The organism is Citricoccus sp. SGAir0253, assembly GCF_005877055.1.
Classification (GTDB): domain Bacteria; phylum Actinomycetota; class Actinomycetes; order Actinomycetales; family Micrococcaceae; genus Citricoccus.
In genome coordinates, this window is sequence record NZ_CP039424.1 from 2047492 (window position 1) to 2104580 (window position 57089).

General features: G+C 73.6%; 50 protein-coding genes, 2 tRNA genes and 1 other RNA gene (2 of these 53 only partly in view). 19 read left to right on the forward strand and 34 right to left on the reverse strand.

From position 1 onward, the window contains the following. The 4 genes from katG to mptB (E7744_RS09085) all read right to left on the reverse strand — a co-directional run. A protein-coding gene (gene katG / locus E7744_RS09070) for a catalase/peroxidase HPI (protein WP_137773834.1) crosses the window boundary here: on the reverse strand, positions 1-1174 show its 5' portion. It extends 1031 nt beyond the left edge of the window; 1174 of the gene's 2205 nt are visible here — the first part of the coding sequence; its start codon is at positions 1172-1174; its stop codon lies off the left edge, out of view. A gap of 390 nt (positions 1175-1564) precedes the next feature. Continuing rightward, on the reverse strand, positions 1565-3004 hold the full coding sequence (locus tag E7744_RS09075) for a glycosyltransferase family 87 protein (protein ID WP_137773835.1): 1440 nt from the start codon (positions 3002-3004) through the stop codon (positions 1565-1567). Next, positions 3001-4881, reverse strand: coding sequence for a polyprenol phosphomannose-dependent alpha 1,6 mannosyltransferase MptB (mptB, locus tag E7744_RS09080; RefSeq protein WP_137773836.1), 1881 nt, complete (start codon positions 4879-4881; stop codon positions 3001-3003). Before mptB (E7744_RS09080) ends, E7744_RS09075 begins: the two co-directional genes overlap by 4 nt. Next, positions 4878-6434 carry a polyprenol phosphomannose-dependent alpha 1,6 mannosyltransferase MptB gene (gene mptB, locus E7744_RS09085; RefSeq protein ID WP_137773837.1) on the reverse strand — a complete coding sequence of 519 codons (1557 nt, stop codon included), beginning with the start codon at positions 6432-6434 and terminating at the stop codon, positions 4878-4880. The genes mptB (E7744_RS09080) and mptB (E7744_RS09085) overlap by 4 nt, the downstream gene beginning before the upstream one ends. A gap of 84 nt (positions 6435-6518) precedes the next feature. On the opposite strand from mptB (E7744_RS09085), the gene orn reads away from it, so the two are divergent. From orn to E7744_RS09120, 7 genes are all read left to right on the forward strand, one after another. Then, the gene (gene orn, locus E7744_RS09090; RefSeq protein ID WP_137773838.1) at positions 6519-7139 is read left to right on the forward strand and encodes an oligoribonuclease; all 621 of its coding nucleotides are present in this window, start codon (positions 6519-6521) and stop codon (positions 7137-7139) included. 114 nt (positions 7140-7253) lie between these two features. After that, positions 7254-7329 (forward strand) — tRNA-His (locus E7744_RS09095). Positions 7330-7684: 355 nt separating this feature from the next. Next, complete coding sequence (locus E7744_RS09100; protein WP_137773839.1) at positions 7685-8935, forward strand: amidohydrolase; 1251 nt, start codon at positions 7685-7687, stop codon at positions 8933-8935. After that, positions 8935-10476 carry an MFS transporter gene (locus tag E7744_RS09105; RefSeq protein ID WP_137773840.1) on the forward strand — a complete coding sequence of 514 codons (1542 nt, stop codon included), beginning with the start codon at positions 8935-8937 and terminating at the stop codon, positions 10474-10476. The genes E7744_RS09100 and E7744_RS09105 overlap by 1 nt, the downstream gene beginning before the upstream one ends. A 77-nt stretch (positions 10477-10553) precedes the next feature. Next, entirely contained in the window at positions 10554-12098 is a 1545-nt protein-coding gene (locus E7744_RS09110) for an MFS transporter (protein WP_137773841.1), read from the forward strand. A 69-nt stretch (positions 12099-12167) separates the two neighbouring features. Continuing rightward, positions 12168-12773: a peptide deformylase gene (def, locus tag E7744_RS09115; RefSeq protein WP_137773842.1), complete on the forward strand. Its 606-nt coding sequence runs from the start codon at positions 12168-12170 to the stop codon at positions 12771-12773. Between the two features lie 155 nt (positions 12774-12928). Beyond that, positions 12929-13771 carry a type II CAAX endopeptidase family protein gene (locus E7744_RS09120; RefSeq protein ID WP_137773843.1) on the forward strand — a complete coding sequence of 281 codons (843 nt, stop codon included), beginning with the start codon at positions 12929-12931 and terminating at the stop codon, positions 13769-13771. Positions 13772-13873: 102 nt separating this feature from the next. Here E7744_RS09120 and E7744_RS09125 read toward each other — a convergent pair whose 3' ends face one another. Beyond that, positions 13874-15328 carry a glyceraldehyde-3-phosphate dehydrogenase gene (locus E7744_RS09125; RefSeq protein WP_210417096.1) on the reverse strand — a complete coding sequence of 485 codons (1455 nt, stop codon included), beginning with the start codon at positions 15326-15328 and terminating at the stop codon, positions 13874-13876. A gap of 310 nt (positions 15329-15638) precedes the next feature. Here E7744_RS09125 and E7744_RS09130 point away from each other — a divergent pair, with 310 nt between their 5' ends. Then, positions 15639-17594 carry a BCCT family transporter gene (locus E7744_RS09130; protein ID WP_137773844.1) on the forward strand — a complete coding sequence of 652 codons (1956 nt, stop codon included), beginning with the start codon at positions 15639-15641 and terminating at the stop codon, positions 17592-17594. A 47-nt stretch (positions 17595-17641) separates the two neighbouring features. Here the strand turns inward: E7744_RS09130 and rnpB are convergent. Further along, positions 17642-18034, reverse strand: an RNA gene (gene rnpB, locus E7744_RS09135) — RNase P RNA component class A. Between the two features lie 114 nt (positions 18035-18148). Between rnpB and E7744_RS09140 the strand changes: the two genes are divergently transcribed. Continuing rightward, on the forward strand, positions 18149-18955 hold the full coding sequence (locus E7744_RS09140; RefSeq protein ID WP_137773845.1) for a YaaA family protein: 807 nt from the start codon (positions 18149-18151) through the stop codon (positions 18953-18955). A 177-nt stretch (positions 18956-19132) separates the two neighbouring features. Beyond that, on the forward strand, positions 19133-20437 hold the full coding sequence (locus tag E7744_RS09145; protein ID WP_137773846.1) for a glycine cleavage T C-terminal barrel domain-containing protein: 1305 nt from the start codon (positions 19133-19135) through the stop codon (positions 20435-20437). A gap of 102 nt (positions 20438-20539) precedes the next feature. On the opposite strand, the gene E7744_RS09150 is transcribed toward E7744_RS09145, so the two are convergent. From E7744_RS09150 to E7744_RS09160, 3 genes are read right to left on the reverse strand one after another with little or no spacing between them, the layout of a single operon-like run. Next, the gene (locus E7744_RS09150; protein ID WP_168199790.1) at positions 20540-21556 is read right to left on the reverse strand and encodes a reverse transcriptase-like protein; all 1017 of its coding nucleotides are present in this window, start codon (positions 21554-21556) and stop codon (positions 20540-20542) included. Positions 21557-21616: 60 nt separating this feature from the next. Continuing rightward, the gene (locus E7744_RS09155) at positions 21617-22423 is read right to left on the reverse strand and encodes a zinc ribbon domain-containing protein (protein ID WP_137773848.1); all 807 of its coding nucleotides are present in this window, start codon (positions 22421-22423) and stop codon (positions 21617-21619) included. 10 nt (positions 22424-22433) lie between these two features. Continuing rightward, positions 22434-23336: a Nif3-like dinuclear metal center hexameric protein gene (locus tag E7744_RS09160; protein ID WP_137773849.1), complete on the reverse strand. Its 903-nt coding sequence runs from the start codon at positions 23334-23336 to the stop codon at positions 22434-22436. A 198-nt stretch (positions 23337-23534) separates the two neighbouring features. On the opposite strand from E7744_RS09160, the gene msrA reads away from it, so the two are divergent. The 3 genes from msrA to epsC all read left to right on the forward strand — a co-directional run bounded on the left by msrA (position 23535) and on the right by epsC (position 25780). Beyond that, on the forward strand, positions 23535-24074 hold the full coding sequence (gene msrA, locus E7744_RS09165; protein WP_137774958.1) for a peptide-methionine (S)-S-oxide reductase MsrA: 540 nt from the start codon (positions 23535-23537) through the stop codon (positions 24072-24074). A 105-nt stretch (positions 24075-24179) separates the two neighbouring features. Beyond that, the gene (gene cysK, locus E7744_RS09170; RefSeq protein WP_137773850.1) at positions 24180-25115 is read left to right on the forward strand and encodes a cysteine synthase A; all 936 of its coding nucleotides are present in this window, start codon (positions 24180-24182) and stop codon (positions 25113-25115) included. 80 nt (positions 25116-25195) lie between these two features. After that, positions 25196-25780: a serine O-acetyltransferase EpsC gene (gene epsC / locus E7744_RS09175; RefSeq protein WP_137773851.1), complete on the forward strand. Its 585-nt coding sequence runs from the start codon at positions 25196-25198 to the stop codon at positions 25778-25780. Between the two features lie 85 nt (positions 25781-25865). On the opposite strand, the gene E7744_RS09180 is transcribed toward epsC, so the two are convergent. From E7744_RS09180 to E7744_RS09210, 7 genes are all read right to left on the reverse strand, one after another. Beyond that, positions 25866-27083: a M14 family zinc carboxypeptidase gene (locus E7744_RS09180; protein ID WP_137773852.1), complete on the reverse strand. Its 1218-nt coding sequence runs from the start codon at positions 27081-27083 to the stop codon at positions 25866-25868. Between the two features lie 212 nt (positions 27084-27295). Continuing rightward, complete coding sequence (gene gndA / locus E7744_RS09185; protein ID WP_137773853.1) at positions 27296-28774, reverse strand: NADP-dependent phosphogluconate dehydrogenase; 1479 nt, start codon at positions 28772-28774, stop codon at positions 27296-27298. Between the two features lie 112 nt (positions 28775-28886). Beyond that, positions 28887-29798 (reverse strand): polyphosphate kinase 2, encoded by a 912-nt coding sequence (gene ppk2 / locus E7744_RS09190; protein WP_137773854.1) that lies wholly within the window; start codon positions 29796-29798, stop codon positions 28887-28889. A gap of 178 nt (positions 29799-29976) precedes the next feature. After that, on the reverse strand, positions 29977-30393 hold the full coding sequence (gene panD, locus E7744_RS09195; protein WP_137774959.1) for an aspartate 1-decarboxylase: 417 nt from the start codon (positions 30391-30393) through the stop codon (positions 29977-29979). A 138-nt stretch (positions 30394-30531) separates the two neighbouring features. Continuing rightward, positions 30532-30604, reverse strand: a tRNA-Val gene (locus tag E7744_RS09200). Then, positions 30595-31113 (reverse strand): redoxin domain-containing protein, encoded by a 519-nt coding sequence (locus E7744_RS09205; RefSeq protein ID WP_137773855.1) that lies wholly within the window; start codon positions 31111-31113, stop codon positions 30595-30597. The genes E7744_RS09200 and E7744_RS09205 overlap by 10 nt, the downstream gene beginning before the upstream one ends. Beyond that, the gene (locus tag E7744_RS09210) at positions 31110-31562 is read right to left on the reverse strand and encodes a DUF3052 domain-containing protein (protein WP_246858377.1); all 453 of its coding nucleotides are present in this window, start codon (positions 31560-31562) and stop codon (positions 31110-31112) included. Before E7744_RS09210 ends, E7744_RS09205 begins: the two co-directional genes overlap by 4 nt. Before the next feature lie 289 nt (positions 31563-31851). Here E7744_RS09210 and aceE point away from each other — a divergent pair, with 289 nt between their 5' ends. The 6 genes from aceE (at position 31852) to E7744_RS09240 (ending at position 39950) form a co-directional block, all read left to right on the forward strand. After that, positions 31852-34602 (forward strand): pyruvate dehydrogenase (acetyl-transferring), homodimeric type, encoded by a 2751-nt coding sequence (gene aceE / locus E7744_RS09215; RefSeq protein ID WP_137773857.1) that lies wholly within the window; start codon positions 31852-31854, stop codon positions 34600-34602. Positions 34603-34830: 228 nt separating this feature from the next. Continuing rightward, positions 34831-36015 (forward strand): CdaR family transcriptional regulator, encoded by a 1185-nt coding sequence (locus E7744_RS09220; RefSeq protein ID WP_137773858.1) that lies wholly within the window; start codon positions 34831-34833, stop codon positions 36013-36015. Positions 36016-36094: 79 nt separating this feature from the next. Further along, entirely contained in the window at positions 36095-37027 is a 933-nt protein-coding gene (locus tag E7744_RS09225) for an ACP S-malonyltransferase (RefSeq protein WP_137773859.1), read from the forward strand. Positions 37028-37094: 67 nt separating this feature from the next. Next, entirely contained in the window at positions 37095-38144 is a 1050-nt protein-coding gene (locus tag E7744_RS09230) for a beta-ketoacyl-ACP synthase III (RefSeq protein ID WP_137773860.1), read from the forward strand. A gap of 102 nt (positions 38145-38246) precedes the next feature. Then, on the forward strand, positions 38247-38492 hold the full coding sequence (locus E7744_RS09235) for an acyl carrier protein (protein ID WP_137773861.1): 246 nt from the start codon (positions 38247-38249) through the stop codon (positions 38490-38492). Positions 38493-38699: 207 nt separating this feature from the next. Further along, entirely contained in the window at positions 38700-39950 is a 1251-nt protein-coding gene (locus tag E7744_RS09240) for a beta-ketoacyl synthase (RefSeq protein ID WP_137773862.1), read from the forward strand. A gap of 99 nt (positions 39951-40049) precedes the next feature. On the opposite strand, the gene E7744_RS09245 is transcribed toward E7744_RS09240, so the two are convergent. From E7744_RS09245 to E7744_RS09330, 18 genes are all read right to left on the reverse strand, one after another. Next, complete coding sequence (locus tag E7744_RS09245) at positions 40050-40553, reverse strand: DUF3145 domain-containing protein (RefSeq protein WP_137773863.1); 504 nt, start codon at positions 40551-40553, stop codon at positions 40050-40052. 242 nt (positions 40554-40795) lie between these two features. Continuing rightward, positions 40796-41962, reverse strand: a complete 1167-nt coding sequence (locus tag E7744_RS09250) for a tyrosine recombinase XerC (RefSeq protein ID WP_137773864.1) — start codon at positions 41960-41962, stop codon at positions 40796-40798. Continuing rightward, entirely contained in the window at positions 41959-43263 is a 1305-nt protein-coding gene (locus tag E7744_RS09255; protein ID WP_137773865.1) for a DNA-processing protein DprA, read from the reverse strand. The genes E7744_RS09250 and E7744_RS09255 overlap by 4 nt, the downstream gene beginning before the upstream one ends. Then, entirely contained in the window at positions 43260-44876 is a 1617-nt protein-coding gene (locus tag E7744_RS09260) for a YifB family Mg chelatase-like AAA ATPase (protein ID WP_246858378.1), read from the reverse strand. The genes E7744_RS09255 and E7744_RS09260 overlap by 4 nt, the downstream gene beginning before the upstream one ends. Next, a complete protein-coding gene (locus tag E7744_RS09265; RefSeq protein WP_246858379.1) occupies positions 44873-45325 on the reverse strand; it encodes a YraN family protein in 453 nt (150 codons plus the stop codon). Before E7744_RS09265 ends, E7744_RS09260 begins: the two co-directional genes overlap by 4 nt. Positions 45326-45432: 107 nt before the next feature. Continuing rightward, positions 45433-45759: a DUF2469 domain-containing protein gene (locus tag E7744_RS09270; RefSeq protein WP_137773866.1), complete on the reverse strand. Its 327-nt coding sequence runs from the start codon at positions 45757-45759 to the stop codon at positions 45433-45435. Next, positions 45756-46604: a ribonuclease HII gene (locus tag E7744_RS09275; protein ID WP_137773867.1), complete on the reverse strand. Its 849-nt coding sequence runs from the start codon at positions 46602-46604 to the stop codon at positions 45756-45758. The genes E7744_RS09270 and E7744_RS09275 overlap by 4 nt, the downstream gene beginning before the upstream one ends. Further along, entirely contained in the window at positions 46601-47470 is an 870-nt protein-coding gene (lepB, locus tag E7744_RS09280; protein WP_137773868.1) for a signal peptidase I, read from the reverse strand. Before lepB (E7744_RS09280) ends, E7744_RS09275 begins: the two co-directional genes overlap by 4 nt. Before the next feature lie 34 nt (positions 47471-47504). After that, positions 47505-48128 carry a signal peptidase I gene (gene lepB / locus E7744_RS09285; RefSeq protein WP_246858380.1) on the reverse strand — a complete coding sequence of 208 codons (624 nt, stop codon included), beginning with the start codon at positions 48126-48128 and terminating at the stop codon, positions 47505-47507. A 94-nt stretch (positions 48129-48222) separates the two neighbouring features. After that, positions 48223-48609 carry a 50S ribosomal protein L19 gene (gene rplS, locus E7744_RS09290; protein ID WP_137773869.1) on the reverse strand — a complete coding sequence of 129 codons (387 nt, stop codon included), beginning with the start codon at positions 48607-48609 and terminating at the stop codon, positions 48223-48225. A gap of 231 nt (positions 48610-48840) precedes the next feature. Next, a complete protein-coding gene (trmD, locus tag E7744_RS09295; RefSeq protein WP_137773870.1) occupies positions 48841-49554 on the reverse strand; it encodes a tRNA (guanosine(37)-N1)-methyltransferase TrmD in 714 nt (237 codons plus the stop codon). Further along, a complete protein-coding gene (rimM, locus tag E7744_RS09300; protein ID WP_137773871.1) occupies positions 49551-50108 on the reverse strand; it encodes a ribosome maturation factor RimM in 558 nt (185 codons plus the stop codon). The genes trmD and rimM overlap by 4 nt, the downstream gene beginning before the upstream one ends. Positions 50109-50254: 146 nt before the next feature. Continuing rightward, the gene (locus E7744_RS09305; RefSeq protein ID WP_137774962.1) at positions 50255-50494 is read right to left on the reverse strand and encodes an RNA-binding protein; all 240 of its coding nucleotides are present in this window, start codon (positions 50492-50494) and stop codon (positions 50255-50257) included. A 2-nt stretch (positions 50495-50496) separates the two neighbouring features. Further along, positions 50497-50931 (reverse strand): 30S ribosomal protein S16, encoded by a 435-nt coding sequence (rpsP, locus tag E7744_RS09310; protein ID WP_137773872.1) that lies wholly within the window; start codon positions 50929-50931, stop codon positions 50497-50499. A gap of 215 nt (positions 50932-51146) precedes the next feature. Continuing rightward, the gene (locus E7744_RS09315; RefSeq protein ID WP_137773873.1) at positions 51147-52082 is read right to left on the reverse strand and encodes a VOC family protein; all 936 of its coding nucleotides are present in this window, start codon (positions 52080-52082) and stop codon (positions 51147-51149) included. A 125-nt stretch (positions 52083-52207) separates the two neighbouring features. Continuing rightward, on the reverse strand, positions 52208-53788 hold the full coding sequence (gene ffh, locus E7744_RS09320; RefSeq protein ID WP_137773874.1) for a signal recognition particle protein: 1581 nt from the start codon (positions 53786-53788) through the stop codon (positions 52208-52210). Positions 53789-53947: 159 nt separating this feature from the next. Further along, positions 53948-55306: an ammonium transporter gene (locus E7744_RS09325; protein WP_246858646.1), complete on the reverse strand. Its 1359-nt coding sequence runs from the start codon at positions 55304-55306 to the stop codon at positions 53948-53950. Positions 55307-55515: 209 nt separating this feature from the next. Further along, positions 55516-57089 carry the 3' portion of an alginate lyase family protein gene (locus E7744_RS09330; RefSeq protein ID WP_168199791.1) on the reverse strand. It continues 295 nt past the right edge of the window, so only the last 1574 of its 1869 coding nucleotides appear in the window; its start codon lies off the right edge, out of view — the gene reads right to left on this strand; the stop codon is at positions 55516-55518.

The window sequence follows — 57089 nt, forward strand, 5'->3', positions numbered from 1 at the left end:
GGAAGCGCCGCGAGACCTTCTCGTACGCGGGGTCCACCCGCAGCGCCAGGTCGGTGGTCAGCATGGTCGGCCGGTGCCGCCGCTCCGGGTCGAAGGCGTCCGGCACGGTCTCGTCGGCGTCCGCGGCCACCCACTGGTGGGCCCCGGCCGGGCTCGTGGTCAGTTCCCACTCGTGGCCGAAGAGGTTGCCGAAGAAGCCGTTGCCCCACCGCGTGGGCGTGCTGGTCCACGTGACCTCGAGGCCGCTCGTGATGGCGTCCGGTCCCTTGCCGGAGCCGTAGGTGCTCCTCCAGCCCAGGCCCTGGGAGGTCACCGGGCACGCCGCCGGCTCGGGCCCGACGTGGTCGGCCGGCCCGGCACCGTGGGTCTTGCCGAAGCTGTGCCCGCCGGCGATGAGGGCCACGGTCTCCTCGTCGTTCATCGCCATGCGCCGGAACGTCTCGCGGATGTCGCGCGCGGCGGCCGCGGGGTCCGGGTTGCCGTTGGGCCCCTCCGGGTTCACGTAGATCAGGCCCATCTGCACGGCGGCCAGCGGGCCGGACAGCTCGCGGTCCCCGGAGTAGCGCTCGTCGCCCAGCCACGTGTCCTCCGGTCCCCAGAACATCTCCTCGGGTTCCCAGACGTCCTCCCGGCCGAACGCGAAGCCGAAGGTCCGGAAGCCCATCGACTCGAGGGCCACGGTCCCGGCCAGGACGAGCAGGTCGGCCCAGGAGACCTTGCGGCCGTACTTCTGCTTGATCGGCCACAGCAGGCGCCGGGCCTTGTCCAGGTTGGCGTTGTCCGGCCAGCTGTTGAGCGGCTCGAACCGCTGGGCGCCGTCGCCGGCACCGCCGCGGCCGTCCGCGATCCGGTAGGTGCCGGCCGAGTGCCAGCTCATCCGGATGAACAGCCCGCCGTAGTGCCCGAAGTCGGCGGGCCACCAGTCCTGGGAGCTGGTCATGAGCTCGGTGAGGTCCCGCTTGAGCTCCTCGACGTCCAGCGTCCGGAATTCGGTGGCGTAGTCGAAGTCCTCGCCCAGCGGGTCGGTCGTCCGGGAGTGCTTGCGCAGCACCCCGAGGTCGACCTGCTGGGGCCACCAGTCCTGGATGGTCCGCGGGCGGTGCCTCGCCGGGGTCGGCGCGTCGATCGCCGGGTTCTCGCTCTCGCTGCCGTGCACGGGTGCGTCGGTGGACATGGGTCTTCCTTTCGGGCGGGAGGAGCCGGTCCCGGGGTGACGCCGGTGGTCGCCAGGGGGTGTCGCCGGCTCGCGGGGGAGCGCCGGGCGGTCGACCGAGGGGCCGCGGTCCTCGAGCACGCTCCGCGGCGGGGCCGCGTCGGCCGACGGGGCGTCGTCCGCGGGGAGGGACACCGGGGTCACGAGCGACCCGTGGCGGGGGCGGACGGCGTCGACGAGGAGGCGGTGCCGGCGCGCCGGGGGACGCGCGGTGGTCCCGGGCGCCGGTGGACCCGGCTGCCGGCGAAGGCCCCCGCGGCGCGACCGGCACGCCCGGAGGCGCCGCACCCCACAGTCTCGTGACCGTGCGGCGGGGCCGTCAAGGCATCCCGGCGGCGTCCCCGCCGGGCGTCAGGAGGCCGGCACGCGGCCGCGGCCCGCCGGCGGCAGGACGAAGCGGTCCGGCTCCCCCGCGAGGATCCCCGCCGAGGGATCGTAGGCGCGCCGCTGCTCCGGCGGCAGTCCGGCGGGGGCGGTCCGCCGGACGAGGTCCCGCTCCGGGTCACGGATGTCCCGGATGACCGAGGCGCAGATCCACGCCACCGCGGCCATGTGCAGCACGATGCCCGAGCCGTACCACAGGGGGATCCAGATCCCCCCGCCGCCGAAGGCGCCGTCCGAGGTGATCCGCGCCGACTCCATCCACACCCCGGCCCAGTGGTAGGCCTCCACCGCCTGCCAGGCCCAGAACTGCCGCCGGTCCGGGCGCGCGAGCACCACGAGCGGGACGAGCCACATGACGAACTGCGGGGAGTACACCTTGCCGAGCAGCAGGAAGGCCGCCACGATCAGCAGGCACAACTGGGCCATCCGGGGCCGCGTGCGGGCAGACAGGCCCAGCCACGCCACCCCGAGGCAGCACAGGGCGAACAGCCCGTTGGAGATGAGCGAGAACGCCTCCCCCGACCAGCCGGTCCACGCCAGCGCCAGCCACATCGAGGAGAACGACACCTCGCGGTCGCCGGAGAACGTGTAGAAGCGGCTCCACTGGTCGAAGGCGGTGAGCATGAACGGCACGTTGACGGCCAGCCAGGCGACCACGCCCGCGGCGAGGGACCGGAAGAACACGCCCAGGCGGCCGGCGCGCCAGCACAGCACGAGGATGGCGCCGAAGAAGAACAGCGGGTACAGCTTCATCGCCGCCCCCAGGCCGAGCACCGCGCCGGCCAGCACGGGGCGCTCGCGTGACCACAGGAGCAGTCCCAGCGCCGCCAGCATGACGGCCCACAGGTCCCAGTTGAGGAACGAGGTCAGGATGATGCCGGGGGCCACGGCCACCAGCAGGGCGTCCTTGGACCGGCCCCGCGCCGTGTAGGCCGTGGCGACCACGAGGACGAGCCAGCACAGCAGGGCGCCCACCGCGTTGATGTCGAAGTAGGTGACCGTCCGCTCGAGCAGGGTGCCGCCCGCCGGGACGAACCACGCCGTCACCCCGGCCACCACGGCCAGCAGGGCCGGGTACTCCATCCACTGCTCCTCCGGCAGGGGCGTGTAGAAGGGGAAGTACCCGTCGGCGAGTCCCCGCGTGGGGAACAGCTGGCCGAAGTCCGAGTAGCACAGGTGGACGTGGACGCCGGGGGCCTCCCAGCCGTTGACGCGGCACCACTGCTTGGACAGCAGGGCCACGACGCCGGCCAGCAGCGTGGCGGCCACCAGCACCGCCAGCAGGCGCCGGTCCGGGCCGGCGGCGAGCGCCGCCGGGTTCGCGGTCCGGCGGGCCGGTCCGGCCGTGGGCCGGGCCGCGGCCCGGCTGCCTCCGCGCTCGGGGGTGGCTGGTCCGGTCTGGCTCACGGGGTCTCCTGGGGCTTCTCGGGGGCGCCGGCCTCGTGGCCGGGCCCGGGGGTCGGGGAGGGCGCCGCCGGGGAGGGCGGCGCGGGAGTGGTCGTCGCGGGAGTGGTCGTCGCGGTGTCGATCGTCGCGGGCACCGCGGCGGCGGAGCGGGCGGTCCGCCGCGCCGCGCGGGCGCGGCGGCGCTCGGCGAAGGGGAACAGCCGGGACGTCCTCGGGTCCAGCACGACGATGAACACCAGGTAGGCGGCGCCCACGGCCCCGGTGATGATCCGCACCCACAGCAGGGAGATCCACTGGGCCACGGAGAGCTGGTCCACCACGCCGATCACCACGAGGACCATCACGAGCAGGTACAGCACCCAGTCCGGGCGGCCGTGCCACCGGCGCACCACGGCGAGCAGGGGCAGGACCCACAACAGGTACCAGGGCTGGATGATGGGGGCGAGCAGGACGGCCGCCCCGAGGGCCAGTCCCGTGGCGAGCACGGGATTGACCGGCCGGCGGGTGAGGGCCAGCCAGGCGACGAGGCCCATGACCACCACCTTGCCGGCGGCGTACACCACGTCCGCCACGGGGCGCACCCCCGTGTGCGCGACCGCGTCCACCAGCCAGCCGATCCCGAGCCCGAGCAGCCCGTACGGCGCGTACGGGAACGCGGCGTCCCCCGAGGTGAGCATCGCCGGCAGCCAGCCGAACCACAGGCCGGTCAGGCCCCCGACGGCGGCCAGCACCACCGCGGTGACGGCCACGCACGCCGCCCACGCCCGCACGCGGTCCTGCCGGCCCGGCGTCGGGCGGTCCGGAGACGGGCGGTCCGTCGGGGGGACCCGCCCCCCGGCCCCCGCCCGGCCCCGCGCCACGGCGGGCGACCGGGCGGGGGCTCCGGGCGCCGTCGCCGTCCCCAGGTGGGCACCGCGCAGCATGAGCAGCCCGGCGAAGGGCAGGGCGAGGACGGTGAGGGGCTTGATGGCCACGGACAGGCCCACGAGCACGAGGCCGGCCGTGTTCCGGGCCGGCCCCGCGTCCGGGCCGAGCAGGACGAAGCCGACGAGCAGCAGCCCGATCATCAGGGCGTCGTTGTGGATCCCGGCGATCATGTAGAGCGCGTACAGGGGGTTGGTCACCGAGACCCACGTGGCCCAGGCGGGCTCGCTGCCGAAGCGGCGGGCCAGGCGGGGCACGGCCCACAGGCACAGGGCCAGCCCGAGCACGGAGACCAGCCGGAACAGCAGGAAGGCCGGCTCCGGGCTGCCGCCGGTGAGGAACCAGACGGCACGGGCGACCGCCAGGAACGCCGGCCCGTAGGGCGAGGGCGACTCGGCCCAGATCGAGTCCGCCCCCTGCATGAACCAGCCGGGCAGCTCCGAGATCCAGTCCTCGTACGGGTTCAGCCCCGCGTGCAGCAGCCGCCCCTGGCCGAGGTAGGAGTAGACGTCCCGCGAGAACACCGGGAAGGCCAGCACGAGGGGCGCCGACCACAGCCACGTGGCCCGGACCACCACGGGACCGGCCCCCTCCCACCGGCCCGCGAGCCGCTGGCCCAGCCGGAGCCACGCGCGCACGAGCAGCAGGGACCCGAGCACGAGCAGGACGGCGCAGGCGATCACCCCGGCCGGCTCCACGCGCAGCGGGTTCAGGACGGTGGTCCGGGCGAACAGGGAGGTCGGCGTGGTCGCCAGCCAGCCGACGCCCCAGGAGCCGATGACGATCATGACCGAGCCCACCAGCCCCTGCCACAGGGACGGGGCGGTGTCCGACTCGGCGCCGCCGACGAGCCAGCCCGTCGCGGGGACGCCGTCGAGCCAGCGCCGGAACCGCTCGAGCCGGGGCGCGGGCCGGTCGGCCGGGGGGGCCGGGGAGTGCTGCGCCGGGCTCACGGGGCGGTCGTCCCCGCGGTCCCCCGGCGCCGCGTCACCAGCCGGCGCAGGGCGGGACGGACGTGCCACTCCTCCTTCATCACCGAGCTCGTCCACGGGTCCAGCAGCAGGATCCACGCCATGCAGGCCCAGGACAGCGCGGTGGCCAGGCGCTTGAGCTGCTCCTCGATCCCGAGGAACTGCCAGACGAAGAGCTGGTCCGCGGCGCCGAACGCCACGAAGAACGCGACCGTGAAGACCACCCACTTCAGCTGCCAGTCCCCGCGGATCCCGATCACCGCGAAGAACGGCAGCAGCCACAGCAGGTACCACGGCTGGATGATCGGGGACAGCACCACCAGCGCGGTGAACGCCCACGTCATCCGCTGCATGAGGTGCTCGTGCCGGCCCCGGAACATCAGCCACACGACCACCAGGACGGACAGCAGGCGCCCGCCGGCCTTGAAGGCGTCCAGCACCCAGCCGTCGGCCAGGCCGAGGGAGCCGAGGACCACGCGCGCGCCCTCCCCCAGGATGCCGATCGGCGACCACGGCACCGAGCCCGTCCCGGTGGAGAGCATGACGCCCAGCCAGCCGAAGCCGAAGCCGCTGAGCCAGCCCACGGCGACCATGACCGCCCCCGCGATGCCCGCCGTCAGGGACCAGTAGGCGAACCGGCGGCCCCAGCCGGCGCCCCGGCCCGCCCAGAGCAGGCCGATGAACGGCAGGAGGACCATGGTGATCGGCTTGATCCCGAGGGACGCGGTCACGAGCAGCACCCCGGCCAGGCCGCGCCCCGTGGCCGCGAACCACACGCCGGCCAGGGCCAGGCCGACCATGAGGGCGTCGTTGTGGCCCGAGGCCACGAAGCTGATGAGGAACAGCGGGTTGGCCACCGTGATCCACTGCGCCCGGGCCCCGTTGGTGCCCAGCAGGCGTGCGAGCCGCGGGACGTAGGCCATGGTGAGCACCACCCCGGCCACCGCGGCGAGGCGGAACAGGAGGATCGCCAGGTCCGGGTCGTCCGGGCCGGTGACGGACATGACGAGCTGCTCGATCCACAGGAACACGGGCCCGTACGGCGTCTCCGTCTCCGCCCACGTGGTGTCCGTGCCGAGCTGGAACCAGTTCGAGAGCGTGGAGATGCCGTCCTCGTAGGGATCGCGGCCGGCGAGCATGAGCCGGCCCTGCCCGATGTAGGCGAAGATGTCCCGGGAGAAGATGGGCAGGCAGGCCAGCAGGGGCAGGGTCCACAGGGCCGTGGCGAGGGTGACCGTGCGCAGCGCCCCCTCGCGGAACGGCCGCAGCACCTTGCCCAGCCGCAACCAGGCCCAGAACATCAGCCAGCACCCGAGCACCAGCACCACGGTGCCGGTGGTCACGCCGGACTCGGTGGTGCGCCACGGGATGAGCCACCCCCAGCGGTTCACCGGGGAGGTGGAGGCGAGCCAGCCGACGGACAGCGAGCCGGCCGTCACGGCCAGGGAGCCGACGAGGCCGACGAGCACCGGGATCCACGCGGAGCCGGTCCTCGTCGCGGCGACCGGCTCCTGCCGGGTGCTGGGCACGCTCATCGGGGGCGGCATCCTTCCGTGCGGGGCGGGCCGTCAGAGGGCCTTCCACAAACTACCACCGGCCGTCCGGCTACTGTGGAAGGCGTGGCAGCGACAGCAGAGAACCTCGTGTGGATCGATTGTGAGATGACGGGACTGGACCCGGTGGCCGACGCCCTCGTGGAGATCGCGGTGCTGGTGACGGACCCCGAGCTCAACGTGCTCGGCCAGGGCGTGGACGTGGTCATCCGTCCCCCGCAGGAGGCGCTGGACCGGATGGTCCCGTTCGTGCGGGACATGCACACCACCTCCGGACTGCTGGAGAGGATCCCCGGCGGCGTCACGCTCGCCGAGGCCTCCGAGGCCTGCATGGCGTACATCACCGAGCACTGCCCCGAGCCGGGCAGGGCGGTGCTGGCCGGCAACTCGGTGGGACAGGACAAGCTGTTCCTCACCCGCGACCTGCCGGCGATCACCGACCACCTGCACTACCGCATCGTGGACGTCTCCACGATCAAGGAGCTGGCCCGGCGCTGGTACCCCCGGGCCTACTTCCAGGCCCCGGCCAAGACGGGCGGGCACCGGGCGCTCGGGGACATCGTGGACTCCATCGACGAGCTGCGCTACTACCGCCGGGCGGTCATGGTCCCGGCCCCCGGGCCGGACTCGAGGACGGCCCAGGCGATCGCCGCCTCCCTCGGGACGGCGGCCCCCACGGCACCGTGACCGGCGTCACGCCGGGCACCGCCCTCGGCATCGCGATCGGCCCGGTTCGGGATCCGGCCCGGATGTGTGTATGATGGAACGCGCTGTCACGGTCGGGATCCCCGGCCGAGCATGGTGGGTATAGCTCAGCTGGTAGAGCGTCTGGTTGTGGTCCAGAAGGTCGCGGGTTCAAGCCCCGTTACTCACCCCACGGCACCGGCCCGGTGCGGAGGTCTCCTCCGCGCCGGGCCGTTGCGCTTCCCCCCTCCCGCGCGTCCGCCGCGCCCCACGCGGGGGATCCGTCACGACGGCGGCCTGCTCCCCCGGCGGCACGGCCCCGCGACCGCCCCGGCCGTCCCCTCGGCGGTCCCCTCCGGAGCCGGTGTACCCCGGATCACCGGCCGACGTGAGGGGATTCACGGCCCCCCGACGCCGACCGGCCATGGACCTCCTCCCGGCCGCGGTCCAAGATTGACGGCGTCCGGGGTCGCAACGGCGCCGCCCCGGGACCGGCCCGGACGACGGGCCGGCCATCCTCGCCGACGCATCGACACCGAGGAGGACCCGTGTCCGACCACCCCTTCCTGGACACCCTGGACGGCCAGCTCGACTGGCAGCGCGAGCTGTACCGCGACCTGCACCGCCATCCCGAGCTGAGCCTGCAGGAGGACCGGACCGCCCAGCGCATCGAGGCCGAGCTGGCCGGGCTGGGACTGGCCGTCCAGCGCGTGGGCGGCACCGGCGTCGTGGGGGTGCTGGAGAACGGGACCGGTCCGACCGTCCTGGCCCGCGCGGACACCGACGCACTGCCGGTCACCGAGGACACCGGGCTGGAGTACTCCTCCACCGTGCCCGGCGTGATGCACGCCTGCGGGCACGACATGCACGTCGCCGCCCTGCTGGGAGCCGTGAAGCTGCTCGCCGACCACCGCGAGGCGTGGTCCGGCACGTACGTCGCGCTGTTCCAGCCGGCCGAGGAGAACGCCGCCGGCGCGCAGGCCATGATCGACGACGGGCTCGTGGACCGGGTGCCCCGACCGGACGTGGCGCTGGCCCAGCACGTGATGCCCTTCGCCGCCGGGACGATCGGCACCGCCGCGGGCCCCGTGCTCTCCGCCGGGGACTCGCTGCGGATCACCGTCCACGGCCGCGGCGCCCACGGCTCGATGCCCCACAACGCCGTGGACCCCGTGGTCCTGGCCGCCTCGATCGTGCTGCGCCTCCAGACGATCGTCTCCCGCGAGACCCAGCCGGGGCAGTTCGCCGTGGTGACGGTGGGCGCCTCGAACGCCGGCACGAAGTCGAACATCATCCCGGACCGCGCCGAGCTGCTGCTGAACCTGCGCACGTACGACACCGCCCTGCGGGAACGCATCATGGCCGCGATCGAGCGGATCGTCCGTGGGGAGTGCGCCGCCGCGGGGTCCCCCCGGGAGCCGGAGTTCGACTACTACGACCAGTTCCCGCTGACCGCCAACGACGAGGACGCCAACGCCACCGTCACGCGGGCCCTCGCCGCGCACTTCGGTGCGGAGGCGGTGTTCCCCACGACGCCGTACACGGCCTCCGAGGACTTCAGCCGCATCCCGGACGCCTTCGGGGTCCCCTACGCCTACTGGTTCGTGGGCACCGTGCCGGCGGAGCGGTACCGCGCCGCCGTGGACTCCGGGACCGTCAGCTCGGAGATCCCGGCCAACCACTCGCCGTTCTTCGCCCCCGCGATCGACCCCTCCCTCGAGATCGCCACCCGGGCCCAGGCCGTCGCCGCCCTGGCGTACCTGGCGCCGTCGTCACCCGCCGCAGAGGAAGCCCGCTGATGTCCGCACCGTCGACCACCGCACCCACCACCACCTGGACGCCGAACGACCGCTGGCTGACCGGCGTCGTCCTGGCCGTCGTCACCTTCTGGCTGTTCGCCCAGACCCTGCTCAACGTCATCCCCGGCATCCAGGAGAAGCTGGGCATCGAGCTCACGGTCGCCAACCTCGCCGTCTCGATCACGTCCCTGTTCTCCGGCATCTTCATCGTCGTCGCCGGCGGCCTGGCGGACCGGATCGGCCGCACGAGGATCCTGAACATCGGCGTCATCCTGGGCGCCGTCGGGTCGCTGCTGATCGTGGTGACGCCGGAGGACGCCGGCGCGCTGACCGCGGCCCTGCTCCTCGGCGGACGCATCGTCCAGGGCCTCTCGGCGGCGTGCATCATGCCGTCCTCGATGGCCCTGATCAAGACCTTCTACGAGGGCAGGGCCCGCCAGCGCGCCCTCTCCTTCTGGTCGATCGGCTCCTGGGGCGGCTCCGGCCTCTGCGCGCTGTTCGGCGGCTTCATGGCCACCAGCGTGCTCGGCTGGCGCTCCATCTTCGTGCTCTCGATCCTCGTCTCCCTCGCATCGCTCGTGCTGCTGCGCGGCACCCCGGAATCGCGGGCCGAGGCCCCGGCGGGGGGCTACCGCCGCTTCGACTGGGGCGGCGTGGTGGCGTTCATCGTCATGCTCGTGGCCCTCAACGTGTACATCTCCCAGGGGCCGAACATCGGCTGGCTCTCCCTGGCCGGCATCGGCCTGGTGGCCGTGACGATCGTGGCCGGGCTCGTCTTCCTCCAGGTCGAGGTCCACCAGCACGCCCCGTTCCTGGACCTGGCCCTGTTCCGCAACGGCACGTTCACGGGCGCCACGCTCTCGAACTTCCTGCTCAACGGCGCGGCCGGCACGCTCATCGTGGCCCTGGGACTGGTGCAGGTCGCCGCCGGCATGAGCTCCCTGCAGTCCGGACTGCTGACCATCGGCTACCTCGTGGCGATCCTGGCGACCATCCGCGTCGGCGAGAAGCTGCTGCAGCGCTTCGGCCCGCGCAAGCCGATGCTGTGGGGCAGCATGATCACCGGCGTGGGCATCCTGCTGTGCTCCATGACCTTCCTGCTCATCGAGCAGTACATCGTGCTCACCGTCATCGGCTTCACCCTGTTCGGCATCGGCCTGGGCTTCTATGCCACGCCGTCCACGGACGCGGCGCTGTCCAACGTCCCGGACAACCAGGTGGGCGCGGCCTCCGGCATCTACAAGATGGCCTCCTCCCTCGGCAACGCGATCGGCGTGGCGATCTCCGCCGCCCTGTACGTGGCCGGCCAGGCCGTGGACCCCGACCTGATCCGGTCGTGGGGCTTCTTCATCGGCAACCAGGAGAACGTGGCCCTGCGCTTCGGCGGGGCGGTGGGCCTGCTGTTCAACGTGTTCATGGTGGTGGTGGCGATCGCGTCCATCATCCTCACCGTGCCGACCGAGGAGAGGCGCCGCGCCCAGGAGCTGGCCGCGGAGCGCGCCGAGCGCCGCGACGTGCCGCCGGCGCCGATCGGCAACTGAGGCGGTGTCCCGGCAGTCCATCCCGTAGGTTGAAGGCACCGGTCCGCCCCGGGACCGGTGCCACGAGAGAGGTCCCCGTGTCCGGCACCACGACATCGCCCGCAGCCGTCTCCTTCCGGCCCACCGACCGATTCCTGCTCGGGATCGTGCTGGCGGTCGTCACCTTCTGGCTCTTCGCCCAGACCCTGCTCAACGTCATCCCGGGGATCCAGGGCGAGCTGGGGGTGCCCACCACCCTGGCGAACCTGGCGGTGTCCATCACGTCGCTGTTCTCCGGGATCTTCATCGTGGTGGCCGGGAAGCTGGCCGACCGGCTGGGCCGGATGCGGCTGCTGCGCACGGGGATCTACCTGAGCATCGCCGGCTCGCTGGTCATCGCCCTGACCCCCGAGGAGCTGGGGGCGCTCACCTCCACCATGCTGCTGGGCGGCCGCATCCTGCAGGGCCTGTCCACGGCGTGCATCATGCCGGCGTCGCTGGCCCTGCTCAAGGCGTACTACGACGGCCGGGAACGGCAGCGGGCCCTGTCCTTCTTCTCCCTGGGCACGTGGGGAGGCTCGGGGCTGTGCTCGCTGTTCGGGGGCATGATGGCCGCCACCGCGCTGGGGTGGCGCTCGATCTTCTGGCTGTCGATCATCGTGGCCGTGGCCTCCCTGCTGCTGGTGAGCGGCACCCCGGAGTCACGGGCCGGGACGGGCCCGGGCGGCCGCTTCGACTGGCCCGGGATGATCGGCTTCGTCGTCGCCCTGCTCGCCCTGAACGTGTACATCTCCCAGGGCCCCACCCTCGGCTGGACGAGTCCGGTGGCGCTGGGGCTGCTGGTGGTCACCGCGGTGGCCGCGGTGGCCTTCTTCCGGATCGAGACCTCGAGGGGCCAGGCGTTCATCAACCTGCAGCTCTTCCGCGACCGCGCCTTCGCGGGCGCCGTGCTGTCCAACTTCCTGCTCAACACCGCCGCGGGGACGCTGATCGTGGTGCTCGGGCTCGTGCAGATGGCCTCGGGCTGGAGCTCCCTGCAGGCCGGCACGCTGACGATCGGCTACCTCGTGGCCATCCTGGCCACCATCCGGGTGGGCGAGAGGCTGCTGCAGCGCTTCGGCCCGCGCCGGCCGATGATCTGGGGCTCCCTGATCACCGGCACGGGCGTCCTGCTGTGCTCCATGACGTTCCTGCTGCTGGAGCAGTACGTGGTACTCACCGTGATCGGGTTCACCCTGTTCGGCACGGGGCTCGGCTTCTACGCCACCCCCTCCCTGGACACGGCCATGGCCTCCGTGCCCCAGAGCGAGGGCGGTGCCGCCGGTGGCATGTACAAGATGGCCTCCTCGCTGGGCAACGCCATGGGCGTGGCCGTCTCCGCGGCCCTGTACGCGGCCGGCCGGGGCGTGGACCCGGCGGTCATCCAGTCCTGGGGCGTCTTCATCGGCAACCAGGACAATGTGGCCCTGCGCTTCGGCGGGGCGATCGGCCTGCTGTTCAACGTGTTCATGGTGGGCGTGGCCCTCGTGTCCATCCTGTTGACCATCCCGCGCGAGCGGCAGGAGCCCCAGCGCGTGGCGGCCGTCCAGGCGGCCACGGGCACCGGCCGCGGCGACGTGCCCCCGCCGCCGATCGGCAACTGAGCCGGTCCGCGCCGGCGGCCCCGATAGACTGGACGGCGTTCCCCGCCGCCCACCAGGAGTGCACCCGCCATGACCATCCGCCCGATCACCATCCACGGCGAGCCCGTGCTGCACCGCCGGGCGTCGGAGGTCACGGAGATCGACGAGGAGATCCGCACCCTCGTGGCGGACATGTTCGAGACCCAGGACGCCGCCCGGGGCGTGGGCCTGGCCGCCCCGCAGGTGGGCGTGGGCCTGCGGATCTTCACGTGGACCTTCGAGGACTCCGGCGAGGCCCCCTCGCGCGGGCACGTCATCAACCCCGTGCTGACCCGCATCGGCAAGACCTCGCAGCAGGACCCGGACCCGGACGAGGAGTCCGAGGGCTGCCTGTCCGTCCCCGGCTACAGCTTCCCCCTCAAGCGCTCGGACCACGTGCGCCTGCAGGGCATCGACCTGGACGGCCGGGAGATCGACTTCGAGGCCCGCGGCTGGTTCGCCCGGGTCATGCAGCACGAGTACGACCACCTCGACGGCTACCTCTACGTCAACCGCCTCAACGGCAAGTGGACGCGGCGCTGGAAGAAGTCCCTGCGCCGCGAGGGCTGGACGGTGCCCGGCAACACGTGGCTGCCCGGCACGGACACCGACCCCTTCGGCCACGACGACGTGGCCGAGGACGCCCACGCCGACTGAGGCACGCCGGACCACTGCCGGACCGTTCGTCCGGATCCGGAGGACTCGTCCGGTGCGCTCCACCCCGGACCGGTCTCGCGGACCGTGACGGACCAGTCCGCCAGGCGGCCATCTCCACCCGGCGGGCCGGGCCGGCGTGGTGCGATACTGACCGCATGCCGACGCCCCCTCCCCCGCCGCCGGCCCCGGCATGGGCGGAGTCCACGCGCGAGGCCTCCCCGTGGGCCGTGGCCGCGGCCGCGGGGGTCTCGGCCTCGGCCGTCCTGCTGTTCGCCCTGGCCCTGCCGGGCTGGGGACACGCCCTGCTCGTGCTCAGCGTGGCCGGCGCCTGGCGCGTGGACCGGGCGCTGGGCCGGGACCTGTCCGTGGTGGCCGCCGGCATCGCCATCGTCAGCACCACCTCCGTGGCGGCGGACCTGCGCTGGGAGCGGTTCTTCACGCTCGGTGCGGTGCTCACCGCCGCCGTGGCCGTGCCGCTCGCGCTCGACCGGTGGTGGCTCCGGCGGCGCGCCATCACCTACCCATGGCGCACCGGCAGGCCGTGGACGCGCGTGCAGTGGTCCTATGTCGTGGCGGTGCCCGTGCTCGGCTGGGCCGTGCTGCCCGCCTACTTCATCCACTCCGGCGCCTACCGGAACTGGCCGCCGGTGGAGGCGCCCGACGAGCTGGCCCGGTTCCTCGTGGGGGTGAACTTCGTGGGGCTGTGGGACGAGCTGTTCTTCATCTGCACGTGCTTCGCCCTGCTGCGCCGCCACCTCGGGCCGTGGACGGCGAACGTGCTGCAGGCGGCGGTGTTCGTCTCGTTCCTGTGGGAGCTCGGCTACCGCTCGTGGGGCCCGGCGCTGACGATCCCCTTCACGCTGCTGCAGGGGTGGATCTTCAACCGGACCCGCAACCTCACCTACGTGGTGGTGGTGCACCTGCTCTTCGACGTCATCGTCTTCCTGGCGATCGTGCACGCCCACCACCGGGACGTGCTGCGCGTCTTCGTCTACTGAGAGCCCGGATGCCCGACGGCGGCCGGCCACCTCCGCGCGGGAGGGGGCCGGCCGCCGTCGTGGTCCGGGACGGCCCCCGGCCAGGTGCCGGGGACGGGAAGGTCAGCCCTTCGGCAGCGCGGGGACCGCGTCCCCGGCCATCTTCTCGATGACGCGGACCACCTGGCAGGAGTAGCCGAACTCGTTGTCGTACCAGACGTAGACGATGGCGTTCGTGCCGTGGTTGACGATCGTGGCCAGGCCGTCCACGATGCCGGCGCGGTTGGAGCCGACGAAGTCCGAGGAGACGATCTCCGGGGAGGCGATGTAGTCCAGCTGGGCGCGCAGCTCGCCGGTGAGCGACTCGGTGCGCAGGCACGCGTTGAGCTCCTCGGCCGAGGTCTCCTTCTCGAGCTCCAGGTTCAGGATCGCCATGGAGACGTTCGGGGTGGGGACGCGGATCGCGTTGCCGGAGAGCTTGCCCTTGAGCTCGGGCAGGGCCTTGGCCACGGCCTTGGCGGCACCGGTCTCGGTGAGCACCATGTTCAGGCCGGCGGCGCGGCCGCGGCGGGAGCCCTTGTGGAAGTTGTCCGTGAGGTTCTGGTCGTTCGTGTAGGCGTGCACGGTCTCCACGTGGCCGTGGTCGATCCCGTACTCGTCGTTGATGACCTTCAGCACCGGGGTGATGCCGTTGGTGGTGCAGGAGGCGGCGGAGAGGATGGTGTCCTCGTCCGTGATGTCCGCGGTGTTGACGCCGAACACGATGTTCTTGATGTCGCCCTTGCCGGGGGCGGTCAGCAGCACCTTGGCGGCGCCCTTGGCCTTCAGGTGCTGGCCCAGGCCCTCCTCGTCGCGCCAGCGGCCGGTGTTGTCCACGATGATGGCGTTGTCGATCCCGTAGGCGGTGTAGTCCACCGAGGCCGGGTCGTTGGAGTAGATCACCTGGATCACGGTGCCGTTGGCGGTGATCGTGTTGTTCTCCTCGTCCACGGTGATGGTGCCCTCGAACGGGCCGTGGATGGAGTCGCGGCGCAGCAGGGAGGCGCGCTTGACGAGGTCGTCCTCGGAGTTCTTGCGGACCACGATGGCGCGCAGGCGCAGCGAGGAGGCGCCGCCCTCGTGGGAGAGGATGATGCGGGCCAGCAGGCGGCCGATGCGACCGAAGCCGTAGAGCACCACGTCGGTGGGCCCCTGGACGCCCTCGCCGCCCTTGCCGGCGACCTCGGCGAGCTCGGTGTCGAGGAAGGCCTGCAGGTCCCCGCCCACCTCGCGGTACTTGTTGGCCAGCTTGGCCAGGTCCACGGAGGCCGCGCCCAGGTCCATCGCGGCCATGGCCTCGACGATCGGGTACGTCTCCTCGACGGGCAGGACGGACTCGTCGATCTGCCGGGCGTAGCGGTGCGCCTTGATGATGTCGATGACGCCCTTGTGGACGAGCTGCCGGCCGTAGATGCTCGTGACCACGTTGTTGTCCCGGTACATCGAGCCGATCAGCGGAACCATCTTCTCGGCCAGCTCCTCCCGGCTGTTCCAGGCGGCGCGCTGGTCCTGCGCGATTCCGGTGGTCTGTTCTGCCACGGTAGGTCCTTCCCTCAAGCCCCTGCCTCCAGGGGGCGACTGCGCTGTCGCTCCGGGCGCCGGTGGGCGCGCGGTGTGCAGACGGTCACGGCCCGTCCGGCCGCCGGGACCTGTGGGGTCCGGCGGGTCCAGTGTAGTGACTCCGCGGAGAGGGCAGTGCCAGTATGCAGCCATGCGTCCACCCGCCCCGGCGGACCCCGGCCCGCGTGGCCGGCGGGCGGACCGCCGCCTCGTCCTCCCCGCCGACGCCGCGGCACCCCACCTCGATCGGAAGGAGGGCCGGGGCACCGCACCGCCCCGGTGACACACCATGAAGGACGATGTCCCCACCACCCCCGACCTGGTCCGCGCGCTCCGGGCGCACCGCGACCGACCCACCCAGCGGCACCGGACCGGGGGGATCGACCCCGTGGTCTTCGGCGTCGCCGGGGCGATCGCCCTCGCCATGGTGCTGTGGGGCTTCATCGGCCCCGGGTCCCTCGGCTCCTTCGCCGGGGACGCGCTCGGCTGGGTCCTGACGCACACCGGCTGGCTCTTCGTCATCGCCGCCTCCGTCTTCACCCTGTTCATCCTCGTGGTGGCCGCCAGTCGCTTCGGCCGGATCACCCTGGGCCGGGACGACGAGCGGCCCGAGTTCCGCACGGTGTCCTGGATCTCCATGATGTTCGCCACGGGCATGGGCATCGGGCTGGTGTTCTACGGCGTGGGCGAGCCCCTGTTCTTCTACATGGCACCCCCGCCGGGCACCGTCGAGGGGTCCACCCCGGCCGCCGTCGGGACGGCCATGGGCACCACCCTGTTCCACTGGACCCTCTACCCGTGGGCCATGTACGCGGTGGTCGGCCTCGGCATCGCCTACGGCACCTTCCGGCTGGGCCGGTCCCAGCTGTTCTCCTCGATGTTCACCCCGCTGTTCGGGGAGCGGGCCGTCAACGGCTGGGGCGGCAAGGTCATCAACATCCTGGCGGTCCTGGCCACCCTGTTCGGCTCGGCCTGCTCGCTGGGGCTGGGGGCCATCCAGATCGGCGGCGGGCTGGAGTCCACCGGGGTCATCGGCCAGGCCACCACGGGGATCCTCGTGGTGGTCATCGCCGTGCTGACCCTCTGCTTCGTGGTCTCCGCCGCCTCCGGCATCGCCCGGGGCATCCAGTGGCTGTCCAACACCAACATGGTGCTGGCCCTGGCGCTGGCCGTCATCGTCTTCGTCGGCGGGCCGACCCTCTTCGTGCTCAACGTGCTGCCGAACGCGATCGGCTCGTTCATCGCCGACTGGCCGTCCATGGCCTCGCGCACCGGCTACGGCGACCCGTCCCTGGCCGAGTGGATGGGCACCTGGACCATCTTCTACTGGGCGTGGTGGGTGTCCTGGACCCCGTTCGTCGGCATGTTCATCGCCCGCATCTCGCGCGGCCGCACCGTGCGGCAGTTCATCATCGGCGTGCTGCTCGTGCCCTCCGCGGTGTCCCTGCTCTGGTTCGCGGTCTTCGGCGGGGGCGCCATCGGCCTGCAGGAGCGCGCCGAGCAGGCCGGCGAGGTGGCCGCCCAGCTGGCGGCCCCCGGCGAGGGCGGGTCGGACATCGACTTCGACACCGTGCTGTTCGACTACCTCAACGCCCTGCCGCTGCCCGGCTGGACCGTCATGGTCATGATGGTCCTGGCCGTGGTGCTGATCGCGATCTTCTTCGTCACGGGCGCCGACTCCGCCTCGATCGTCATGGGCACGCTCAGCGAGCACGGCACCACCGAGCCCACCCGCCGGACGGTCGTCTTCTGGGGGGTCGCCGTGGGCGCGGCGGCGGCCGCCATGCTGCTGGCCGGCGGCAGGGACCCCTCGAACGCGCTGAGCGCCCTGCAGAACATCACGATCGTCTCGGCACTGCCCTTCGTCCTCGTCATGATGCTGCTGTGCGTGGCGATCTGGCGGGACCTCAGCCGCGATCCGCTGGTGCTGAAGACCAGGATCGCCCGGCAGGTGCTGGAGGAGTCCGTGGCCGAGGCGGTGGAGAAGCACCCGACGTCCAGCTTCGGCCTGGTGACGCAGCCGGTCGAGGAACCCGCCGCCGAGCACGTGTCCCTCGCGGACGCGCTGCGGGAGGACACCGTCCACGCCGCGCGGGCCGCGGCCGGCGACGACAGTCCGCTGCCCGCGCGCGGGAGGCGGGACGGGACGCACGGGCGGGACGGGATGCACGCCGGGGGCGTCCGGCCTCCCGCGGAGCGACCGGACGACGGCGGCCCCACCGACGGGGCGCCTCCCGCCGGGTGAGTCCGCGGGGGGCGACGGGGGTCCGGCGGGGGTCGGCCGAGGGGCGGGGGGACAGGCCGGCTGTACGCCGGGTTCTGTGCCGTGGGCGGTCGCCCGCGCCACGGTGACGGCCATCCATCTAGGCCCGCCGTTGCCGACGGGCTCGAGCGGCCAACCCGGGTGCTCGGGCGGGCAGCCCTCGAACGCACCCTGTTCGGCCTTGCTCCGGATGGGGTTTACCGAGCCGGTCCGGTCACCCGGACCGCTGGTGGTCTCTTACACCACCCTTTCACCCTCACCTGCTCCGGCGGGTGCACGCACCCGCCGTGCCGGCGGTCTGCTTTCTGTGGCACTGTCCTGCGGGTCGCCCCGAGTGGGTGTTACCCACCATCCTGCCCTGTGGAGCCCGGACGTTCCTCACGGCACCGTCGCCGGTGCCCTGCGGCCGTCCGCCGGCCTGTCCCGGCCGCCCAGTCTACCGCCTGGGGCCCGACGCCGGCCGCAGCGGCCCGCGGCCGGGGGCGCGGCCCGCGCGGGTCCGGCACCGGGACGGCGCCGATGACTAGGCTGTCGGGGTGCTGATCCTGTTGCCGCCCTCCGAGGGCAAGACCGCTCCCGCCGCCGGCGCCCCGCTGGACCTCGGCTCGCTCGTGCTGCCGGCCCTCGCCGGCGAGCGCGCCACGGTGATGGGCATCCTCGCCGCCGTCTCCGCGGCGCCGGACGCCCCGGCCGTCCTGGGCATCAGCGAGCGGCTGCGCGCGGACATCGAGGCCAACACGGTCCTGGACTCCGCCCCGGCGGCGCCCGCCCACCGCGTGTTCACCGGCGTGCTCTTCGACGCCCTGGACTACGCCTCCCTGCCCGAGACCGCCCGCCGCCGGGCGCGCGAGGACGTGCTCGTGTTCTCCGGCCTGTTCGGCGTGCTGTCCCTGGGCGACCGGATCCCGCACCACCGCCTCTCCGTGGGGGCCACCCTGCCGGGCACCGGCCGCATGTCCTCGTGGTGGAAGCCCCGGCTCACGCCGCTGCTCGATGCCCGGGCCGAGCACGCCGGGGTGGTCGTCGACTGCCGCTCCGGGGGCTACGCGGCCCAGTGGAGGGCCCCGGCGGACCGCACGGTGACCGTGGACGTCTTCCAGGTCCGCGAGGGCCGGCGCACGGTGGTGTCCCACTTCGCCAAGCACACCCGCGGGCTGGTGGCCCGGCAGCTGCTGCTGGCCGGTCCGCGCGCGGTGCACTCCCCCGCGGCGGCGGCCGAGGTGGTGGCCGCGGCCGGCGCGGCCGCCGGCCCGCACGACTGGACCGTGGACCTGCTCCCCGCGGCCGGCTCGAAGCCGGGCCGGCTCGAGGTCACGCTGCCGGAGCAGCACTCCACCGTCTGAGCCTCCCCCGGGGCCGGCCTCGAGCGGCACCCCCGGCGTCGCCCGGCGCCGGCATGCCGCCCGCCGGTGCGGTGCCCCGCGTCGTCCCCGGGACCTTTCCCCCGCCGGTCCCCGCCGTTACGGTGGGCGGACCCGAGGCCGGGGAGGGACCGCGCCCGCGCACCGGAGGAGGATCCCATGCACCCCAACGTCCCGTCCGTGGACCAGTCCGGCCGCACCGTGCCGGTCAACCTGCGCCAGACCGGGCCCACCCCGGTCCAGATGCTGATCGACACGCGCGTGCGCAAGTCCCCCTACTGGCACCTGTCCATGGAGGCCGGCTGCTGGCGGGCCTCCGTCTACAACCGCATGTACCACCCGCGCGGCTACGTGCCCCCGGAGGACGGCGGCATGATGGCGGAGTACGACGCCCTGGTGCACCACGTGACCCTGTGGAACGTGGCCGTGGAGCGGCAGGTCCGCGTCCGGGGCCCGCAGGCCGAGGCCTTCGTGGACTTCGTCATCACCCGGGACGCCACCCGGATCCCCGTCATGCACGCCCGCTACGTGATCCTGTGCAACGAGGCCGGCGGCATCCTCAACGACCCGGTGCTGCTGCGCGTGGCCGAGGACGAGTTCTGGTTCAGCCTCTCGGACTCGGACCTGCTGTTCTGGCTGCAGGGGGTCAACGTGGGCCGCCGGTTCGACGTGGACATCCGGGAGATCGACGTCTGCCCCGTCCAGGTCCAGGGCCCGCGGTCCGTGGACCTGGTGGCCGACCTGTTCGGGCCCGCCGTCGCGGAGCTCCCCCCGTACGGGCTGCTCGCGGGCGAGGTCGCCGGCTGCGAGGTCATCGTGTCCCAGACCGGGTTCTCCGGGGAGAAGGGCTACGAGGTCTACCTCAAGGACTCCACCCTGCACGCCGAGACGATGTGGCGGGAGATCCTGCGGGCCGGCGAGCCGCACCGGCTGGCCGTCGTGGCCCCGGCCCACCACCGGCGGATCGCCGCCGGGATCCTGTCCTGGGGCCAGGACATGGACCAGGAGACGCTGCCGTTCCAGGCCAACCTCGGCTACCAGGTGCCGCGGACCAAGCCGGGCGACTACGTCGGCCGGGCCGCCCTCGAGGAGGCCCGGCGCCTCGTCGAGGCCGGCACGCCCCCCTTCACCCACCAGCTCGTCGGGATGCGCCTGGGCGGCCGGCCGATCGTGGACTACGCGCCGGACTTCTGGCTCATCGGCGCCGCGGCGGACGCGGACCCCGTCGGCTACGTCACCTCCCCGTGGTACTCCCCGGAGCTCGGCCACAACATCGCGATGGGCCACGTCCCGGTCGCGCTCACGGCCCCGGGGACGCCGCTGTGGGTCCACCTGCCGGAGGAGTACGCCGAGACGCCCGGCACGCCCGTGCCCGCCGAGGTGGTCCGGATGCCGTTCCGCGCCTCGGTCAACCCGAACCAGCGCGAGCGGCTGAGCCGGCGGGGGCTGGACGCGGCCGACTGAGCCGGGCGACCCGGCCGCTCCCGCCGGCCCGCTCGCGCCGCGCGGGCGCGGCGGACGAGGCGGGATGCCCCCGGCGTCGTCCCCGGAGGGTGCCGTCCGGGGTCAGCGCGGGTCGGCGACCAGCTCCACCTCGAAGCCGCCCGGCGCCTCGAGGTAGGCCGCGTAGTGGCTGCGCCCCCCGGCGAAGGGGTGGCGGTCGGCGAAGAGCAGGCGGAAGCCGCGCTCGCGCGCCGCGGACGCGAGGGCGTCGACGTCGGCCCGCGAGCCGGCGTGGAAGGCCAGGTGGTTCAGCCCCGGGCGCAGCCGGTCGTGCCCCTCCCCGGCGACGTCCGGGCCCGACTCCAGCACGAGGTACTCCCCCGCGCCCTGGTAGCTGGTGCCCTCGGACCACTCGCCGCTGACCGCGTAGCCGAGCTCCTGGAACAGCCAGCCCAGCGTCGCGCGGGCCTGCGCCAGGTCCCGCACCCAGATCTCCACGTGGTGCAGCCGGCCCACCCGGCGGGGGGTCCCGACGCCGGCCGGTCCTGCGGCGCCGGCCGGCGCGGCGTCCGCCGGGAGTGCCGGGGCGGGCGCGCCGCCGTCGGGAACCGCCGTCCCCGGCGCCGCCACTCCCCCGCCGGGGCCCGCGGTCGCCGTCTCCGCCCCGCCCACGGCGCCGGTGACCTTGATCCCGGACCGCGAGCGCACCCAGGAGGTGCCGGCGGCCCCGGCGTCCATGGCCTCGTTCGAGAGCAGGTCCGCGTCCTTGTTCCGCGCCCGCGGGATCCACTCGTAGGTGACGCGGGAGGGCGGCAGGATGGCGCGGGCCTCCCCGGCGAGCTTCTGCATGTCCGCGTGCTTGATCTTCCAGCGCCCGCTCATCTGCTCGACCACGAGCTTGGAGTCCATCTTCACGTGCACGCGCGCCGCCGGGTCCAGGTCGCGGGCCATCGTCAGCCCGGCGATGAGCCCCGAGTACTCGGCCACGTTGTTGGAGGCCCGGCCCAGCGGCGCGGCGTCGATGTCCAGGACCCGCCCCGTGGCGGGGTCGCGGACCAGGGCCCCGTAGCCGGCCACGCCGGGATTGCCCCGGGAGCCGCCGTCGGCCTCGACCTGCAGGACGCGTTCGGACACGGGCATCACTTCTCTCTGGCTTCGCTGGGCGGTGCCGCCCCGCGGGCGGGGGGCCCGGCGGACGGTCTAGGCGTCGTCGCCGCGGACGAGGATGGCTCCTGAGTCCGGGCAGTACACCAGCGTATCGGCCGGCGCCCGCCGGATCGCCTCGAGGTCGGCGGGGCTGATCGGCATGCCCGAGGCCTCCGAGTGGTTGCCCACGAGCCGGGCGGCGCCGATCCCGCCGGCCCGGGCCCGGACCCGCTCGTAGCGCGCGAGGAGCCCGGGCGGCAGGGTGGCGGCCAGCGCGGCGCGCCGGGCCGTGAGGTCCTGGCCCCGGGCGGAGACCTCGTCGGCCTCGGCCTTGAGCTCGGCGGCTCGCTCCCGGGCGGACCGCTGGGCCGCGGCGAGCCCCTCGCGCGCCGTGGCGTCGGCGGCCTCGGCCTGCTCGGCGGCGTCCATGGCCTCCAGCTCCGCCTCCTCGTGGCGGTCCTGCAGCTCGGCGAGTGTGGCGAGCTCGTGCATCATCCGCTCGAGGTCCCGGGCCGAGCCCTCGCCGGCATCGAGGCGGCGCTGGTTGCGCTCCCGGTGGGACCGGACCCCGGCCACCTCGGCGTCCGCGGCCGTCACCGCGGCGCGGGCCTGCTCGAGGGCGACGGCGGCGGCGTCGGCCTCGGCCTGCCGGTCGGCGACCGCCTGCTGCAGCTCGCGGTACCGGGGGTCCTGGCGCAGCTGCTGCATGCGCGAGCGCGCCTGGTCCAGGGCCGTGTCGAGGGCCTGCAGGTCCAGCAGCCGCCGCTGGTCGGCGGGATCGGCCGTGGTGGCCGGGGGAACCGCGGCGGCGTCGCCGCCGGCGGCGGGACCGGTGGGGGTGGGGCCGGTGGCAGGGGTCACGGGTGCCTCCTCAGGCGCCGGGGGTCAGGACGAAGTCCCAGGGATCGGTGTTCAGCCCGCTGACGGCGATCTCCACGGCGAGGCCGCGGTCCGTCAGCAGGGAGTCCAGGGCCTCGGCGGCCGCGGGCAGCCACAGCCACTCGCTGCCGAAGTGGGAGACCTCCACGAGGTAGGGCCGGCCCCCGGCGTGCCGAGCGGCCTCGCGGGCCTCGGAGGCCGGGTGGTGGCGCAGGTCCGCGGTGACGTACACGTCCGCCCCGGAGGCCCGCACCCGGTCGAACAGGCCGTCCCCGGCCCCGCCGCACACGGCCACGGTCCGCACCAGCCCGTCCCGGTCCCCGGCCACCCGGACGCCGCCGGCCACCGCCGGCATGGCGCCGAAGACGCGGGCGGCGAAGTCGCCGAGCGTCATCGCCTTCCCCAGGGTGCCCACCCGCCCGATGCCCTCCTCCGGCAGCCCGTCCGCGGCGGGGGCCAGCGGCCGGGTGTCCCGCAGTCCGAGGACGTCGGCGATGACGTCCGAGACCCCGCCCACGGCGGAGTCCGCGTTCGTGTGGGCGGTCAGCAGCGCGCAGCCGCCCTCGATCAGGGTGTGGACCACGCGGCCCTTGAAGCCGGTGGCGGCCACGGAGTGCACCCCGCGCAGCAGCAGCGGGTGGTGGGTGATGAGCAGCTGGGCGCCGGCGGCCACGGCCTCGTCCGCCACGTCCTGGACCGGGTCCACCGCGAGGTGGATGCGGCGCACGGGGGCGTCCGGGCGGCCGGCCACGAGCCCCGTGGCGTCCCAGGACTCGGCCAGCGAGGCCGGCCACAGCTCCTCGAAGGCCGCCAGCACCTCGGCCAGGGTCGGGGTGCGCGGGGCGTCGGCGCGGCGGCGGTCCGGGTCCGGGCGGGCGGGCGTGGAGGCACTCATGGGGCCATTGTGCCCGAGGCGGGAATGAACCCGCGCCCCCGCGTGCTGTAGACCGATGTGACTGACGAGGCGAGCTGCGACGTGACCGGCGACGCGAGAGGCGGCCGGACCGACGGCCGGACCGACCACGGGACCCCCGACGGCGCGCACCGCGGCCCCGCGGCGGGGACGGACGGGCGGCCCGGGGCCCAGCGCGTCCTGACCGTGGCCGGGGGCTGCTTCTGGTGCCTGGACGCCGTGTACCGGCGGATCCGCGGCGTCACGGCCGTGGAGTCCGGCTACACCGGCAGCGACTGGCCGGACCCCACCTACGAGACGGTGTGCTCGGGCGCCACGGGGCACGCCGAGGCGGTGCGCGTGGCCTTCGACGAGTCCGTGGTGGGCGCGGACCTGATCCTCGACCTCTTCTTCACCGGGCACGACCCGACGACCCTGAACCGCCAGGGCTACGACGTGGGCACCCAGTACCGCTCGGCGCTCTTCGCCGCGGACGAGCGGGACGAGCGCCTGTTCCGCGCGGCGATCGAGCGCAACCAGGAGAACTGGCCGGACCCGATCGTCACCACGATCGAGCCGGCCGGCCGCTGGTACCCCGCCGAGTGGTACCACCAGGACTTCTACACCAACCGGCCGGACGTCGGCTACTGTCACGTCATCATCACGCCCAAGCTGGCCAAGGTGAGGCAGCGTTACTCGGCGTGGCTGGTGGAGCCGTCCGCGTCCCCGCGCCTGTCATAGGCTGAATCCCGCAGGCCCGCGCGCCGTCGTGCGGGCCCGGTCCGGCGCCCGGGCGCCGTGACCCGATGCACCCGCCCCTGCACCGTCCTCCGGAAGGATCCCCACATGGCCACGATGCTCAACAACATCACCGAAGCCGTCGGCAACACCCCCCTGGTCATGCTGAACCGGCTGACCGAGGGCCTGCCCGGCAAGGTCGCCGTCAAGCTCGAGTTCTACAACCCGGCCAACTCCGTCAAGGACCGCATCGGCCGCTCCATCGTGGACGCCGCCGAGGCCTCCGGCCAGCTGCGTCCCGGCGGCACGATCGTGGAGGGCACCTCCGGCAACACCGGCATCGCCCTGGCCATGGTCGGCGCGGCCCGCGGCTACAAGGTGGTCCTGACCATGCCGGAGACGATGTCCAACGAGCGCCGCGTCATGCTGCGCGCCTTCGGCGCCGAGATCGTGCTGACCCCCGGCGCCGACGGCATGCGCGGGGCCCTGGAGAAGGCCCAGCAGATCGTCGCCGAGTCGAACAACGCCGTGTGGGCCCGCCAGTTCGCCAACGAGGCCAACGTGCAGGCGCACTACTCCACCACCGGGCCGGAGATCTGGGACGCCACGGACGGCCAGGTGGACGTCTTCGTCGCGGGCGTGGGCACGGGCGGCACCGTGACGGGCGCCGGCCGCTACCTGCGCGAGCGCAAGCCCGGGGTGAAGATGGTCGCGGTGGAGCCGGCCGACTCGCCCATCCTCTCGGGCGGCAAGCCCGGCCCGCACAAGATCCAGGGCCTGGGCGCCAACTTCATCCCCGAGATCCTGGACCGAGAGATCTACTCCGAGGTGTACGCCGCGAGCCTCGAGGAGTCGGTGGCCACCGCGCGCGCCCTCGGCACCGAGGAGGGCATCCTCGGCGGCATCTCCTCCGGGGCGATCGTGGCCGCGGCGATCGAGCAGGCCAAGCGCGAGGAGAACCGGGACAAGCTGATCGTCGCCATCGTGTGCGACTTCGGCGAGCGCTACATCTCCACCGTGCTCTACGAGGACATCCGCGGCTGAGCGCCGCGGCCCCTCCCCGGCCCCCGATCCCCGTCCACCCCGGACCCCTCCAGCACCAGCCACCGACCGAAAGGCCACCCGTGGGTTTCCTGTCCCGCCTCAAGGAAGACATCGCCAATGCCCGGGCGCACGACCCCGCGGCCCGCGGCGACCTCGAGGTCGCCCTGGTCTACTCGGGGCTCCACGCCATCTGGGCGCACCGGCTGACCCACCGGATGTGGCAGACCGAGCGGCTGAAGACCCCCGCGCGGGTCATCTCGCAGGTGGCCCGGTCGATGACGGGCATCGAGATCCACCCGGGGGCCACGATCGGGCGCCGGTTCTTCATCGACCACGGCATGGGCGTGGTCATCGGGGAGACCGCCGAGATCGGCGACGACGTCATGCTCTACCACGGGGTGACCCTGGGCGGCCGGTCCCTCGACAAGGTCAAGCGCCACCCCACGCTGCAGGACGGGGTGGTCGTGGGGGCCGGGGCGAAGATCCTCGGCCCGGTGGAGATCGGCCAGCGCACCGCCGTGGGCGCCAACGCGGTGGTCGTCAAGGACACCCCGCCGGACTCCATCGCCACCGGCGTCCCGGCCACCTGGCGACACCGCCAGGCCCAGGAGACCACGCCCGCCGTGGACCCGGCGGAGTACGTGGACCCCGCCATGTGGATCTGAGGCCCGCACCGGTCCCCCGGGGAGCACGACGACGGCCGGCACCCTCCGCGCGGAGGGCGCCGGCCGTCGTCGTCCCCGTACCGGCTCAGGCGGGGATGGTCCCGCCCCAGTCGGTGACGTAGTACCGCACCGGGGTGTGCGGGATCCGCTCCCACAGCTCCGGGTCGAGCCGCTGCACCGCGCCGGAGGCCAGTCCGCCCAGCCACGAGCGCACGCCCACCACGTTCTGCTGCACGAGCTTGCCGCGCGCCTTCTGGCCGAGGCTGCCGTCCCGCGTGTTGCCGGAGGTCTCGAAGAAGATCGCCGCGTTCGAGTGGCCGGCGGCATTGAGTCCGTTCCAGTCGAGGCCGAGCATCATGGCCGAGACCACGCCGCCGTGGATGTCGATCACCCGGCCGGGACCCACGTCGTAGCGGTCGGCGCTGACGTGCCCGCGCCGCTCCACGTCCTGCCAGACGTGCACGGCCATCTGCCGGGTGAGCACGTCGTACTCCCCGCCGCGGATGGACGGCAGCGTGGGCCCACCGGGGGCCAGCGAGATGCCGAGGGACAGGGTGATCGCCTCGCCGGTCTCCGGGTCCGTCTTCAGCCCCTGGTGGTGGATGTCCAGGGCGAACTCGGGGCGCACCCGCGTCCAGTACTCGTACCAGGCGCGGGACTCGCGGGCGAGGAAGCCCGTGGCCGTCCAGTCGCGGTTGAGGTCCACCGCCAGGGGGCGGCCGTCGGCACCGAGCCGGGCCCGGCCGGCCGCGCGGTCCCACAGGGTGGTGGTGCGGGTGTTCATCTCCGTGCCGTCCGGGTTGTACATGGGGATGACGTGCACGGTGAACTCCTCGCGCAGGCGCGCGTACTCCGCACTGCCGTGGGAGCCCAGGGCGGAGAGCACGGCCAGCAGCGAGTCCACGCCGTAGGGCTCGTCCCCGTGGATCCGGCCGTGGAGCCAGACGGCCCGCGGCCCGGTGCCCACCGTGGCCACGTACAGCTCGCGGCCCTGCTCCGAGAGGGACTCCGCCGTGCCCAGGGCGGAGAGCGTGGTGACGGAGACCGTGCCGCGCGAGGTCCGCTCGATCCGCCCGAGCTCGCGGACCATGTCCGCGTAGGTGAGGATCGCGGCGGTGGGCGTGGTGTTCGGGGTCGGCAGGGTCGCGGCCCCGGCCGGACCGGCCAGCAACGGGACGAGGGCGGCCGCGCCGAGCGCGCCGAGGGCGGAGCGGCGGGACACGGCGGCCCGGGCGGGCGGGAGATCGGGGGCGAGGGCGGAGCGGGAGGATGCGGTGCGAGGGTTCTCGTGGGCGTGGCTCATGTCACCGGAGCGTAGGGGCGCAGGTCAGGGCCCACAACGGGTCGTGGAGGATCCGTGCCCGGCCCCGGTCCCGCGCGGACGACTCCGGCCCCCGGGCCCTTCCCCGGGGCCGAACCGTCCACTCCGCCCCGGGACGACGCCGGCCGGAACCGTCCCGCGGACGGGGCCGGCCGGCGTCGTGCCCACGGCCCGGACGGGTGCCCGGCGCCGGGTCAGGCCTGGACCTCGGAGCGGTCCTGCGACCAGCGCGTGTGGAAGGACCCCTCCCGGTCCACGCGCCGGTAGGTGTGGGCCCCGAAGTAGTCCCGCAGGCCCTGGGTCAGGGCGGCCGGCAGGCGGTCGCGCCGCAGGCCGTCGTAGTAGGCCAGTGCCGAGGAGAACACGGGCACCGGGACGCCGGCCGCCACGGCCGTGGAGACCACGCGGCGCCACGCCGGCAGGGCCGCGGCGATGGCCTCGCTGAACTCCGGGGCGAACAGCAGGTTCCGCGGCTGGCCGGGGGCCACGGTGCCCGGCGCGGGGTGGCGGTCGGTGTCGCGGCCGCCGTAGGCCCTCATGATCACGTCCAGCAGGTCGGCGCGGATGATGCAGCCGTCGCGCCACAGCGAGGCGATGGTGCCCAGGTCCAGGGACCAGCCGTACTCGGCCCCGGCGGCCGAGAGCATGTCCAGGCCCTGCGCATAGGACACCAGCTTGGAGGCGTACAGCGCGAGGCGCACGTCCTCCACGAAGGCCTCCCGGTCGGCGTCCTGAGGCGCGGAGACGGGGTCCGTGCCGGCGGCGAGGACCTCGCGCGCGGTGCCGCGGATGCCGGGCTGGCTCGAGAGGGAGCGGGCGAACACGGACTCGGCGATGGCGCCGATGGGCGAGCCGAGGTCCAGCCCGGAGATGGCCGTCCACCGCCCGGTGCCCTTCTGCCCGGCCTCGTCCACGATGACGTCCACGAGCGGGCGGCCCGTCGCGGGGTCCACGTGGCCGAGGACCTCGGCGGTGATCTCGATGAGGTAGGAGGCCAGCTCGGTGGAGTTCCAGCGGCGGAAGATCTCCGCCTGCCCGGCCGGCTCGATCCCGCCCACGGAGCGCAGCAGGTCGTAGGCCTCGCCGATCACCTGCATGTCCGCGTACTCGATGCCGTTGTGGACCATCTTCACGAAGTGCCCCGCACCGTCCGTGCCGATCCAGGCGCAGCACGGGTCGCCCTCGTAGTGGGCGGAGATGTCCTCGAGCATCGGGCCGAGCGCGTCGTAGGACTCGCGCGGGCCGCCGGGCATGATGGCCGGGCCGTTCAGGGCGCCCTCCTCGCCGCCGGAGACGCCGATGCCCACGAAGTGCAGCCCCTGCGCCCCGAGGGCGGCCTCGCGGCGGCGCGTGTCCTCGTAGTGGGAGTTCCCGGCGTCGATGACGATGTCCCCGGGCTCGAGCAACGGGACGAGCTGGTCGATGACGTCGTCGACGGGCCGGCCGGCCTTGACCATGACGAGCACGCGGCGCGGCACGGCCAGGTTCTCCACCAGCTCGGCCAGGCTGCCGGTGGGGATGAAGGTCCCGTCCTCGCCGTGCTCGGCCACGAGGGCGTCGGTGCGCGCCCGACTCCGGTTGTGCAGGGCCACCGCGTAGCCGTGCCGCGCGAAGTTGCGGGCCAGGTTGGCCCCCATGACCGCCAGTCCCGTGACGCCGATGTCCGCCTTCATGCCCATCCTTCCCGGCACCCTCTCGGTGCCGCTGCCTGCCGTGCTCCGGGCCGCGCTCGTGCGCGGCGATCGGTAGCCAGACTACGGGACCGGGGCGGGCCGGCGCCGGGACTCAGTCGCCGACGGCCTCCCGGCCGCGCCGCACGATGAGCGGGTCCGGGCTGCCCACCACCTCGTGGTCCTTGTCCTCGTACTCGAACTGGGACAGGAAGTAGCGCATGGCGTTGAGCCGGGCCCGCTTCTTGTCATTGGACTTGATGGTGATCCACGGGGCGTGGTCCGTGTCCGTGTGCAGGAACATCGCCTCCTTGGCCGCCGTGTAGTCCTCCCACCGGTCGAGGGACTCCAGGTCCATGGGCGAGAGCTTCCACCGCCGCACCGGGTCGATCTGGCGGATGGCGAAGCGGGTGCGCTGCTCGGACTGGGTGACGGAGAACCAGAACTTCGTCAGGTGGATCCCGTCGTCCACGAGCATCTTCTCGAACAACGGCACCTGGTTCATGAAGGTGTGGTACTCCTCGTCGCTGCTGAAGCCCATCACCCGCTCCACGCCCGCCCGGTTGTACCAGGAGCGGTCGAACAGCACGATCTCCCCCTCGGTGGGGAAGTGGTTGATGTAGCGCTGGAAGTACCACTGGCCCCGCTCGCGGTCCGAGGGCTTGTTCAGCGCCACCACGCGCGCGGTGCGCGGGTTCATGTACTCGGTGAAGCGCTTGATGGTGCCGCCCTTGCCCGCGGCGTCCCGGCCCTCGAAGACGATGATGTGCCGCTGGCCGGTGTCCTCGCCCCAGTACTGCAGCTTGAGCAGCTCGATCTGCAGGCGGTACTTCTCGATCTCGTACTCCTCGCGGGACAACCGCTCCTCGTACGGGTAGCCCTCCCGCCAGGTCTCCACGGCCTTGCCGTCCGGGGCGATGAGGTCCGGGTCCGCCGTGTGCCGGCCCACGACCTCGTAGCCGCCCTCGCGGATCTTGTCGATGAACTCGCGCAGGTTCTCCCGCGGCGCGTCCGGCGTCAGCAGCATGGGCACTCTCCTTCGGAACGGCCCGCCGCCGGTCCGACCACGACGGTGGGGTCGGTGCCGGGCTCACGGCGGGCGACGGCTCGCCTTCATTGTCCACCATCGGTCGGACAGGGGGACGCCGGGCGTCGGAGAGGTGACGGCTGGGGTGAACGGCCGGTGAACGGACCGGCCGGGCCGGTCAGCGCACGAGGGCGTGCGGCGGCCGCTGCGTCCCGGCGGCGACGGCCTCGGCCGGGTCGTGGCCGAGCTCGATGATCCGGTTGTCCGCGTCCACGTGGACCACGGACGGCTCGAAGGCCCGGGCGTCCTCGGTGGACATCTGGGCGTAGGTGATGAGGATGACGGTGTCCCCCACGTCCACGAGGTGGGCGGCCGCGCCGTTGATGCCGATCACGCCCGAGCCCCGCTCGCCGGCGATCGTGTAGGTCTCCAGCCGGGCGCCGTTGGTGACGTCCACGATGGACACGAGCTCGCCCGGCAGGATGTCCGCGGCCTCGAGCAGGTCCTGGTCCACGGTCACCGAGCCGACGTAGTGCAGGTCGGCGTGCGTCACGGTGGCGCGGTGGATCTTGGACTTGAAGATGGTCCGGGTCATGGAGGCCATGGGTCGGTGTCCCTTCGGATGACGGGCGGTCCCCTCGGCGGCGGGGGCCGACACTGCTTCAACAGGAGCCGGCGGGCGATTATGCCCGCGCGCGCCCGGCGGTCCGGGCGCGGGGGTGGCGGGGGTCGGTGGGCCCTGCCGGGATCGAACCGACGACACCTGCGGTGTAAACGCAGTGCTCTACCAGCTGAGCTAAAGGCCCGCGTCCGGTGCATCCGGACCGGCCCATCCTACGGCATCTCCTCCGGCGGCCGCCGTCGCCTCGAGGTGGTCCTCCATCCGCCGCTGTCCGGCGGCCCCGGCGCGCACCCGGGCCAGGACGGCCCCGCGGGCGTCCACCAGCACGCTCGTGCGGTGCGGCCGGCCGGTGGCCTCGTTGAACTCGCCCACCGCGCGGGCGGCGGCCCCGTGGGGCCAGAAGTCGGACAGCAGGGGGGTGCGCACGCCCAGGCCCTCGCCGAAGGCGCGCAGCACGGCCGCGGAGTCCGGGGCCACCACGCACAGCCCGACGCCGGCCGGGGCCAGCCGCGAGGCGAGCTCGTCCACCCAGCCCAGCTCGGCCGTGCAGACGGGGGTGAAGGCCCCCGGCAGGAAGAAGAGCCAGCAGCGCGCCGGGGCCGGGCCGTCGTCGGGCCCGGGCGCCTCGGGCGCCAGCGGCGGCCACGGCCAGGACTGGCCGTGCTGGTCCCGCAGGGCGGGAACCGCGGTCACCGGTTGCGCTTGCCGACCAGGCGGCTGGCGGTCCAGTCCTGGGACACCCCCGCCGAGGTGGTGACGTGCAGCCCGGCCGTCGGGGCGGCCTCGGCGATGTCGGCCGGCTGGACGTGGCCCTCTCGCCCGTTGCGGGGGGTCATCAGCCACAGCACGCCGGAGGAGTCCAGCGACGTCTGCGCGTCCAGCAGGGCGTCCACGAGGTCCTCGACGTCCCCGTCCGCGGCCCGCCACCACAGCACGACGGCGTCCACCGGCTCCTGGTCGTCCTCGGTCAGCAGCTCGGTGCCGAGGTCGTCCTCGAGCCCGTCCCGGAAGGCGAAGTCGATGTCCTCGTCGAATCCGAGTTCCTGGACCAGCTGGCCTTCGGCCAGGCCCAACTTCGCGGCCGGCCCCCCACTGGTCTCCGCGGTACGCCCGACGGCGGGGGCGGAGTCTGGCTGGTTCACATCTCTCCTTGCAGGTTCCTGGGTACCCATGACAGGCATCCTCTCACCCAGATTACTGTGCGCCGGGACACGCGGCCACGTCCCCGCCCGGGAGGGGCCCCCGGGGCGGTCCGGACCCGTGACGCGGACGGTCACATGACCGCCGACATGACGGCGTGGCGTGCGCCACGGCGCTACAGTCGGACGTGGAAGCAGAGGGCCCACCCTGACACGCGCCGCACGGCTGACCCCGGACGGACGATGGCCCCCCCCGAGACCGCGGACATGATCCGCCGACAGAGAGGTTGCCGTGAGCGCAGCTGAAGAGAGCTCCCACATCCTGAGCGCACTGACGAACCAGTTGCCGGACAAGGATCCGCAGGAGACCGCCGAGTGGGTCGAGTCCTTCGACGGGCTGGTGGACGAGCGCGGCACCGAGCGCGCCGAGTACATCATGCGGCAGCTGCTCCAGCGCGCCGGGACCAAGTCCGTGGGCGTGCCGATGGTCACCACCACGGACTACGTCAACACGATCCCGGTGGACCAGGAGCCGGAGTACCCCGGGGACGAGGAGCTCGAGCGCCGGTACCGCAACTACCTGCGGTGGAACGCCGCCATGCTCGTGCAGCACGCGCAGCGCAAGGGCGTCGAGGTCGGCGGGCACATCTCCTCCTACGCCGGGCAGGCCACCCTCTACGAGGTGGGCATGAACCACTTCTTCCGCGGCCAGGACCACCCCGGCGGCGGCGACCAGGTCTTCTTCCAGGGCCACTCCTCCCCCGGCAACTACGCGCGCGCCTTCCTCGAGGGCCGGCTGACCGAGGAGGAGCTCGACGGCTTCCGCCAGGAGAAGTCCAAGGCCGGCCACGCCCTGCCGTCCTACCCCCACCCGCGCATGATGCCGGACTTCTGGCAGTTCCCCACCGTGTCCATGGGCCTGGGCCCGCTCAACGCGATCCACCAGGCGCAGTTCAACCGCTACCTGCACAACCGCGGGATCAAGGACACCTCGGACCAGCACGTGTGGGCGTTCCTGGGCGACGGCGAGATGGACGAGCCGGAGTCGCGCGGCGCGCTGCACATCGCGGCGAACGACAAGCTCGACAACCTGACCTTCGTCATCAACTGCAACCTGCAGCGCCTCGACGGCCCGGTGCGCGGCAACGGCAAGATCATCCAGGAGCTGGAGGCCTACTTCCGCGGCGCCGGCTGGAACGTCATCAAGGTCCTGTGGGGCCGCGAGTGGGACGCCCTGCTGGCGAAGGACCACGAGGGCGAGCTCGTCCGGATCATGAACGAGACCCTCGACGGCGACTACCAGACCTACAAGGCGGAGTCCGGCGGGTTCGTCCGCGACCACTTCTTCGGCCGCTCCTCGGTGACCAAGGAGATGGTCGCCGACATGAGCGACGACGAGATCTGGGGCCTCAAGCGCGGCGGCCACGACTACAACAAGGTGTACGCGGCGTACAAGGCCGCCATGGACTACAAGGGCAAGCCCACCGTCATCCTGGCGCAGACCATCAAGGGCTACGGCCTGGGCAAGCACTTCGAGGCCAAGAACGCCACCCACCAGATGAAGAAGCTCACGGTCGACGACATCAAGATGTTCCGCGACCGTCACCGCATCCCGATCACGGACGAGCAGATCGAGGCCGATCCGTACAACGTGCCGTACTACCACCCGGGCCCGGACGCCCCGGAGATCCAGTACATGATGGAGCGCCGCCGCGCCCTCGGCGGCTCGCTGCCCCAGCGCCGCACGGACTACGACCGGATCCCGATGCCGCCGGAGGCCACCTACAAGCACGCCCGCAAGGGCACCGGCAAGCAGCAGGCCGCCACCACCATGGCCTTCGTGCGCCTGCTCAAGGACCTCATGCGGGACAAGAACATCGGCCAGCGGATCGTGCCGATCATCCCGGACGAGGCCCGCACCTTCGGCATGGACTCGTTCTTCCCCACGGCGAAGATCTACAACCCCAAGGGGCAGAACTACCTGTCCGTGGACCGGGACCTGTTCCTGTCCTACAAGGAGTCCCCGCAGGGACAGCTCTACCACGTGGGCATCAACGAGGCCGGGGCCACCGCGGCGCTGACCGCCGTGGGCACCTCGTACTCGACCCACGGCGAGCTCATGATCCCGGTCTACATCTTCTACTCGATGTTCGGCTTCCAGCGCACCGGAGACGCCTTCTGGGCCGCCGGCGACCAGCTGGCCCGCGGCTTCGTCATCGGCGCCACGGCCGGACGCACCACGCTGGCCGGCGAGGGCACCCAGCACATGGACGGGCACTCCCCCATCCTCGCGGGCACCAACCCGGCCGTGAAGCACTACGATCCGGCCTTCTCCTACGAGATCGCGCACATCGTGCGCCAGGGCCTCGAGGACATGTACGGCGAGCACGACCGCGGGGACGACGTCCGCAACGTCATGTACTACCTCACCGTGTACAACGAGCCGATCATCCACCCGGACGAGCCGGAGGACCTGGACGTCGAGGGGCTGCTCAAGGGCATCTACCGGTACAGCACGGGCGAGGGCGGCGGGCCGAAGGTCCAGCTCATGGGCTCGGGCGTGTCCCTGCCGTGGGTCATCGACGCCCAGAAGGTCCTCGCCGAGGACTGGAACGTCTCGGCGGACGTGTGGTCCGTGACCAGCTGGAACGAGCTGCGCCGCGAGGCCGTGGCCGCCGAGCGCGCCGCGCTGGAGAACCCGGGCGCCGAGGCGCCGGTCCCGTACATCACGCAGAAGCTGGCCGGTGCCGAGGGTCCCGTGGTGGCCACCACCGACTACGCCACGCTGGTGCCGGACCAGGTGCGGCCGTTCGTCCCCAACGACTTCGCCACCCTGGGGGCGGACGAGTTCGGCTTCGCGGACACGCGCGCCGCCGCCCGCCGGCACTTCCTCATCGACACGCACTCCATGGTCGTCAAGGCCCTGCAGATGCTCGAGAGGGCCGGCTCGGTCGAGGCCGGGACCGCCGCCAAGGCGTTCCAGAAGTACCGCCTCGACGACGTCACGGCCGGCACCACCGGCAACGCCGGCGGGGACTCCTGACCCGGCCGGTGCCACGGCACCGACGGTGACCGGGCCCGGCCCCGCCCACCGTCCCGGCCCCCGGCCGGTCCGCCCGGCGGGCCGGCCGGATCCGCTCCCGACGACGGCCGGCGGGACGCACCACGCGTCCCGCCGGCCGTCGTCGTCCCCGGGGGTTTGTCGGGTTCCCACAACGGCCGGGCGGCCCCGAGGACCGGGGCGGGCGCCCGGCCGCCTATGCTCGACTCCATGTCCGAGGCACGCGTCACCCCGCCACCCCGCACCGTCTCCGCCGAGTCGCTGCGCCGGTTGCGGGCCCACCTGGGAGCGCTCAACACGGCCACGCTGCAGCGGCTGGACAGCACGCTGCCCTGGTACCGCCAGCTCACCCCGGACGAGCGGTCCTCCCTCGGGCTCATCGCCCAGCGCGGCCTGACCGGCTTCCTGTCCTGGTTCGAGCGGCCCACGACCACCATGACGACCGTGCTCGGGGAGGTGTTCGGCGGCGCGCCCACGGAGCTGACCCGGTCGATCAGCCTGCAGCGGGCCCTGCAGCTGATCCGGACCGTCGTGGACGTCGTCGAGGCCCAGGTCCCCGGGATCGTGCAGGACCGCGACCAGACCCTGGTCCGCGAGGCCGTGCTGCGGTACTCGCGGGAGATCGCCTTCGCCCTGGCGGACGTCTACGCCCGCGCCGCGGAGACGCGCGGGGCGTGGGACAGCCGCAACGAGGCGGTGCTGCTGGACGCGGTGCTGCGCGGCGAGGGCCCGGACGAGATCCTCTCCCGGGCCGCGGCGGCGGGCTGGTCCAACGGCGGCTCGGTGATGGTGATGGCCGGGCCGACCCCCGAGGCGGACCTGCCCCGGCGCCTCTCCGGGACCCGGCGGACCGCCGCGAGGGCCGGCTACGACGTCCTCGTGGGCGTCCAGGCCGAGCGGCTCGTGCTCGTGCTGGGCGGCGTGGCCGACCCCACGCAGGCCGCCGCCGCCCTGACCCCCTGGTTCGGGGACGGGCCCGTGGTGTACGGACCGCTGGCCGAGTCCCTCGTGGACGCCCACCGCAGCGGCCGCGAGGCCCTCGCCGGACTCGCCGCCGCGCCCGCGTGGCCGCGCGCCCCGCGGCCGGCGCACGCCCAGGACCTGCTGCCCGAGCGGGCGCTGCACGGCGACCCCACCGCCGTGGACGCCCTCGTGCACCGCGTCCACGCCCCGCTGCGCGCCGCGGGGAACTCGCTGCTGGAGACCGTGGACACGTACTGCGAGCTCGGGCACTCGCTCGAGGGGACCGCGCGGGAGCTGTTCATCCACGCCAACACGGTGCGCTACCGGCTGCGGCGGGTGAGCGAGATCACCGGCTGGGACCCGCTCGTGCCGCGCGACGCCTACGTCCTCCAGACCGCGCTGGCCGTCGGACGACTCCATCCCTCGTTGTAGGAAACCTCCAAAAGGGGTGGGGGAGCTTGGTGCGGCCGGTGCCCCGGAACAAGGTCACGGTTTTGACACAGTTAACGGCATGCTTGCAATCGTGTGCCCCGGACAGGGCTCCCAGACCCCCGGGTTCCTCACGCCGTGGCTCGAGCTGGACGGCATGGCCGGACTCCTCGACGAGTGGTCCACCGCCACCGGCGTGGACCTGACGGCCCACGGGACGGTCTCGGACGAGGCCACCATCAAGGACACCGCCGTGGCCCAGCCGCTCATCGTGGCCGGCGGCCTGCTCTCCGCCCGGGCGCTCGGTGTCGAGGCGCTGGAGCCCCGCACCTGGGTCGCCGCGGGCCACTCGGTCGGCGAGATCACCGCCGCCGCCCTGGCCGGCGTGCTGCCCGGGGCCGAGGCGCTCGAGTTCGTGCGCATCCGCGCCACCGGGATGGCGGCCGCCGCGGCCGCCGAGCCCACCGGGATGTCCGCCGTGCTCGGCGGGGACCCCGCGGAGGTCTCCGCCGCGATCGAGGCCCACGGACTCGTGGCCGCCAACGCGAACGGCGGCGGGCAGACCGTGGCCGCCGGCTCCCTCGGGGCGCTGGCCGCCCTGGCCGAGCAGCCCCCCGCCAAGGCCCGCGTCGTCCCGCTCAAGGTGGCCGGGGCGTTCCACACCCCCTACATGGCCCCGGCCGTGCCGGACCTGGCGGCGTACGCCGACGGACTGCGCCCCGCCGATCCCGCCGTGGCCCTGCTGTCCAACCGGGACGGCCAGGCCGTTGCCTCCGGTCGCGAGGCCGTGGACCGCCTCGTGGACCAGGTCACCCGACCGGTGCGCTGGGACCTGTGCATGGAGTCCCTGCGCGGGGCCGGGGTCACCGGGATCCTGGAGCTGCTGCCGGGCGGCACGCTGGCCGGACTGGCCAAGCGCGCCCTCAAGGGCACCCCCACGCTGGCCGTGAAGTCCCCGGAGGACCTGGACGCCGCCCGCGCCTTCATCGCCGAGCACGCCGTCGCCGCCGCGTGAGAGCCCCGTGACGGCCGGCCGCCGCCAGCACTGACCACAGACCTCCAGCAGATCCGCGAGGACCCCCATGACCACCCTGAACCAGTACCAGCCTGCCGCCGGCAGCCGCATCCTCTCCGTGGGCGCCGCACGCGGCAACCTCGTCGTGACGAACGACGACATCGCCGGGCCGATCAACTCCTCCGACGAGTGGATCCAGAAGCGCACCGGCATCGTCACCCGCCGCCGCGCGGACAGGGACCTGACGCTCATCGACCTGACCACCGAGGCGGCCCGCGAGGCCATGGAGCGCGCCGGACTCACGGGCGAGGACGTCGACGCCGTCATCGTCTCCACCGTCACCTCGCCGTACGCCACGCCCTCGGTCGCGGCCGCCGTCGCCCACCGCATCGGCGCCACCCCGGCCCCGGCCTTCGACGTCTCGGCCGCGTGCGCCGGCTACTGCTACGGCGTGGCCCAGGCCGACGCGCTCGTGCGCTCGGGCATGGCCCGCCACGTCGTCGTCGTGGGCGCCGAGAAGCTCTCGGACATCATCGACGAGACGGACCGGTCCATCTCCTTCATCCTCGGCGACGGCGCCGGCGCCGTGGTGGTGGCGGCCTCCGAGGAGGCCGGGATCTCCCCCAGCGTCTGGGGCTCGGACGGGGAGCGCTGGGACACCGTGAGCATGAGCCGGTCCCTGCTGGACCTGCGCGACGCCGCCGAGACCGCCCGGAAGACCGGCGACGCCTCGGCGCTGACGAACCCCGACGACAAGCTGTGGCCGCACCTGCGCCAGGACGGGCCCAGCGTCTTCCGCTGGGCCGTGTGGTCCATGGCCAAGGTGGCCCGGGAGGCCCTGGACAAGGCCGGCATCGAGGCGGGCGACCTCGCCGCGTTCCTGCCGCACCAGGCCAACGAGCGCATCATCGACGAGCTGGCCAAGCAGCTCAAGCTGCCGGAGACCGTCACGATCGGCCGGGACATCAAGGAGATGGGCAACACCTCCGCCGCCTCGATCCCGCTGGCGATGCACCGCGTCCTCGAGGAGGACCCCTCGCTCAGCGGCGGGCTCGCCCTGCAGATCGGCTTCGGCGCCGGACTCGTCTACGGCGCCCAGGTCGTCCGGCTCCCCTGAGCCGGGCCACCCCACCAGACCTCCGCGTCCGCCGGGCGCCGGAGTATCCCGAACACCCGACGAACACGACTGTGGACGCCCGCGTCCCGAAAGGAGCCTGACATGGCCACCAAGGAAGAGATCCTCGCCGGACTGGCCGAGATCGTCAACGAGGAGACCGGCCTGGAGACCGAAGAGGTCCAGCTGGACAAGTCCTTCACCGACGACCTCGACATCGACTCCATCTCGATGATGACCATCGTGGTCAACGCCGAGGAGAAGTTCGACGTCAAGATCCCGGACGAGGAGGTCAAGAACCTCAAGACCGTGGACGACGCCGTCGAGTTCATCAAGAACGCCCAGGCCTGATCCCGGCCGGACCGGTGGGGGTCCCGGCCGGCGCCGGGCGGCAGCGCCCGACGACGGCCGGGAACCCCAGCGGCCCGCGGACACTCCCGCAGTCGGTCCGCGGTGCGGCCGGCCTCGCACCGACCGTCCCCTCCCCCGCCGCCGATCCGGCCGGCGGACGAACCGAAGCGTACGGGTCCACCGACCCGGAAGACCGAAGGTAGAGACATGACCCGCACAGCCGTGATCACCGGCCTCGGAGCCACGACCCCCATCGGCGGTGACGTCCCGACCCTGTGGCAGAACGCCCTGGCCGGCACCGCCGGAGCGCGCCCCCTCGAGCAGGAGTGGGTCGCCGAGTACGAGCTGCCGGTGACCTTCGCCGCCCAGCTGTCCTCCCCCATCACCGAGTCCCTAACCAAGGTCGAGATGAAGCGGATGGACCCCACCACCCAGTACGGCGTGGTGGCCGCCCGCGAGGCATGGGCGGACGCCGGCCTGGCCGGCGAGGACACGGCCGTGGACCCGGACCGCTTCGCCGTCTCCTTCGGCACCGGGATCGGCGGGGTGTGGACCCTGCTGGACGGCTGGGACACCCTGCGCACCAAGGGCCCGCGCCGCGTGCTGCCGATGACCGTGCCCATGCTGATGCCCAACGGGCCGGCGGCCGCCATCAGCCTCGACCTCGGCGCGCGTGCCGGGGCCCGCACCCCCGTCTCGGCGTGCGCCTCCGGCACCGAGGCCATGGACCTGGCCCTCGCGATGATCCGCGACGGCCGGGCCGACGTCGTACTGTGCGGCGGCACCGAGGCCGCCATCCACCCGCTGCCGATCGCGGCCTTCGCCGCCATGCAGGCCCTGTCCCGCCGCAACGACGAGCCCGAGCGCGCCTCCCGTCCGTACGACCGGGACCGCGACGGCTTCGTGCTCGGCGAGGGCGCCGGCGCGCTCGTCATCGAGTCGGAGGAGCACGCCCGCGCCCGCGGCGCGCGCATCTACGCCGAGCTGGCCGGGTCCGGCGTCACCTCGGACTCGTACCACATCACCGCCCCCGAGGCCGAGGGACTCGGTGCCTCTCGCGCGCTGCGCGCCGCCCTCGAGTCGGCGGGTGCCGCCCCGGAGGACGTCTGCCACGTCAACGCGCACGCGACCTCGACGCCGGTCGGCGACCGGCCCGAGTACCTGGCCATGAAGTCGGTCTTCGCCGGCCACCTGGACTCGATCGCCGTCTCGGCGACCAAGAGCCAGACCGGTCACCTGCTGGGGGCCTCCGGCGCGATCGAGTCCGTGCTCTCGACCCTGGCCGTGTACCACGGCCAGGCCCCGGTGACGATCAACCTCGAGAACCAGGACCCCGAGATCCCGCTCGACGTGGTGACCGGCTCCCCGCGCCAGCTGCCCGAGGGCCCGCGCGTGGTGGTCAACAACTCCTTCGGGTTCGGCGGCCACAACGCCGTCTCCCTGTTCCGCAGCATCTGACGCCGCACACGACGACGCCCGCCGGGTCCCCCTGGCGGGCGTCGTCGTGTGCGGATCGCGCTCCCCTGGGAGGCCGGGCGCGCGGGGTCCCCGCCGGCCTCAGCCGACCTGGTGCAGCCAGCGCACGGGGGCGCCGTCGGCGGCCTGCCGGAAGGGCTCGAGCTCCTCGTCCCAGGCCTCGCCCAGGGCCAGGCTGAGCTCGTGGAAGACCGCGGAGGGGTCGCCGTTGGCCTGTTCGTAGGCGTAGCGGATGCGGTCCTCGGAGACCATGATGTTCCCGGTGACGTCCGTGGTCGCGTGGAAGATGCCGAGCTCGGGGGTGTGCGACCAGCGGCTGCCGTCGCAGCCGGCCGAGGGGTCCTCGGTGATCTCGTACCGCAGGTGGGCCCAGCCGCGCAGCGCCGAGGCCAGGCGCGCCCCGCTGCCCTGCGGCGCGGTCCACGTGATCTCGGCACGGTAGGAGCCCTGGGCGGCCGGCTGCGCCGACCACTCCAGGCGGTCCTGGGCACCCAGGACGGACCCCACCGCCCACTCGATGTGTGGGCACAGCGCGGCCGGGGCCGAGTGGATGTACAGGATTCCACGGGCCATGGTGTCAGACATACGTTCCTCCCAGTGCTGTGCGGTACGTCTTCCCCAACGTCCCCACGGCCTGCGGAACCCGGTCGGGTCCCGGGAGGTGGCGGCCAGCGCCCGATGTCCCCGATGTTCGATTGCCGGCAGCGTCCGAGGTCAGGATCGCGATCGTCCCCCGGGTGCTTCCGGGACCATTGTGCACCACGATGCGTGACGGGGCCAACAGGCCCGGCGTACGCCGGGGCCCGCGCCATGGCGCGGGGAGACGGTCAGGCCCTCGGGTGGGCGCGGCGGTAGCCCTCCCGCAACCGCTCGATGGAGACGTGCGTGTACAGCTGGGTGGTCTGCAGCGAGGAGTGGCCCAGCAGCTCCTGCACGCTGCGCAGGTCCGCCCCGCCGTCCAGCAGGTGGGTGGCGGCGGTGTGCCGCAGTACGTGCGGTCCGGAGGCCGAGGTGTCCCCCAGGCCGGCCAGGGCCGCGTTGACCATCTCCCGCACCTGCCGCACGCCCAGCCGACCGCCCCGCACGCCGAGGAACAGTGCGTCCGTGGGACCCGCCAGCAGGTGGCGGCGGCCCTGGTCCAACCACCGCTCCACCGCCGTGGCCGCGGGCAGCCCGAAGGGGACGGTGCGCTGCTTGCCGCCCTTGCCGGTCACCCGGAGGGTGCGCCTCTCGTGGTCCACGTCCGCCCGGTCCAGGCCGGCCAGCTCGGACACGCGCAGCCCGGTGGCGTAGAGCAGTTCCAGGATGGCGGCGTCGCGCAGCGCCACGGCCCGCCGCCGCACCTCCTCGCGGGTCCGCCCACCCGGGGCGGGGTCCTCCGTGGGCGACTCCGGGTGACGGCCCGGTGCCACCGGCTCCTGGGCCCGGTCCAGCAGTCGCGCGGCCTGCTCGGCACTCAGGGCGTCCGGCAGCGAGCCGGAGCGCCGCGGCGAGCTGAGCCGCAGCGAGGGGTCGACCTCCACCAGTCCCTCCCGCACCGCCCAGGCATAGAAGACGCGGACGGTGGCCGTCTTGCGGGCCAGGGTGGACCGGGAGCGGCCGGCGGCCGAGAGCCGCCCGAGCCAGCCGCGCAGGTCCTTGAGGTCCAGGGCACCCAGCACGTCGGGACCCGCCCCGTCCACGATCCCCGGCCGCTCGTGCGCCACCACGTCCCGGACGAGGCCCTCCAGGTCCGCCACGTAGGCCCGCAACGTCTCCGCCGACCGGTTGCGCTCGTGGACGAGGTGCTCGGCGAATCCCTCCACCCAGGACCGGTCGCGGGTCGAGAGCCGTGGCGGCTCGGCGCCGTCCCCCGCCCCGCCCGCCGCCGAGCCGTGACGCCGGGCAGCGTCCCGGCCGGCACCGTCCGCCCCGCAGGCCTTCCCAGGGGCGCCGCTGGGCGTGGCACTCCCCGTGTGGGCGGCGGGCCCGGCGTCCCGGTGGTCGGTGGTCATGGTCCCACTCTGCCACCGTCCGCCCCGGACGCCGGGGACCGACGCCGCCAGCCGGAGGCCGACTGCTCGGCGAGTCCCTGCCGGCGCAGCTTCTGCAGCACGCCCATGACCGTGCCGGGCCCGAGGCCGGCGACCGCGCAGAGGCGGTCGACGGGGGCGGCGCTGCGCAGGGGCAGGGCCTCGTAGACGAGCAGTTCCTCCACCGCGAGGTGGTCGTGCGGGCGCACGGCGGTGTCCCGGGACGCGGCCGTCCCGCCGGCGGGGGGTGCGGCGTCCCCGCCGCACGGCCGGTCGCCCCGGCCGGGCAGCAGCTCGAGGGCCTCGGCGACGTCCGTGACGGGCACGGCCGGCGACTCCCGCAGGAGGCGGTGGCACCCGGCCGAGGTCGACGAGGTGATGGGCCCGGGGACGACACCCACCTCCCGGCCGAGGGCCAAGGCGTGGCCGGCGGTGTTCTGCGCTCCCGAGCGCCACCGGGCCTCCACCACGAGCACGGCGCCCGCGAGGGCCGCGATCAGGCGGTTGCGCTGGAGGAAGCGGTACCGCGTGGGGCTGCTGCCGGGCGCCAGCTCGGACAGGAGCAGGCCCTGGTCCGCCACGTCCTGCAGCAGCGTCGCGTTGCCGGCCGGGTAGTACCGGTCCAGTCCCCCGGCCAGGACGGCCGCCGTGGGGGGACTCCCCGTGCCCGCGCCGAGCGCCGACTGGTGGGCCAGGGCGTCGATCCCGTACGCGCCGCCGGACAGGACGGTGATGCCGCGAGCGCCGACACCGCCGGCGAGCAGGCGGGTGGCGCCGCGGCCGTAGGGACTGGCGTCCCGGCTGCCGACGACGGCCAGGGTCACGTGCCGTTCCGGCATGCCCCCGCCGCCCCGGTACCAGAGGGCGACCGGGGAGGCCGGGCCGAGGTCTCGCAGGGCCGTCGGCCACCCGGGGTCCCCCGGGACCAGCAGTCCCCCGCCCAGCCGGTGCAGCGTCTCGAGGTCCCGCTCCGGGGCCAGCGCCCCGGCACGAGCCGCCCAGCGTTCGGTTCCCCGCTGCCACCCGCGGCTCGACAGCGGGGTCCCCGCCGCCTCGAGGACCAGGGCGAGCTCCTGCCGCTCGTCGGCGCCGGCGCCGTCACGGCCCGTGAGGACCTCGAGCGCCCGCGCGGCACCCCAGGTCCCCACCGCGGCGAGGCCCAGGACGTCGCCCGGTTCCAGGAGGCGCGTCAGGGCGGCGCGGGCGATGCGGTCCTCGTGCCCGGGGCGGCGGGGTGCCTGCCCGGTGCCGGCCTGCTCGGGGAGGTCTCCGGTGGTGGTCATGCCGTGTGCTCTCCTTCGCCGCGGCGCCGCAGGTACAGCGCGGTGTCCACGTCCTCGGCGACCGGCCGGTCCGCTCCGCGCAGGTCGGCGATGGTCCAGGCCAGGCGCAGCACCCGCGCGTGGCCCCGGGCGGTGAGCTCGGCGCGGTCGACGGCGTCGTCCGCGGCGGCCCGTGCGGCGGGATCCACCGCGAGCGGGCCCTCCCGCAGCAGGCCTGCCGGCACCTCGGCGTTGCGGTGCAGCCCCAGGGGCGCGAGCCGCCGGGCCTGCCGGTCCACCGCCGCCAGGACGCGGGCCCGGACCGTCGCCGAGCCCTCGCCGGCCGGCCCCGAGGTCAGCGCCGCGGCGTCCACGGCGGGGACGGTGACCTGGAGGTCCACCCGGTCCAGCAGCGGGCCGGAGAGCCGGCCCGCATACCGCCGCCGCTGCAGGGCCGTGCACCGGCACCGGCTGCCGCGTTCCCCGCCCCATCCGCACGGGCAGGGATTGGCGGCGAGCACGAGCTGGAAGCGGGCCGGGTAGCGGACCGTCCCGCCGGAGCGGTGCAGCACCACCGCTCCGGACTCGAGCGGCTGGCGCAGGGCATCGAGCACGCGCCGGTCGAACTCGGGCGCCTCGTCGAGGAACAGCACGCCCCCGTGGGCCAGGGACGCCGCCCCCGGGCGGGCGATCCCGGACCCGCCGCCGACGAGCGCCGCCATCGACGCCGAGTGGTGCGGGGCCTGGAACGGGGCGCCGCGCACGAGCCCCGTCCGGTCCTGGACCCGCCCGCTGAGGGAGCGCACCGCCGTGGCCTCCAGCGCCGTGCGGTCGTCCAGCGGCGGCAGGATGCCCGGCAGCCGTTCGGCCAGCATCGTCTTGCCCGCCCCCGGGCTGCCCTCCAGCAGCAGGTGGTGACCGCCGGCCGCGGCCACCTCGAGCGCGAACCGGGCCTCGTGCTGGCCCGAGACGTCCCGCAGGTCCGCGGCGGGTGCCGCACCCTCCGCGGGGGCAGCGGGGGCCCCGGAGGCCTCGCCCGCACCCCCCACCGGTGGCGTGCCACCCCCGACGAGCGCCGCGTCCTGGGCGGGCGGGACGACGGTCGGGGCCTCCGGCTCGCCGCCGAACGCGCGGATGACCTCGTGCAGGCTCCCGTAGCCGCGCACCCGCGCGCCGGGGACGAGGGCGGCCTCCGCCACGGACTCCCGGGCCACCACCACCTCGGGGTGCCCCGCGTCCACGGCCGCCATGACGCTGGGCAGGATCCCCGGGGCGTGGCGCAGCCGTCCGTCCAGGCCCAGCTCGGCCAGGAACACGGGGCCGTCCGCGTGCCGCACCTGGCCGTCGGCGGCGTAGCTCGCCATCACGATGGCCAGGTCGAAGCCCGGTCCGCGCTTGTGCAGGGCGGCGGGCACGAGGTTGACCGTGAGGTGGCGCCGCGTGAGGGGCAGGCCCGAGTTGCGGGCCGCCGCCTTGATCCGGTCCCGGCTCTCCTGCAGCGACTGGTCCGGCAGCCCCAGCAGGACGAAGCCGGGCAGGGTCTGGCCGATGTCCGCCTCCACCTCCACGAGGTGGCCGTGCATGCCGGTGAGCGCGACCGCGAGGGTGCGCCCCATGACCGTCACCGCGCTCATGGCCGCACGTCCCGCAGGACCTCGACGCCCAACCCGCCGCCGGCCGGCAGCAGCACGGACACGGCGTCCACCCGCCACCCCGCCAGCCGCCCGGCGCCGGGGTGGGCGGCCGCCCACTGGTGGGCCAGGGAGTACAGCCGGCGGAGCTTGCGCGGGGTGATCGCCTCGAGGGGGTGGCCGAAGCCGGTCCCCCGGCGGGTCTTGACCTCCACGGCCACCCACCAGCCCTGGTGGATCGCCACCAGGTCCAGCTCGCCGTCGCGGCCGCGCCAGTTCCGGTCCACGACCTGGTAGCCCTGGTCCTCGAGCCAGCGGGCGGCGACGTCCTCGCCGAACCGGCCGAGCGCCGTGTGCGCCGAGGACGCCCCGGCGCCCCTCCCCGTGTCCCTGGCCGGACTGCTGCCCGTGCCCCTCCTGCTGCCCGTGACCCTGCCTGCGGAATGCTGCATGGCTCCACCTCCGCGACCAGCCTCGCCGGGCCGGCGGCGCGACGGGCGGCCGGGGCGGCCCGGTGTGGAGGGCGCGCGGGTGACCGCGCGGCGTGGAGGAGCCCGGACTAGCCCAGCGCGGGGCCGTCCTGGGGCAGCTGGAGGTCGTCGCGCTGCGGGAGCTCCTCGACGTTGACGTCCTTGAAGCTCAGCACGCGCACCCGCTTGACGAAGCGCGCGGTCCGGTAGATGTCCCACACCCACGCGTCCTCGAGCAGGATCTCGAAGAACACCTCCCCGCCCTCGCTGCGGGCCTTGAGGTCCACGGAGTTGGCCAGGTAGAAGCGGCGCTCGGTCTCGACCACGTACCGGAACAGCCCGACCACGTCGCGGTACTCGCGGTAGAGCTGCAGCTCCATCTCCGCTTCGTAGTTCTCGAGTTCGTCGCCGCTCATGCCGTCCATTCTGCCCCCAGCTCCCCGGTGGCCCCGTCCCATGACAGCGCCGACTGGCCGGGGACGGGCATCCGTGCCGTTCCCCGGCCCGGATCCGCGGGGGCCGCGGTGCCGGGGGCCTCGGCCCCGGGCAGCAGCCGCCAGCTGAGCCGGTGGTGCGGGCTCGGCCCGCGCTCCACGAGGGCCCGCCGGTGGGCGGCGGCGCCGTAGCCCTTGTTGCCGTCCCAGCCGTACGCGGGGTGCTCCGCGGCGAGCCGGGTCATCAGCGCGTCCCGCTCCACCTTCGCCAGGATCGAGGCGGCCGCCACGGTGGCGCAGCGCGCATCGGCCTTGACCTGCAGGTGGACCCGTCCCGGGCCGGCGGCCAGGCCGGCGCACTCCGGCCGCGGCGCGCGCGGCAGCCAGTCGTCGCGGCCGTCCAGCACGAGCGCGTCCGGCTGGGCCCCCAGCGCCGTGACCACCTCGTGCCAGGCCCGGCGCCCGGCGAGGGCGAGGGCACCAGAGATCCCGTACCGGTCGATCTCCCCGGGCGCGGCGTGGCCGACGGCGGCCGCGGCACCCCACGCCAGCACCTCCGGGACCAGCGCCTCGCGGCGGGCCGGGCTGAGCGCCTTGGAGTCGCGCACCGCCGGGACGGGGCCGGCGTCGGGAAGGCGGACGACGACGACGCCGACGCTCACGGGGCCGGCCAGCGCGCCCCGGCCGACCTCGTCCATGCCGGCCACGAGCGCGCCGCCCTGCGGCCGGCCGGCCACGAGGGAGGCCTCGAGGTCGAGCCCGGGCAGCGGGGCCGGCGTCCGGCGGGCGGCCGAGCGGCGGGTCCGGGCCGGTGCCGGGGTGCTCATCCGGCGCCGGCTCCCGCTGCGCGCGCCGCCGCCGGGTCCGGCACGTCCGCGAACGCCTCGCGGTCCCCGCCGGCATCGCCCCAGCGGGAGACGGGCCAGGCGATGACCTCCGCGCGGCCGGTGACGTCGTCCAGGTCGATGAAGCCCCCGCCCGGGCCGTCCCGGTGCATGCGGGAGTCCGCGGAGGCGTCCCGGTGGTCGCCCATGACCCACACGTGGCCCTCCGGGACGGTGACGGTGAAGGGGATGTCCGAGGGCGCCGAACCGGGGTGCAGGTAGGGCTCGTCCACGGGCTCGCCGTTGACGACGACGCGCCCGTCGGCCGAGCAGCACTCGACCGTGTCCCCGGGCATCCCGATGATCCGCTTGACGAGGTGCTGCTCGGAGGAGTCCGGCAGCAGCCCGATGAACTCGAGGGCCTGCTGGGCCCCGTTCGCCGGCTGGGGCGCGGGCTCGCCGAGCCAGCCCTTGGTGTCCTGGAAGACGATGACGTCGCCGCGGTCCACCCCGAACGGGCCGGGCACCAGCAGGTTGACGAAGATCCGGTCGTTCACCTGCAGGGTCTGCTCCATGGACCCGGAGGGGATGTAGTAGGCACGGAAGAGGAACGTCTTGACCAGGAACGAGGCCAGGATGGTGATGAGGACGATCAGGACGATCTCGCGCACCGCGAGCCACGCGCGGCGGCCGACGGAGGGCCGGGCCGCGGGGCGGGCGGCGGCGGGTGCCGCGGCGGGGGTCCCGGTCGGCGCGGGGGCCGCCGGGTCGCCGGTCGCGCCCGCCGTCCCGCCCCCCTCGAGGGTGGCGCGGGTGTCCTCGGGGCCGTCCGGGGCGTCCTGCGCCCGCCGGGTGTACTCCTGGCCCATCTCGCCGTCCTCTCCGCTGGTCCGGCTGTCCACTCTACCGCCCGCCCGGCTCGATCGCCGTCCGGCGGCCGGGCGGCCAGGCGATGGACTGCACGCGGCCGATGACCTTCGACTCCGGGACCATCCCGCCGCCCGGGGCGCCGAGCAGCGACCGGGAGTCCACCGAGGCGTGCCGGTTGTCCCCCAGCAGGAACAGCCGGCCCCCGGGCACCTCGGCCGTGAACTCCACCCGGGAGGCCGGCGGCGGGCCGGCGAGGTAGTCCTCGGCGACCTCCTCGCCGTCGACCTCGAGCAGGCCCTCCGGCGAGCAGCAGGAGACGGTGTCCCCGCCCACCCCGGCCACGCGCTTGACGTAGGCCGTCGTGTCCGGCGCCAGCCCGAGCCACTGCAGGGCCTCCTCGGTGCCGCGCAGCACGGCCGGCCGGCCGTCGTAGGGCGCGAAGCTGCCCTCGCCGTCCACGACGACGAGGTCCCCGCGCGCCACGGGGACGTGGTCGTAGGCGTGACGGTCCACGCTGATGCGGTCCCCCGCCTGCAGCAGTGGCTCCATGGACCCCGAGGGGACGAGGTACAGGTCCGCCACGGTGCTGCGCAGCACCGCGGAGGCCAGCAGCGCCAGCACGACGACGGCGCCCACCGCCGCGGCGCCGACCGGCACCCTGCGCCGGCCCGGTTCCCGGGTACGCGAAGGGCGCCGGTCCCCCGCGGGGGACCGGCGCCCGGTGCGGCCTGGGCCGGGCTCGACCGTCAGGTCAGGCCTTCTTGGCGCCCTTGGCGCCCTTGCCCGTGGTGGTGAAGTCGCGCTTCTCCTTGATCTTGGCGGCCTTGCCGTGGCGGTCGCGCATGTAGTACAGCTTGGCGCGGCGCACGTCACCACGGGTGACGAGCTCGATCTTGTCGATGACCGGGGAGTTCACCGGGAAGGTGCGCTCCACGCCGACGCCGAAGGAGACCTTGCGGACGCGGAAGGTCTCGCGCACGCCGTGGCCCTGGCGGCCCATGACGAAGCCCTGGAAGACCTGGACGCGGGCGGTCTTGCCCTCGACGATGTTCACGTGCACCTTGACGGTGTCGCCGGGACGGAAGTCGGGGACGTCGGTGCGCAGCGAGGCGGCATCGAGGGAGTCGAGGATATGCATGCTGGTACTCCTGGTGGACGCCACAGGTCATCCACGTGGTCGGTGGCACGCCGGCCGGTGCTCCGGGAGCGGAGCGTCGGGATGGGCGTGCCCGGGCTGGGGACCGGTCCGCCCGTGGCGGGCGCCGGCTGGCCACACTGTCGGCATCCGCCCCCTGTGGCAGGTCGGATGTCCAGTTGACACAGCGGTCCATTATGCCAGATCACCCGGGGCGCTGCCAGCCGGGGGGCCTCAGTCGGCGGCGGGGTCCGGGAGCAGGTCCGGGCGGCGCCGGCGCGTGCGCTCGAGCTGCTGCTCGCGGCGCCACGCGGCCACCCGGCCGTGGTCACCGGAGAGCAGCACGTCCGGCACCTCGTGCCCCCGCCAGGAGGAGGGCTTCGTGTACACGGGGTACTCCAGCAGCCCGTCGCTGTGGGACTCCTCGACGAGGGACTCGGGATTGCCCACGACGCCGGGCACGAGCCGGCCGATCGCCTCGATCATCGCCAGCGCGGCCACCTCGCCGCCGTTGAGGACGTAGTCCCCGAGCGAGACGAGCCGCACCTCGAAGAGCTCCCGCGCCCAGTGGAACAGCCGCTCGTCGATCCCCTCGTACCGCCCGCAGGCCACCACGAGGTGGTCGGCGGCGGACAGCTCCTGGGCCACGGACTGGCGGAACAGCTCGCCCGAGGGCGTGGGCACGAGCAGGACGGGGCGGCCGAGGCCGGCCGAGCGGCCGGCCTCGGCGATGGACTCCAGGGCCAGCGCCCACGGCTCCGGCTTCATGACCATCCCCGCGCCGCCGCCGTACGGGGTGTCGTCCACCGTGCGGTGCCGGTCGACGGTGTGGTCGCGCAGGTCGTGGACGTGGATCTCCAGCAGCCCGTCACGGCGGGCCTTGCCGATGAGCGAGACGTCGAGGGCCGAGAGGTACTCGGGGAAGATGGTGACGACGTCGATCCTCACGCCCGGCCGTCCTCCGGCTCGTTCAGGCCCAGCAGGCCGGGCGGCGGGTCGAGGGTGACGGTGCCGGCCTCGAGGTCCACCGCGGGGACGATCTCCTCGACGAACGGCACGAGCGCCTCGGTCCCGGAGTCCAGGCCCACCTCCAGCAGGTCCTGCACCTCGCCGGTGACCAGGCCGGTCACGGCCCCGACGCGTTCCCCGTCCACCAGGACGGCCAGCCCGACGAGGTCCTCCTCGTACCAGCCCTCGTCCTCCCCCGGGGCGTCCGGCTCGGCGTACAGCTCGGTGCCGCGCAGCTCCTCCGCGCCGTTGCGGTCGGAGACCTCCTCGAAGCCGAGCAGCAGGATGTCCTTGTTCCAGCGCGCCCGTGCCACGGTCAGCTCGCCGTCCCGGCCCCCGCGCCCCCGCCGGCCCTCGAGCACCGCGCCGGGGACGAAGCGCTCCTCGGGCTCGTCGGTGAACAGCTGCACCGTGACGTCCCCGCGGATGCCGTGGGGCTTGCCGATGCGGGCCACGCGGACGTGGTCCTGCGGCCGGGACGTGCTCTCGGGCATGGCGGGGTTCCTCTCGGTTCGGGGGTCCGGGGCTCGGCCCGGTCGGGCGGGACGACGATGGCCCGCGTCCGGACGGATCCGGGCACGGGCCATCATGTCATGCGACCGCCCGGCCCGCGGGATGCGGGCCGGGCGGTGCCGTGGGGCTAGCGGCGGCGGTCGGTGTCCACCACGTCCACGCGGACCGGGTGGCCGGCGAGGCCGTCCAGCACGGTGCGCAGCGCGGTGGCCGTCCGGCCCTGGCGGCCGATGACCCGGCCGAGGTCCGCGGGGTCCACGCGGACCTCCAGGACCTCTCCACGGCGGTTGGTGCGCAGGTCCACCTGGACGTCCTCCGGGGAATCGACGATCCCCCGGACCAGGTGCTCCAGCGCCTCCTGCAGCATGGTCACTCGGACTTCTCGTCGGCCGGGGCCTCGGCGGTCTCCTCGGAGGACTCCTCGGCCGGGGCCTCGGCGGTCTCCTTCTTGGGGGTGATCGCCTCGGGGATGATGACCGAGCCCTTCTCCGGGGCCACGAAGGGCTCCTTCGGCTGCTTGGTCTTCAGGGTGCCCTCGGCGCCCGGCAGGCCCTTGAACTTCTGCCAGTCGCCGGTGATCTTGAGCAGGGCCAGGACCTGGTCGGTGGGCTGGGCGCCCACGGACAGCCAGTACTGGGCGCGCTCGGAGTTCACCTCGATGAACGAGGGCTCCTCGGTGGGGTGGTACTTGCCGATCTCCTCGATGGCCCGGCCGTCACGGCGGGTGCGGGAGTCGGCGACGACGATGCGGTAGAAGGGTGCGCGCATCTTGCCGAAGCGCTTCAGGCGGATCTTAACGGCCACGGGTGTGGTAGCTCCTGGTTCTTGGTCTGGGCGCAGCACTGACGCCGGCCGTGGGGTTGGCGCGGGGTCCGGCACTGCTGACGGAACGACCGTCCGGTGGATAGAGGGTCGCCCGGACGGCGGTTCAGTACCTGCCCATTCTGCCAGACTCCCCGCGGATTCTCCTAGCCGGGCCCGGGCGGGCGGTCGGGACCGCCCGCCCGGGGCCGTCGCGGTCAGGCCGCGGGCGCGGCCTCGGTGAGCAGCAGCAGCGTGTTCCACGGGTCGCGGACCTCCAGGCCCCGGTCCGTGCGCCGGGCGCTGCGCCCGGCGGTCCGCAGCCGGTCCTCGGCGGCGGCGAGCCCCTCGCCCTGCGGCAGGGTCAGCTCGACGAGGCCGAGGCCGAGGGTGTTGCGGCGCGGCCCGGCCCCGGTGGAGTTCCACGTGTTCATCGCCATGTGGTGGTGGTAGCCGCCCGCGGAGACGAACAGCGCCATGGTGCCGTACGCGGTGGTCTTCTCGAAGCCGAGCTCGTCCACGTAGAACCGCTGGGCCAGGTCCACGTCCCCCACCTGCAGGTGGACGTGCCCCACGGACGCCGGGGCGGTGCGCAGGCGGGCCAGCGCGTCCTCCGTCAGGTGGGTGTTGAGGTAGCGGTCCCACGGCAGGTACACGGTGCCCATGTCCACCTGGCCGTCCGGCAGCCACGTCCACTGCTCGCGGGGGCGGTCCACGTAGAGCTCGATGCCGTTGTTGTCCGGGTCCTGGAAGTAGAACGCCTCGGAGACGTAGTGGTCGGAGCTGCCCACGAAGCGGGTGGGGTCGAGCTTGAGGGCCGAGTACACGGCGGCGGCGAGGTCGGCCGCCTGCTCGAAGAGGATGGCCACGTGGTACAGGCCGGCCTCCCCGGCCGGGGGCAGCTTCAGGCCGTTGGCCTCCTCGATCCCCACCAGGGGGACGCCGTTGCGGCCCAGGACCACGTTGGGGCCGTCCTCGGCGACGGCGACGAGGCCGATGGCCTGCTCGTAGTAGGACCGCAGCCGTGGCACGTCGTCCGTGCGCAGGGTGACCACGCCCATGGACAGGCCGGCCGGGAGGAGGTCGTCCACGGGGCGGCCGCTGATGGACTGGTGGTTCAGGGAGGCGGTGGCGGCGTCGGCGGTGAAGGACATGGGTGGTCTCCTGGGTCGGGGGGCGGGGGCGGCGAACCTCCCGGTGGGCTCACCGGGACCTCGCCTCTCCCTCATCCCAACACAGTTTACCCTTCAACTATTCCGCGGGCCCCGGCCCGTGCCCCTCAGTTGTTGCCGAGGTACTTCTCGAAGCCCTTGGGCAGGTTCAGCGCCGAGGGGTCGAAGCCCTCCTCCGGCATGCCCTGGCCGAAGGCCGAGCCGGGCGCACCCGCGCCGGAGCGCTTGCGCCGCTCCTCCAGCTCGCGCATCTCCTGCGCCGCCTTGGCCGGGTTGCCCGAGCGCGGCTTGGCCTTCTTGCCCTTGGCCTTGGCCTTCCGGGCGCCCGCGGCGCCGCCGCCCATGCCCGGCACCCCGGGCATGCCGCCGCCGGCGGCCATCCGCTTCATCATCTTCTGGGCCTGGCCGAAACGCTCCAGCAGCCCGTTGACCTCGGAGACCTGGACCCCGGAGCCGCGCGCGATGCGGGCCCGCCGCGAGCCGTTGATGATCTTGGGCGCCACGCGCTCGTGCGGGGTCATCGACCGGATGATCGCCTCGATGCGGTCGATCTGGCGCTCGTCGAACTGCTCGAGCTGCTGGCGCATGCCCTGGGCCCCGGGCATCATCATCAGCAGCTTCTTCATCGAGCCCATCTTCTTGATCTGCTGCATCTGGTCGAGGAAGTCGTCGAGGGTGAAGTCCTCCTGGTCCACGAACTTCCGGGCCATCTTCTCGGCCTCGGACTTGTCCCAGCTGCGCTCGGCCTGCTCGATCAGGCTCATCACGTCGCCCATGTCCAGGATGCGCGAGGCCATCCGGTCCGGGTGGAACACCTCGAAGTCGCCGAGGTTCTCGCCCGTGGAGGCGAACATGACCGGCTTGCCCGTCACCGAGCGCACGGACAGCGCGGCACCGCCGCGCGCGTCGCCGTCGAGCTTGGACAGGACCACGCCCGTGAAGCCGACGCCCTCGTTGAAGGCCTGCGCGGTGGCGACCGCGTCCTGGCCGATCATCGCGTCGAGGACGAAGAGGACCTCGTCCGGCTGGACGGCGGCGCGGATGTCCGCGGCCTGGCGCATCAGCTCCTCGTCCACGCCGAGCCGGCCGGCGGTGTCGATGATGACGATGTCGTTGTGGCGGTTCCGCGCCTCGGCGAGGCCGTCCCGGGCGACCTGCACGGGATCGCCCGTGGCGTCCTCGAACTCGCTCGAGACGCCGGGGTGCGGCGCGAACACCGGCACCCCGGCCCGCTCGCCGTTGATCTGCAGCTGGCGCACCGCGTTGGGGCGCTGCAGGTCCGCGGCCACGAGCATCGGCGTGTGGCCCTGCTCCTTGAGGTGCTTCGAGAGCTTGCCGGCCAGCGTCGTCTTGCCCGCGCCCTGGAGGCCGACCAGCATGATGACGCTCGGCGGGTTCTTGGCCAGCTGCAGCCGGCGGGTCTCGCCGCCGAGGATGCCCACGAGCTCGTCGTTGACGATCTTGACGACCTGCTGGCCGGGGTTCAGCGCCTGGCTGACCTCCTCGCCGAGGGCCCGCTCCTTGATGTGGGCGATGAACTCCCGGACCACCGGGACGGCGACGTCGGCGTCCAGCAGGGCCCGGCGGATCTCGCGGGCGGTGGCGTCGATGTCCGCCTCGGACAGTCGTCCCTTGCCCTTCAGGTTCTTGAAGGTGGCGGCCAGGCGGTCGGACAGGGAGTTGAACACTGCGGTGCTCTTTCCTTCGGTGGGCTGGGGCCCTGGGCGGGCCCGCGGGACAGGTCGGGCGGCGGTGGCGGCCCCACCGACGACGGCGGGGGCGGGCCGCAACGTGCGGCCCGCCCCCGGCGGGTGCCTCAGTGCGGCCGTGACCGCACGCGGCGGTGACTACCGGTGTCCAAGGGTATCAACCCTTTCCTGCCGCGAGGACGGCACCGCGGGGGGCACCGGGGCGGCGAGCGGCGTGCCGGCCGGGGCCGCGGCCTCGGCCGGGGAGTTCGCCGCGTAGGCGGTGCCCAGCCCGCCGCCGCCGAACTCGTAGGCGATCTCCGCGTGCAGGGCCTGGTCGATGCCCATCTCCTCGTCCTCGGCCGTGACGCGCCAGCCCATGACGGCCTTGAGCAGGGCGCCGATGACGAGCGTGGCCACGCCGGCGTAGACGACGGCGAAGACGACGGCCACCGCCTGGGCCAGCAGCAGGGAGCCGTCCCCGCCGTAGAACAGGCCGGCGCGGCCGTCCTCCATCGGCCGGCCCAGCAGGCCGATCAGGACCGTGCCGAGGATGCCGGCCACCAGGTGCAGGCCGACCACGTCGAGCGAGTCGTCGAAGCCGAGCTTGTACTTGAGGTTCACGGCCAGGGCGCAGGCGACGCCGGCGAGCAGGCCGATGACGACGGCGCCGACCGGGTCGACGTAGGCGCAGGCCGGGGTGATGGCCACGAGGCCGGCCACGATCCCCGAGGCGGTGCCGATCGAGGTGGCGCGGCGGCCGCGGACGGCCTCGGTGAGGGTCCAGCCGAGCATGGCCGCGGCCGGGGCGGCCAGCGTGTTGACCCAGATGAGGCCGGCCTGGGCCGCGTCGGAGGCGGCACCGCCGTTGAACCCGAACCAGCCGAACCACAGCAGGGCGGCGCCGAGCATCACGAAGGGGATGTTGTGGGGACGGTGCCCCGGATCGGTGCCGAAGCCCTTGCGCTTGCCCAGCAGCAGGGCCAGGACGAGCGCCGCGACGCCGGCGGAGATGTGGACCACGAGGCCGCCGGCGAAGTCGACCGCCTCGCCGATGGCACCGCCCACGGCGCCGTCCGCCGAGAGCAGGCCACCGCCCCACACCATGAAGGCCAGCGGGCAGTACACGAGGGTGACCCAGACCGGCACGAAGACCACCCACGTGCTGAACTTCGCCCGGTCGGCGATCGCCCCGGAGATCAGCGCCACCGTGATGATGGCGAAGGTGGCCCCGAACCCGATGCCGATCAGGTCCTCGGTCCCCACCGTGCCGTAGAGGCCGACGTCGGCGAACGGGTTGCCGAAGAGCTGGGCGATGCCGTCACCGCTGCTCATGGTGTAGCCCCACAGGACCCACACCACACTGACGAGCCCGATCGAGATGAACGACATCATCATCATGTTCAGGGAGGCCTTGGCGCGCGTCAGCCCCCCGTAGAAGAAGGCCAGCCCCGGGGTCATCAGCAGCACCAGGCCGGCACAGGCCATGACCCAGACGTGGGATGCGGTCAGTTCGATTGCTTCCACAGTTCTCTCCTCTCTCCGAGGACCCCGGGCACTCCGGGCCGGGGGTGGCCCGGGACGGCCTGCGGCGTCGCGACGGGTGGCGACGTGTCCCGGTTAAGAGGATGCTCCGGCCGTGTTTCACGACGCCTCGCGCCCCGTTTCGTCCGCGTGACGGTCCGTCCGGTGGCGTTAACGGCGTGTTTCCGCGACCCGCGGGTACATCAGCCTTCCCGGCTCATGTACCCGCCCCGGGTGATGCGCACGACCGTGGTCTTCGCCCCGACCTTGATGGTCAGCTTCGTGGAGCCGTTCGAGTACGTTCCCCGGGTCACCCTCACCTGGTGTGACTTCAGTGCGGGAGCGATGACCGAGATGGTCCCCACCTGGTTGCCATGACGACTGAAGGTGATCTGGTCGGTGGGCTGGCGGACCAGCTGCCGGGGGTAGTGGTGTCCCCGCGGGATCCCCGCCTCGGCACCCCGGTAGATCACCGTCTCACCCTTGCCGACGGTCGGTGCGCCCCAGAAGGGCACCTGCACGAAGGTCGTCTGGGAGGACGATCCGGGCCTGGATGAGCGGACCGTGGAACGGCTGACCCATGTGCTGGTCTGGTCGGCCGGGACGCTCCACAGGCTCTGGACCGTGTGGCGCCTGGACGAATCGTTGATCACCGTGCGATCGAGCACGATGGCGAGGTCGGGGTCTGGCATCACCAGCACGCCGCGGGTCCTCGTGCCCCTGGAGTTGAACTGCTGGGTCATCTCGACGAAGTCGGCACGTCCGTCCGCCGGGAGGCTGGAACGGGTCAGGCGTGCCCTCCCCCCGTCCGACATCTTGGCGGAGGGCACGAAGATGGTGTTGTGCGCCAGTTCTCCGACGGCCCATCCGCGCCACTTGGTCGAGACACCGCCCGGCTGCCCGCCGTCGACGAGGATGTCCCGGCCCCGGGCGGTGTAGAGGAATTGGAGCAGGTCTCCTCGATGGGCCTTCTTCTCCCGCCCGCTTCCGCCCCGCAACATCCAGGAGGGGTGGTTGGCGAACCCGGTGGCGGGCGTTCCCCAGGAGGATCGGCCGAAGACGAATCCGGCGTCGAAGATGCGGACTCGATGGGTGGGCTTCGTCCCCCGCGCCCCGTTGGTGGCCGCGTAGAGGGCCTGTGCCGGAACGTTCGACGGGGCCTTGGTGACGCTCGAGTCACCGTACTGCCAGTAATACCCCAGGGCATTGGTCATGTGGGCGAGGTTGTTGCCCATCACCGTCAGGGGCCGGATCACCGTCCTGGCGTCGTGCCCACAACGCTCCATCAACTCGCCGATCTGGACCAAGAGGCGGTAGTTGAAGTGCATGTAGTGGGGCGCCGCCTCGTTGCTGAGGCCTTCGGGACTCACCTGCTGGGGCAGTGCCTTCTTCACGCGGGCGATCGCGTGGTCCTGGTAGTCCCTGCGGTCGAGCAGGCAGCCCAGTCCGAGGAGGGCCTTGTTCTCCATGGAACCGTGGTTGTGCGCTCCCGACCACCGCGCGATGTTGTGCTCGGCGTGCCGGTGCAGTGAGGTCGTCAACCACGCGTAGGAAGACGGCAGCCGTCCGCCATTGCGCTCCATGACGACCTCTCGGAAGCACGTGAGCACGTTGAGCCGGTGGGTGTTCGCCTCCATGTCGTCAGAGTCGGCCAGCCACGAGGTGCCGTGGTCCCGGATCCAGTCCCGGATGATGGTCTCGGCCTTCGCGAGGGCCTTCGAGTCCCCCGCTCGCCCTGCCTCGATGCTCGGACCGATCCAGCGCAGGCTGGAGAACC

What these genes read in the sequence shown, in the direction of transcription:
- E7744_RS09105 (WP_137773840.1), top strand. Translation starts at nt 8,935, where the DNA reads ATGTCCGCACCGTCGACCACCGCACCCACCACCACCTGGACGCCGAAC.
- E7744_RS09245 (WP_137773863.1), bottom strand. Translation starts at nt 40,553, where the DNA reads ATGTCTGACACCATGGCCCGTGGAATCCTGTACATCCACTCGGCCCCG.
- E7744_RS09120 (WP_137773843.1), top strand. Translation starts at nt 12,929, where the DNA reads ATGCCGACGCCCCCTCCCCCGCCGCCGGCCCCGGCATGGGCGGAGTCC.
- E7744_RS09230 (WP_137773860.1), top strand. Translation starts at nt 37,095, where the DNA reads ATGACCACCCTGAACCAGTACCAGCCTGCCGCCGGCAGCCGCATCCTC.
- E7744_RS09145 (WP_137773846.1), top strand. Translation starts at nt 19,133, where the DNA reads ATGCACCCCAACGTCCCGTCCGTGGACCAGTCCGGCCGCACCGTGCCG.
- rplS (WP_137773869.1), bottom strand. Translation starts at nt 48,609, where the DNA reads ATGCATATCCTCGACTCCCTCGATGCCGCCTCGCTGCGCACCGACGTC.
- E7744_RS09225 (WP_137773859.1), top strand. Translation starts at nt 36,095, where the DNA reads ATGCTTGCAATCGTGTGCCCCGGACAGGGCTCCCAGACCCCCGGGTTC.
- E7744_RS09240 (WP_137773862.1), top strand. Translation starts at nt 38,700, where the DNA reads ATGACCCGCACAGCCGTGATCACCGGCCTCGGAGCCACGACCCCCATC.
- rimM (WP_137773871.1), bottom strand. Translation starts at nt 50,108, where the DNA reads ATGCCCGAGAGCACGTCCCGGCCGCAGGACCACGTCCGCGTGGCCCGC.
- E7744_RS09180 (WP_137773852.1), bottom strand. Translation starts at nt 27,083, where the DNA reads ATGAGCCACGCCCACGAGAACCCTCGCACCGCATCCTCCCGCTCCGCC.
- ppk2 (WP_137773854.1), bottom strand. Translation starts at nt 29,798, where the DNA reads ATGCTGCTGACGCCGGACGCGCCGCGGGAGAACCTGCGCGAGTTCATC.
- E7744_RS09160 (WP_137773849.1), bottom strand. Translation starts at nt 23,336, where the DNA reads ATGAGTGCCTCCACGCCCGCCCGCCCGGACCCGGACCGCCGCCGCGCC.
- E7744_RS09315 (WP_137773873.1), bottom strand. Translation starts at nt 52,082, where the DNA reads ATGTCCTTCACCGCCGACGCCGCCACCGCCTCCCTGAACCACCAGTCC.
- E7744_RS09260 (WP_246858378.1), bottom strand. Translation starts at nt 44,876, where the DNA reads ATGAGCGCGGTGACGGTCATGGGGCGCACCCTCGCGGTCGCGCTCACC.
- E7744_RS09270 (WP_137773866.1), bottom strand. Translation starts at nt 45,759, where the DNA reads ATGAGCGGCGACGAACTCGAGAACTACGAAGCGGAGATGGAGCTGCAG.
- E7744_RS09255 (WP_137773865.1), bottom strand. Translation starts at nt 43,263, where the DNA reads ATGACCACCACCGGAGACCTCCCCGAGCAGGCCGGCACCGGGCAGGCA.
- mptB (WP_137773837.1), bottom strand. Translation starts at nt 6,434, where the DNA reads ATGAGCGTGCCCAGCACCCGGCAGGAGCCGGTCGCCGCGACGAGGACC.
- E7744_RS09305 (WP_137774962.1), bottom strand. Translation starts at nt 50,494, where the DNA reads ATGCTGCAGGAGGCGCTGGAGCACCTGGTCCGGGGGATCGTCGATTCC.
- E7744_RS09250 (WP_137773864.1), bottom strand. Translation starts at nt 41,962, where the DNA reads ATGACCACCGACCACCGGGACGCCGGGCCCGCCGCCCACACGGGGAGT.
- E7744_RS09235 (WP_137773861.1), top strand. Translation starts at nt 38,247, where the DNA reads ATGGCCACCAAGGAAGAGATCCTCGCCGGACTGGCCGAGATCGTCAAC.
- panD (WP_137774959.1), bottom strand. Translation starts at nt 30,393, where the DNA reads ATGACCCGGACCATCTTCAAGTCCAAGATCCACCGCGCCACCGTGACG.
- def (WP_137773842.1), top strand. Translation starts at nt 12,168, where the DNA reads ATGACCATCCGCCCGATCACCATCCACGGCGAGCCCGTGCTGCACCGC.
- E7744_RS09130 (WP_137773844.1), top strand. Translation starts at nt 15,639, where the DNA reads ATGAAGGACGATGTCCCCACCACCCCCGACCTGGTCCGCGCGCTCCGG.
- cysK (WP_137773850.1), top strand. Translation starts at nt 24,180, where the DNA reads ATGGCCACGATGCTCAACAACATCACCGAAGCCGTCGGCAACACCCCC.
- E7744_RS09150 (WP_168199790.1), bottom strand. Translation starts at nt 21,556, where the DNA reads ATGCCCGTGTCCGAACGCGTCCTGCAGGTCGAGGCCGACGGCGGCTCC.
- lepB (WP_137773868.1), bottom strand. Translation starts at nt 47,470, where the DNA reads ATGGGCCAGGAGTACACCCGGCGGGCGCAGGACGCCCCGGACGGCCCC.
- E7744_RS09265 (WP_246858379.1), bottom strand. Translation starts at nt 45,325, where the DNA reads ATGCAGCATTCCGCAGGCAGGGTCACGGGCAGCAGGAGGGGCACGGGC.
- gndA (WP_137773853.1), bottom strand. Translation starts at nt 28,774, where the DNA reads ATGAAGGCGGACATCGGCGTCACGGGACTGGCGGTCATGGGGGCCAAC.
- E7744_RS09220 (WP_137773858.1), top strand. Translation starts at nt 34,831, where the DNA reads ATGTCCGAGGCACGCGTCACCCCGCCACCCCGCACCGTCTCCGCCGAG.
- E7744_RS09275 (WP_137773867.1), bottom strand. Translation starts at nt 46,604, where the DNA reads ATGAGCACCCCGGCACCGGCCCGGACCCGCCGCTCGGCCGCCCGCCGG.